This is a genomic window from Massilia oculi (genome assembly GCF_017582745.1).
GTDB lineage: Bacteria > Pseudomonadota > Gammaproteobacteria > Burkholderiales > Burkholderiaceae_D > Telluria > Telluria oculi_A.
Genome location: NZ_JAFVIM010000013.1, coordinates 57672 through 112584, shown reverse-complemented (window position 1 = coordinate 112584; position 54913 = coordinate 57672). Strand labels below are relative to the sequence as shown.

53 protein-coding genes (2 of these 53 only partly in view) are annotated in these 54913 nt (G+C 65.2%); 23 read left to right on the top strand and 30 right to left on the bottom strand.

Going from position 1 to position 54913, the window contains the following annotated elements; translation table 11 throughout:
• The 3 genes from J3U95_RS16240 to J3U95_RS16230 all read right to left on the bottom strand — a co-directional run.
• A protein-coding gene (locus tag J3U95_RS16240; protein WP_208279714.1) for a TonB-dependent siderophore receptor crosses the window boundary here: on the bottom strand, positions 1-2118 show its 5' portion. The gene continues 90 nt to the left of window position 1, outside the view; only the first 2118 of its 2208 coding nucleotides appear in the window; it begins with the start codon at positions 2116-2118; its stop codon lies off the left edge, out of view.
• A gap of 151 nt (positions 2119-2269) precedes the next feature.
• Entirely contained in the window at positions 2270-3298 is a 1029-nt protein-coding gene (gene hrcA, locus J3U95_RS16235; protein WP_208279713.1) for a heat-inducible transcriptional repressor HrcA, read from the bottom strand.
• Between the two features lie 97 nt (positions 3299-3395).
• Positions 3396-4118, bottom strand: a complete 723-nt coding sequence (locus J3U95_RS16230; RefSeq protein ID WP_208279712.1) for an HAD family hydrolase — start codon at positions 4116-4118, stop codon at positions 3396-3398.
• Between the two features lie 145 nt (positions 4119-4263).
• Here J3U95_RS16230 and J3U95_RS16225 point away from each other — a divergent pair, with 145 nt between their 5' ends.
• Both J3U95_RS16225 and J3U95_RS16220 read left to right on the top strand, forming a co-directional pair.
• On the top strand, positions 4264-4944 hold the full coding sequence (locus J3U95_RS16225) for a hypothetical protein (protein WP_208279711.1): 681 nt from the start codon (positions 4264-4266) through the stop codon (positions 4942-4944).
• Between the two features lie 20 nt (positions 4945-4964).
• Complete coding sequence (locus tag J3U95_RS16220; RefSeq protein ID WP_208279784.1) at positions 4965-5606, top strand: hypothetical protein; 642 nt, start codon at positions 4965-4967, stop codon at positions 5604-5606.
• A 177-nt stretch (positions 5607-5783) separates the two neighbouring features.
• On the opposite strand, the gene J3U95_RS16215 is transcribed toward J3U95_RS16220, so the two are convergent.
• From J3U95_RS16215 to J3U95_RS16195, 5 genes are all read right to left on the bottom strand, one after another.
• Complete coding sequence (locus J3U95_RS16215) at positions 5784-5951, bottom strand: hypothetical protein (protein WP_187271610.1); 168 nt, start codon at positions 5949-5951, stop codon at positions 5784-5786.
• A 248-nt stretch (positions 5952-6199) separates the two neighbouring features.
• Positions 6200-6973 (bottom strand): 16S rRNA (adenine(1518)-N(6)/adenine(1519)-N(6))-dimethyltransferase RsmA, encoded by a 774-nt coding sequence (rsmA, locus tag J3U95_RS16210; protein WP_208279710.1) that lies wholly within the window; start codon positions 6971-6973, stop codon positions 6200-6202.
• Positions 6974-6987: 14 nt separating this feature from the next.
• Positions 6988-8091: a 4-hydroxythreonine-4-phosphate dehydrogenase PdxA gene (gene pdxA, locus J3U95_RS16205; protein ID WP_229519879.1), complete on the bottom strand. Its 1104-nt coding sequence runs from the start codon at positions 8089-8091 to the stop codon at positions 6988-6990.
• A 4-nt stretch (positions 8092-8095) separates the two neighbouring features.
• The gene (locus J3U95_RS16200) at positions 8096-9466 is read right to left on the bottom strand and encodes a peptidylprolyl isomerase (RefSeq protein ID WP_208279709.1); all 1371 of its coding nucleotides are present in this window, start codon (positions 9464-9466) and stop codon (positions 8096-8098) included.
• Positions 9467-9551: 85 nt separating this feature from the next.
• The gene (locus tag J3U95_RS16195) at positions 9552-11810 is read right to left on the bottom strand and encodes an LPS-assembly protein LptD (RefSeq protein ID WP_208279708.1); all 2259 of its coding nucleotides are present in this window, start codon (positions 11808-11810) and stop codon (positions 9552-9554) included.
• Positions 11811-11924: 114 nt separating this feature from the next.
• Between J3U95_RS16195 and J3U95_RS16190 the strand changes: the two genes are divergently transcribed.
• From J3U95_RS16190 to J3U95_RS16175, 4 genes are read left to right on the top strand one after another with little or no spacing between them, the layout of a single operon-like run.
• Positions 11925-12983 (top strand): aminoglycoside phosphotransferase family protein, encoded by a 1059-nt coding sequence (locus J3U95_RS16190; protein ID WP_208279707.1) that lies wholly within the window; start codon positions 11925-11927, stop codon positions 12981-12983.
• A gap of 7 nt (positions 12984-12990) precedes the next feature.
• Positions 12991-13713: an N-acetylmuramate alpha-1-phosphate uridylyltransferase MurU gene (gene murU, locus J3U95_RS16185; RefSeq protein ID WP_208279706.1), complete on the top strand. Its 723-nt coding sequence runs from the start codon at positions 12991-12993 to the stop codon at positions 13711-13713.
• On the top strand, positions 13710-15041 hold the full coding sequence (pepP, locus tag J3U95_RS16180) for a Xaa-Pro aminopeptidase (RefSeq protein ID WP_208279705.1): 1332 nt from the start codon (positions 13710-13712) through the stop codon (positions 15039-15041). The genes murU and pepP overlap by 4 nt, the downstream gene beginning before the upstream one ends.
• Positions 15042-15054: 13 nt before the next feature.
• Complete coding sequence (locus tag J3U95_RS16175) at positions 15055-16203, top strand: FAD-dependent monooxygenase (protein WP_208279704.1); 1149 nt, start codon at positions 15055-15057, stop codon at positions 16201-16203.
• 105 nt (positions 16204-16308) lie between these two features.
• Here J3U95_RS16175 and J3U95_RS16170 read toward each other — a convergent pair whose 3' ends face one another.
• The 5 genes from J3U95_RS16170 to J3U95_RS16150 form a co-directional block, all read right to left on the bottom strand.
• The gene (locus J3U95_RS16170; RefSeq protein WP_208279703.1) at positions 16309-16983 is read right to left on the bottom strand and encodes a type 1 glutamine amidotransferase domain-containing protein; all 675 of its coding nucleotides are present in this window, start codon (positions 16981-16983) and stop codon (positions 16309-16311) included.
• 87 nt (positions 16984-17070) lie between these two features.
• Positions 17071-17676, bottom strand: a complete 606-nt coding sequence (locus J3U95_RS16165; RefSeq protein ID WP_208279702.1) for a TetR/AcrR family transcriptional regulator — start codon at positions 17674-17676, stop codon at positions 17071-17073.
• 205 nt (positions 17677-17881) lie between these two features.
• The gene (locus J3U95_RS16160; protein ID WP_208279701.1) at positions 17882-19339 is read right to left on the bottom strand and encodes an NAD(P)(+) transhydrogenase (Re/Si-specific) subunit beta; all 1458 of its coding nucleotides are present in this window, start codon (positions 19337-19339) and stop codon (positions 17882-17884) included.
• Entirely contained in the window at positions 19336-19674 is a 339-nt protein-coding gene (locus J3U95_RS16155) for an NAD(P) transhydrogenase subunit alpha part 2 (protein ID WP_208279700.1), read from the bottom strand. Before J3U95_RS16155 ends, J3U95_RS16160 begins: the two co-directional genes overlap by 4 nt.
• A gap of 40 nt (positions 19675-19714) precedes the next feature.
• Entirely contained in the window at positions 19715-20827 is a 1113-nt protein-coding gene (locus J3U95_RS16150) for a Re/Si-specific NAD(P)(+) transhydrogenase subunit alpha (protein ID WP_208279699.1), read from the bottom strand.
• A 241-nt stretch (positions 20828-21068) separates the two neighbouring features.
• On the opposite strand from J3U95_RS16150, the gene J3U95_RS16145 reads away from it, so the two are divergent.
• Both J3U95_RS16145 and mnmA read left to right on the top strand, forming a co-directional pair.
• Positions 21069-21551: an NUDIX hydrolase gene (locus J3U95_RS16145; protein WP_109346027.1), complete on the top strand. Its 483-nt coding sequence runs from the start codon at positions 21069-21071 to the stop codon at positions 21549-21551.
• Between the two features lie 18 nt (positions 21552-21569).
• The gene (gene mnmA / locus J3U95_RS16140) at positions 21570-22682 is read left to right on the top strand and encodes a tRNA 2-thiouridine(34) synthase MnmA (protein ID WP_208279698.1); all 1113 of its coding nucleotides are present in this window, start codon (positions 21570-21572) and stop codon (positions 22680-22682) included.
• Between the two features lie 3 nt (positions 22683-22685).
• Here the strand turns inward: mnmA and J3U95_RS16135 are convergent, their stop codons facing one another.
• Positions 22686-24464, bottom strand: coding sequence for a sensor domain-containing phosphodiesterase (locus tag J3U95_RS16135; RefSeq protein WP_208279697.1), 1779 nt, complete (start codon positions 24462-24464; stop codon positions 22686-22688).
• Positions 24465-24642: 178 nt separating this feature from the next.
• Here J3U95_RS16135 and J3U95_RS16130 point away from each other — a divergent pair, with 178 nt between their 5' ends.
• Positions 24643-25365: a GAF domain-containing protein gene (locus J3U95_RS16130; RefSeq protein WP_208279696.1), complete on the top strand. Its 723-nt coding sequence runs from the start codon at positions 24643-24645 to the stop codon at positions 25363-25365.
• Positions 25366-25371: 6 nt separating this feature from the next.
• On the opposite strand, the gene J3U95_RS16125 is transcribed toward J3U95_RS16130, so the two are convergent.
• The 3 genes from J3U95_RS16125 to J3U95_RS16115 are packed head-to-tail and all read right to left on the bottom strand — an operon-like array spanning position 25372 to position 27248.
• Positions 25372-25767, bottom strand: a complete 396-nt coding sequence (locus J3U95_RS16125) for a response regulator (RefSeq protein WP_208279695.1) — start codon at positions 25765-25767, stop codon at positions 25372-25374.
• Positions 25768-25782: 15 nt separating this feature from the next.
• Positions 25783-26559, bottom strand: coding sequence for a 5'-3' exonuclease (locus tag J3U95_RS16120; RefSeq protein WP_208279694.1), 777 nt, complete (start codon positions 26557-26559; stop codon positions 25783-25785).
• A 14-nt stretch (positions 26560-26573) separates the two neighbouring features.
• Complete coding sequence (locus tag J3U95_RS16115) at positions 26574-27248, bottom strand: glutathione S-transferase (RefSeq protein WP_208279693.1); 675 nt, start codon at positions 27246-27248, stop codon at positions 26574-26576.
• A gap of 142 nt (positions 27249-27390) precedes the next feature.
• Here J3U95_RS16115 and J3U95_RS16110 point away from each other — a divergent pair, with 142 nt between their 5' ends.
• Positions 27391-28266 (top strand): DUF72 domain-containing protein, encoded by an 876-nt coding sequence (locus J3U95_RS16110; protein ID WP_229519878.1) that lies wholly within the window; start codon positions 27391-27393, stop codon positions 28264-28266.
• Positions 28267-28276: 10 nt separating this feature from the next.
• On the opposite strand, the gene J3U95_RS16105 is transcribed toward J3U95_RS16110, so the two are convergent.
• From J3U95_RS16105 to J3U95_RS16095, 3 genes are read right to left on the bottom strand one after another with little or no spacing between them, the layout of a single operon-like run.
• Complete coding sequence (locus tag J3U95_RS16105) at positions 28277-28531, bottom strand: hypothetical protein (RefSeq protein ID WP_208279691.1); 255 nt, start codon at positions 28529-28531, stop codon at positions 28277-28279.
• A 3-nt stretch (positions 28532-28534) separates the two neighbouring features.
• Positions 28535-30415 (bottom strand): ferrous iron transporter B, encoded by a 1881-nt coding sequence (feoB, locus tag J3U95_RS16100; protein WP_208279689.1) that lies wholly within the window; start codon positions 30413-30415, stop codon positions 28535-28537.
• Positions 30416-30419: 4 nt separating this feature from the next.
• Positions 30420-30683, bottom strand: coding sequence for a FeoA family protein (locus tag J3U95_RS16095; RefSeq protein ID WP_208279687.1), 264 nt, complete (start codon positions 30681-30683; stop codon positions 30420-30422).
• Between the two features lie 236 nt (positions 30684-30919).
• On the opposite strand from J3U95_RS16095, the gene J3U95_RS16090 reads away from it, so the two are divergent.
• The 3 genes from J3U95_RS16090 (at position 30920) to J3U95_RS16080 (ending at position 33285) form a co-directional block, all read left to right on the top strand.
• Positions 30920-31129: a (2Fe-2S)-binding protein gene (locus J3U95_RS16090; protein ID WP_123071745.1), complete on the top strand. Its 210-nt coding sequence runs from the start codon at positions 30920-30922 to the stop codon at positions 31127-31129.
• A 120-nt stretch (positions 31130-31249) separates the two neighbouring features.
• Positions 31250-31915 carry a response regulator gene (locus J3U95_RS16085; protein WP_208279685.1) on the top strand — a complete coding sequence of 222 codons (666 nt, stop codon included), beginning with the start codon at positions 31250-31252 and terminating at the stop codon, positions 31913-31915.
• Positions 31912-33285 carry an ATP-binding protein gene (locus J3U95_RS16080; RefSeq protein WP_208279683.1) on the top strand — a complete coding sequence of 458 codons (1374 nt, stop codon included), beginning with the start codon at positions 31912-31914 and terminating at the stop codon, positions 33283-33285. Before J3U95_RS16085 ends, J3U95_RS16080 begins: the two co-directional genes overlap by 4 nt.
• On the opposite strand, the gene J3U95_RS16075 is transcribed toward J3U95_RS16080, so the two are convergent.
• Positions 33257-34054 (bottom strand): MipA/OmpV family protein, encoded by a 798-nt coding sequence (locus tag J3U95_RS16075; RefSeq protein ID WP_208279681.1) that lies wholly within the window; start codon positions 34052-34054, stop codon positions 33257-33259. The genes J3U95_RS16080 and J3U95_RS16075 overlap by 29 nt on opposite strands.
• A gap of 366 nt (positions 34055-34420) precedes the next feature.
• On the opposite strand from J3U95_RS16075, the gene bfr reads away from it, so the two are divergent.
• Positions 34421-34891 (top strand): bacterioferritin, encoded by a 471-nt coding sequence (gene bfr, locus J3U95_RS16070; RefSeq protein ID WP_109346016.1) that lies wholly within the window; start codon positions 34421-34423, stop codon positions 34889-34891.
• Between the two features lie 100 nt (positions 34892-34991).
• Here bfr and J3U95_RS16065 read toward each other — a convergent pair whose 3' ends face one another.
• The gene (locus J3U95_RS16065; RefSeq protein WP_229519877.1) at positions 34992-35918 is read right to left on the bottom strand and encodes a PfkB family carbohydrate kinase; all 927 of its coding nucleotides are present in this window, start codon (positions 35916-35918) and stop codon (positions 34992-34994) included.
• A 14-nt stretch (positions 35919-35932) separates the two neighbouring features.
• Complete coding sequence (locus J3U95_RS16060) at positions 35933-36547, bottom strand: glutathione S-transferase C-terminal domain-containing protein (RefSeq protein ID WP_005664763.1); 615 nt, start codon at positions 36545-36547, stop codon at positions 35933-35935.
• 157 nt (positions 36548-36704) lie between these two features.
• Here J3U95_RS16060 and purB point away from each other — a divergent pair, with 157 nt between their 5' ends.
• Positions 36705-38084: an adenylosuccinate lyase gene (purB, locus tag J3U95_RS16055; RefSeq protein WP_208279677.1), complete on the top strand. Its 1380-nt coding sequence runs from the start codon at positions 36705-36707 to the stop codon at positions 38082-38084.
• A gap of 81 nt (positions 38085-38165) precedes the next feature.
• Here the strand turns inward: purB and J3U95_RS16050 are convergent, their stop codons facing one another.
• Positions 38166-40082, bottom strand: coding sequence for a TOL_0244 family TonB-dependent receptor (locus J3U95_RS16050; RefSeq protein WP_229519876.1), 1917 nt, complete (start codon positions 40080-40082; stop codon positions 38166-38168).
• 189 nt (positions 40083-40271) lie between these two features.
• On the opposite strand from J3U95_RS16050, the gene J3U95_RS16045 reads away from it, so the two are divergent.
• The 3 genes from J3U95_RS16045 to J3U95_RS16035 are packed head-to-tail and all read left to right on the top strand — an operon-like array spanning position 40272 to position 41978.
• Positions 40272-40820, top strand: a complete 549-nt coding sequence (locus tag J3U95_RS16045) for a cytochrome b (protein ID WP_208279673.1) — start codon at positions 40272-40274, stop codon at positions 40818-40820.
• The gene (locus tag J3U95_RS16040; RefSeq protein WP_208279670.1) at positions 40817-41371 is read left to right on the top strand and encodes a YceI family protein; all 555 of its coding nucleotides are present in this window, start codon (positions 40817-40819) and stop codon (positions 41369-41371) included. Before J3U95_RS16045 ends, J3U95_RS16040 begins: the two co-directional genes overlap by 4 nt.
• 37 nt (positions 41372-41408) lie before the next feature.
• Positions 41409-41978 (top strand): YceI family protein, encoded by a 570-nt coding sequence (locus tag J3U95_RS16035; protein WP_208279668.1) that lies wholly within the window; start codon positions 41409-41411, stop codon positions 41976-41978.
• Between the two features lie 75 nt (positions 41979-42053).
• Here the strand turns inward: J3U95_RS16035 and J3U95_RS16030 are convergent, their stop codons facing one another.
• Positions 42054-43376, bottom strand: a complete 1323-nt coding sequence (locus J3U95_RS16030; protein ID WP_208279666.1) for a hypothetical protein — start codon at positions 43374-43376, stop codon at positions 42054-42056.
• A gap of 302 nt (positions 43377-43678) precedes the next feature.
• Here J3U95_RS16030 and J3U95_RS16025 point away from each other — a divergent pair, with 302 nt between their 5' ends.
• From J3U95_RS16025 to J3U95_RS16010, 4 genes are all read left to right on the top strand, one after another.
• Positions 43679-43948, top strand: a complete 270-nt coding sequence (locus J3U95_RS16025) for a GlsB/YeaQ/YmgE family stress response membrane protein (RefSeq protein ID WP_005664749.1) — start codon at positions 43679-43681, stop codon at positions 43946-43948.
• Between the two features lie 82 nt (positions 43949-44030).
• Complete coding sequence (gene cls, locus J3U95_RS16020; protein WP_208279664.1) at positions 44031-45296, top strand: cardiolipin synthase; 1266 nt, start codon at positions 44031-44033, stop codon at positions 45294-45296.
• 131 nt (positions 45297-45427) lie between these two features.
• Positions 45428-47587 (top strand): S46 family peptidase, encoded by a 2160-nt coding sequence (locus J3U95_RS16015; protein ID WP_208279662.1) that lies wholly within the window; start codon positions 45428-45430, stop codon positions 47585-47587.
• A 162-nt stretch (positions 47588-47749) separates the two neighbouring features.
• Positions 47750-48844: an alpha/beta fold hydrolase gene (locus J3U95_RS16010; RefSeq protein ID WP_208279660.1), complete on the top strand. Its 1095-nt coding sequence runs from the start codon at positions 47750-47752 to the stop codon at positions 48842-48844.
• Here J3U95_RS16010 and J3U95_RS16005 read toward each other — a convergent pair.
• Both J3U95_RS16005 and J3U95_RS16000 read right to left on the bottom strand, forming a co-directional pair.
• Positions 48807-49481 (bottom strand): CatA-like O-acetyltransferase, encoded by a 675-nt coding sequence (locus J3U95_RS16005; RefSeq protein ID WP_208279658.1) that lies wholly within the window; start codon positions 49479-49481, stop codon positions 48807-48809. The genes J3U95_RS16010 and J3U95_RS16005 overlap by 38 nt on opposite strands.
• A gap of 13 nt (positions 49482-49494) precedes the next feature.
• Positions 49495-50976 carry an APC family permease gene (locus J3U95_RS16000; RefSeq protein WP_208279656.1) on the bottom strand — a complete coding sequence of 494 codons (1482 nt, stop codon included), beginning with the start codon at positions 50974-50976 and terminating at the stop codon, positions 49495-49497.
• 245 nt (positions 50977-51221) lie between these two features.
• Between J3U95_RS16000 and J3U95_RS15995 the strand changes: the two genes are divergently transcribed.
• Positions 51222-52412, top strand: coding sequence for a globin domain-containing protein (locus J3U95_RS15995; protein ID WP_208279654.1), 1191 nt, complete (start codon positions 51222-51224; stop codon positions 52410-52412).
• Here the strand turns inward: J3U95_RS15995 and J3U95_RS15990 are convergent, their stop codons facing one another.
• From J3U95_RS15990 to J3U95_RS15980, 3 genes are all read right to left on the bottom strand, one after another.
• The gene (locus J3U95_RS15990) at positions 52413-53273 is read right to left on the bottom strand and encodes a head GIN domain-containing protein (protein WP_208279652.1); all 861 of its coding nucleotides are present in this window, start codon (positions 53271-53273) and stop codon (positions 52413-52415) included.
• Between the two features lie 123 nt (positions 53274-53396).
• A complete protein-coding gene (locus J3U95_RS15985; protein ID WP_208279650.1) occupies positions 53397-54509 on the bottom strand; it encodes an NADH:flavin oxidoreductase/NADH oxidase in 1113 nt (370 codons plus the stop codon).
• An 89-nt stretch (positions 54510-54598) separates the two neighbouring features.
• On the bottom strand, positions 54599-54913 hold the 3' portion of the coding sequence (locus J3U95_RS15980; protein WP_208279648.1) for a succinylglutamate desuccinylase. Its footprint extends 672 nt past the window's final position; only the last 315 of its 987 coding nucleotides appear in the window; its start codon lies off the right edge, out of view; the stop codon is at positions 54599-54601.

Below are 54913 nucleotides of genomic sequence, written 5' to 3'. Positions count from 1 at the left end.
CAGGCGTTCGTCTAACAGGTTGTTGATGCCGGTGCGCAGGTACAGTTTCGGCGTGAAGGCATAGCCGACGTTGGCGCCCACCACGGCATATGGCGCCAGCGTGTTGAGCGCCTCGCCGCTGGCCTGGGCCCCGGTGCCGGTCAGGCGCCGCGGTTCCTGCTTGCCGTAATAGGATACCGTCAGCAGGGTGGTCACCTTCGCATTGACCTTCCAGTCCAGGGTCGAGTTCAGCGTGTACTCGGGAATGACCGACAGTGGCTCGCCATTGGTCTTGTTCTCGTTCTCGATCATATAGGTCAGGTTGTTGGTCAGCTTCAGGCGCGGACCGAACGGGATCGTCAGGTTGCCCTCGACACCCTGCACCACCGCCTCCGGCGAATTCTCCCACTGGAACAGGCGGCCATTGGCCGAGGTATTGCCGAGCAGGCGATCCATGCCGCCGGTGATCTTGTTCTTGTAGTCGTTGTGGAAATAGGCCAGGCTGGCTTCGTACCCGCGGTCCTTCCAGGCGATACCGATTTCCTTGTTGACCGAGGTCTCCGGCGCCAGTTGGTCGTTGCCGCGCACATAGCAGCCGCCGCCCAGGTTCGGGTTGTTGACCGGGCAGCCGTTGCCGCGCGTGTAGTACAGGTAGTTCGGATTCGACTGGTACAGGTTCGGCGCCTTGAACGCGCGCGCCACGCCGCCGCGCAGCGTCAGGGTCGGACTCAAGGCATAGGAGGCGTTCAGGCTCGGGCTCCAGTTGGTGCCGAACTGGCTGTGCTTGTCGAAGCGCAGACCGGGGGTCAGGGTGAATGCGGTATTCACGCCGATATTGTCTTCGACGTAGACGGCATAGGTTTCGGCGCTCGAACGGCCATCGCGCTCGCCAGCCGGCATGCCGGGGATCGCGGTGGCGGCCTGCGTCATCGAATACGGATCGTCGAGTTTTTCCTTGCGCGCCTCGAAGCCGGCGGTGAGCATCTGGGCTACTCCGCCGAGATTCAGCGGCGTGCTGATTTCGCCGTTGGCGCCATAGGTTTCCAGCTCGGACGTCGATTTCTTCGTCGGATCGCTGATGCTGCCTTCCGGTCCGCCCGCCAGGCCTTCGTTCATGCGCGTATTGTCGGTGCCTTCATAGGTCAGCCACAGGCGCGAGGTGGTCGCGCCCCACTTGCCGCGGTGGGTCAGCGCGGCGGTGCGGCGCAGCATGACGTTGGTCTCGGCGGCCGCGTTGGCCAGCTCGCCCAGGATCGGGAAGCCGGCCGCATTCACGGCCCGGTCGCCGGCGTAGATATTGCCCTGGCGGCTGAAGTTGGACTCGAACTCGAGCACCTGGTCGGGCATGAAGTCCCAGCGCAGCAGGCCGCCGATGTCGCGGTTGCGCACGCCCTCGCGGCCAGCCGGCGGAATCGCGCCGTTGGCGGTGTTCTCCGGCGTGGCGTTCAGCGCCAGCTCGTCGGCGCCGGTCTTGTTGACGTTGCCGAACACGCGGAACGAGAGCTTGCCGGCCAGCGGGCCGGACAGGTTGAAGCCGAGCCGCTTGCTGTCGCCCTCCTCGCCGTGCTCCGGCGCCAGCGCATAGGCGGTGACCGAGCCGGTCAGGTAGTCGCCTGGCGCCTTGGTGATGATGTTGATCACGCCGCCGGCGGCGCCGGAACCGTAGCGCGCCGCCGCCGGGCCGCGCAGCACCTCGATGCGCTCGACCGCTTCGGCCGGCACCCAGTTGGTGTCGCCGCGCGTGTTGCGCTCGCCGCTGCGGCCCATGCGCACCGAATTGCGCGAGCTGACCGGCTTGCCGTCGACCAGGATCAGGGTGTTTTCCGGCCCCATGCCGCGCAGGTCGATCTGGCGGTTGTTGCCGTATTGGCCGCTGGCGCTGTTGCCGGTCAGGTTGACGCCCGGCATGGTGCGGATCAGCTCGGCCAGGTCGTTCGCCGGCGGACGCGCTTCGATGTCTTCCGAGGTGATGACCGAGACGCCGATCGCCTGCTTCAATTCCTGCTCGGCGGTGCCGACGATGTGCACCTGCTGCATCGGCGCGTTGCCGGTGGACTGCTGGGCCATCGCCGGCAATCCGACGAGCGCCAGTCCAATTGCCGCTGCCAGCGGCGTCATGCGGTTTGCGGTCAGTTTCATCCCTCTTGTTCCTGTTATTTGACTGTTTTATGGGCAAGCCGGAGCGCTCCGGCTCAATGCAATTGAGAATCATACTCATTTGCATTTCCAAAACTTTGTCAAATTGTGGCAGGGATGTTGCCAGCCTTGCACTGGCTTAAGTTTTCGCGATTCAGGAGTGACTGAGGGCGTTCGACAGCAGCTTGGCCGTGATGTCGACGATCGGGATCACCCTTTCATAGGCCATCCGCGTCGGGCCGATCACGCCCAGCGTGCCGACGATGCGGCCGTCGACCGCATACGGCGCCGTCACCACGCTCATCTCGTCCATCGGCACCAGCTTCGATTCGCCGCCGATGAAGATCTGCACGCCGCCAGCCTTGCTCGACACGTCGAGCAGTTGCATCAAGCCAGTCTTTTGCTCGAACATCTCGAACATCTGGCGCAGCGAGCTCATGTTGGACGACAGGTCGGACACCGACAGTAGATTGCGCTCGCCGGCGATGACCATGTCGTCGCCCTCGGCCATCGCCTCGCTGCCGGCCTCGACCGCTGCCTGCATCAGGCGCCCCATATCGTCGCGCAATTGCTGCAGCTCGCCGCTCAGGCGCTTGCGCACCGCGTCGAAGGACAGGCCGGCAAAGTTCTGGTTCAGGTAATTGGCCGACTGTGTCAGTTGCGCCGGAGAATAATCCTTATCGAGCAGCAGCAGCCGGTTCTGGACGTCGCCGCGCGGATCGACGATCACGAGCAGGATCCGCTTTTCGCCCAGGCGCAGGAATTCGATCTGCTGGAATACCGACTCGCGGCGCGGGCTCTGCACCACGCCGGCGAATTGCGATAGCGAGGACAGCATCTGCGCCGCGTTGGCGATCAGTTTCTGCGGTTGCGGGTTGGACAAGGGCTGCGGGAGGCGCATGCGCTCGGCATCGACCGCCTTGTCGTCGATCGGCCCCACCGTCAGCAGGGTGTCGACGAACACGCGGTAGCCGCGCGGGGTCGGGATGCGGCCGGCCGAGGTGTGCGGACTGGCGACGAAGCCCATCTCCTCGAGGTCGGCCATGACGTTGCGGATGGTGGCTGGCGACAATTCCAGGCCCGACAGCTTGGACAGCGCGCGCGAGCCTACCGGTTGGCCGTCGGCGATATACCGTTCGACGAGGGCTTTGAGCAGGGTTTGGGCACGTTGGTCGAGTTGCATGATTCCGGGAAACGTTCTTTGGCGCTCGTATTTAGTTTGTGCATTATAGGCAGGTTGGGGCATGGCACGGCAGCACAAGGCTTGCTGTTGCGCATGTTCAACCGTTGTATTTGTGCGTATGGGTGGCGTCGAGCCAATCGAGCAGCGCGTCGAGGCTGGCCACTTCGACGTCGGGCCGGACTTCGTAGGCGAGTTCGTTGACCTTGCCGGTCCGGTTCATCCAGGCCGCGCGCAGGCCGGCGCGCTGGGCGCCCTGCACGTCCAGCAGCAAGTCGTCGCCCACGTACAGGGTCTCGCCAGGCTCCACGCCGAGCGCGGCGCAGCCGGCAAGGAAGATGCCGGGGTCGGGCTTGGCGCGGCCGAACTCGCGCGCCGCCACCGAGGCCTGGAAGTGATGGGCCAGGCCGATGGTCTGCAGGTCTGCCACGCCGTTGGTGACCGAGCCGACCAGCGCATATCGATTCAGGCGCTCGAGTCCCGGCACGACATCCTCGTAGGGCCTCACGGCATTGCGAGCGGCAAAGAACACGGTCATCGCCAGTTCGACCTTGCCGGGATCCTCGCCCACCTGCTCGAAGGCGGCGACCAGGCCGGCATGGCGCAGCGCGCCCAGGTCGATCCCGAATTCGGGGCGCGCGGCCAGCAATTCCAGGCGCGCCGCGCGCAGGCTGTCGATCGTGAAGCGTTCGGCCACCAGCGGCGCATGCTCGGCCAGCCAGGCATACAACAGTTTTTCGGCTTCCAGGATCACGGGCGCGATCGGCCACAGGGTATCGTCGAGGTCGAACAGGACGGCTTTTGGCCAGGGTTGGCGGGTCATCGGCTTCCAGGTCAAGGGGGAAAATGGTGCGCCCCAAGCATAGCGAGGCGCTACGCCGAATGCAATGCGCGCGCCGTCCGCGCCCCGAAATGTTGCTTTTGTTGAATTATGGTTACACCAAGATACAAAACCAAATGCGCCCGAAATGGACCAGCTGCTTGCCAAATGGACTAAAATGTTGAGCGATTTTTCCATTCTTACCGCGCAGCTGCGCTTTCCCGCTAGATTTTTTGGAGATGTTATGAAGAGTTCCTACCTGCGTGCCGGCGCGGCGCTGGCCTGCGCGGCCGCACTGTCTGCCTGCGGCGGCAGCGATGGCCAGCTGCAGCTGGGCGGCAGTTTCACCGGCGTGACCAAGACCGGCCTGGTGTTGACCAATGGCGGCCAGGAAAAGGCGATCACGCCGCCGGCCGATGGTTCGGGCGCGGGTGGTTGGGCATTCGACAACCTGATATCGACCGATGACCGCTATAACGTCGAGTTCAAGTCCAAGCCGTCGAACGTCAGCGATTGCACGATCGAAAACGCCAGCGGCCGTGCGGGTTACCACGTCTATACCGTCTACGTCACCTGTATACCCAATTACCGTGGGCTGTCGGGCACCATTGGCAACCTGAAGGGCGAATTGGTTTTGGTCAATGGCTCGGACAATGTGACGCTCCAGGCGGGCGCCACATCGTTCAAGATGGCCAACGTGGCTGAAGACTCGCCTTATGGCGTGTCGATTCTGCGGCAGCCTGCCGACCAGACCTGCACCGTCAGCAATGGCAGCGGCACCGCGCGCGATAGCGATATCAGCAACGTAAGCGTCACCTGCACCCCTTAATTTTCCCTGGAGCGTTACGCATGAAGTCTTCCCTGATCCGTCCGGCGCTCACGCTGGCGCTGGCCGCGGGCCTGGCCGGCTGTGGCGGCAGCGACAAAGCCGAGTTCGTTGTCAAAGGCACCATTACCGGCATCGTCTACCCGGGCGCCGTCCTGACCACCAATGGCATGGAAATCGCCGTCGCACCGCCGGCCACGCCCGGCGCCCCGGTTACCTTCGAATTCCCGAACAAGCTCGAGTACGGCGATGTATACAACGTCGTGTTCAAGAGCGAGCCGAACAACCAGAGCTGCTTCACTCCGCAGAACGCCATCCCGAACTTCAACGATACCGCGGGCCGCCTCGCGGAGATCGCCATTACCTACCAGTGCGCGGTCGATCCCTATTCGATCGGCGGTACGATCAGCGGCCTGACCGCGGACGGCCTGGTGCTGGCCAACGGCAGTACCGGCGGCACCATCACGGTCACCAAGCCGGCGGCGGGTGTCACGACGCCGATAACGTACACCTTTGCTGGACCGGTACTCTTCGGTACCACCTACGGCGTGACCGTTCTGACCCAGCCAACCGGCCAGGTGTGTACGATTGCAAACGCCACCGGCACCATGGGCGCCGCAAACGTCACCAATATCAATGTCACCTGCGTGGCAGCACCTGGCTGATCAGATATACACAATTCTTATGTCGAGTATTTGAAAGGAAAATTGGATTTATATGCTGTCGCGCAGCATAATAACTCCTGTCTCCTCCAACTCTCCTCAGAAAAGAATTGGATTTCAGCCCGCTCCTTGAGCGGGCTTTTTTTTGTCCGCATCATCGGGGCAATCTGCTGGCAGCGCTCAGCGGGCGGCGCTCACCTTCACCACGGCAATCTTTTCCATGCCGACCGACACCTGCGACTGGTAAGCCTCCACCGAGCGCGCATTGGCGGCGACCGCGTAGCTGCTGAAGCCGGCGAGGATGGCGGCGGCGATGAAGATGGCTTCCATGTGCTTGAGGACGTTCATGATGTGCTCCTGTTGGTCGATTGAGACGCCGGATCGGCTGTCCATGTGAGCACTATAAGAAATTGGTCCGACGCCCTCCAGCGGCATGCGACAGACTGCGCAAATCGGCGACCGAGCCCCCGGAAATACGTGATAACCCGTATGCTGCGGCGCAGCAGGATGCATTCGGACGTAAAAAAGCGCCGACGGGCGGCGCTTTTTGGTCTGACCGGGTTGAACGCGTGTACGACGAAGCCGTACATCCTACGTCAGGATGCAGGGAGGTTGGCCAGCGCCACGTATTGTTCCAGGCTGACCGCTTCCGGACGCACGCCCGGATCGATGCCGGCCTCGACCAGCTGCGCCTCGGTGAACATGCCGGCCACGCAGTTACGGATCACCTTGCGCCGCTGCGAGAAGGCCTTGGCCACCACCGCCTCCAGGCGCTTGCCGTCGCACGGCAGCTGGCGCCGGGTCGGCACCATGCGCACGATGGCCGAGTCGACCTGCGGCGGCGGATCGAAGGCGGTCGGCGGCACGATGAACAGCATGGCCATGTCGTAGCGCCATTGCAACATCACCGACAGGCGGCTGTAGGCCTTGGTGCCCGGCTCGGCCACCATGCGCTCGACTACTTCTTTCTGCAGCATGAAGTGCTGGTCTTCGACCAGGTGGGCGAACTCGGCCAGGTGGAACAGCAGCGGGCTCGAGATGTTGTATGGCAGGTTGCCGACCACGCGCAGTTTTTGTCCGTCCGGCACGGGAATCGAACCGAAATCGAATTTGAGCGCATCGCCCGAATGCACGGTGAGACGTTCGCGCGGATAGGCTTTTTCCAGGCGCGCCACCAGGTCGCGGTCGAGCTCGACGACGTGCATATGGTCGAGCGACTTGAGCAGCAGCGCCGTCATCGCCGCCAGGCCCGGGCCGATCTCGACCATCGTTTCGCCGCGCCGAGGTCCGATGGCGTCGATGATATTGTTCAGGACATGGTCATCGGTCAGGAAGTTCTGGCCGAAGCGCTTGCGTGCGACGTGTTTCATTCTTGCTTTCTTGATTATTCGAGAGTGGCGGCTGCGCGGCGCGCGGCCACCATGTGCATGGCGGCGCGGATCGCCTCTTCCATGCTGCCGCAGTCGGCCAGGCCCAGGCCCCGGGCCGCCAGGTCGAGGGCGGTGCCGTGGTCGACCGAGGTGCGGATCAGGGGCAGGCCCAGGGTGACGTTGATGCCGCGCCCGAAGGTCGCGTGCTTCAGCACCGGCAAGCCCTGGTCGTGGTACATCGCCAGCACGCAGTCCGCATCCTTCAGGTATTTGGGCTGGAACAGCGTGTCGGCCGGATACGGGCCGCGCGCGTCGATGCCGCGGCTTCTCGCATCAATGAGCACCGGCGTGATGACGTCGATCTCTTCGCGGCCGAGATAGCCGTTCTCGCCGGCGTGCGGGTTCAGGCCGGTGACCAGGATCACGGGCGCCGCGATGCCGAATTTGTCGCGCAGGTCGGCGTGCAGGATGTCCAGCACCTGGGTCAGGTTGTCGCGCGTGAGCGCGCCCGGCACGTCCTTCAATGGCATGTGCGTCGTGGCCAGGGCGACGCGCAGGTAGGGCTGGTCATGTCCCGGCGCGCCGGCCAGCATCATGACCACCTTCGGCGTGCCGGTCTTTTCGGCCAGGTATTCGGTATGGCCGGAGAAAGCGATGCCGGCGTCGTTGATCGTGCTTTTTTGCAACGGCGCGGTGACGATGCCATCGAACCAGCCGCAGCCGCAACCTTCGATCGCCAGGTCCAGCGTGGCCAGCACGGCAAGACCGTTCTCGGAATCGAGCTGGCCCGGTACCACGTGCGCGGCCAGCGGCACGTCGACCACCGCCAGGCGCCCGGCGCCGAAGTGCGGCAGGCCACCATTGCGCAAGGCCTGGGTCGACAGCGCCGACAGGCGGATTTCGGGATCGATCAGGCTGGCGGTGAGCGCCAGGAAGGCGGCGTCGCCGACCAGCACGCAATTGGCCTGCTCGCGCAGGGCCCAGGCGGCGCGGATCGCGATCTCGGGACCGATGCCGGCCGGCTCGCCGACTGTAATGGCCAAGGTCGGCCGAGATGCGGGCCTCAATGTTGCCGACTGCGGCGCCAACGGGCGCCCAGGCGCCTGTGGCGCAGCCATGGTGTTACTGCTCCTCGCGGAACTCGACGTAGGCGCGGTCGCGCACCTGGCGCATCCAGTCTTCCATCGCTTCCTGCATCTTGCGGTCGCGCAGGACCTGGCGCGCCACATTGCGTTCCTTCTGCTGGGTCACGTCTTCGCTCTTGCGCCCGATGACCTGGATCAGGTGGAAGCCGAACGGCGACTGGATGACGTCCGACACCTCGCCGGGCTTGAGCGCATTCATCGCGGTCTCGAATTCCGGCACGGTGTCGCCAGGGTACAGCCAGCCCAGGTCGCCGCCCTTGGACGCCGAACCGTCCTGCGAGTGCAGGCGCGCCAGGTCTTCGAAGGCGCCGGCGTTGTTGTCCATTTTCTCTTTCAGCTCGAGCAGCTTGCGCTTGACCTCGCCTTCGGTCATGGTCGGGGTGACCTTGATCAGGATGTGGCGCGCGTGCGTCTGTTCGACAACGGTCTTGTCGGTCTCGCCGGCCAGCGAGCGCTTGCCCGACAGCTTGAGGATGTGGAAACCGACGTTGGTCTTGAGGATCGGCGTGACCTGGCCCGCCTCGAGCTTGCGCAGCTCGGTCGAGAACATCGGCGGCAGGCGGTCGGCGTCGCGCCAGCCGATCTCGCCGCCCTTGAGCGCGTCGGGCGCGTCGGAATAAGTGGAGGCCATGCGCGCGAAGTCGGCGCCGGTGCGCAGCTGGCGCATCACTTCCTCGGCGCGCGCGGCGCGCGCGGCGATCTGCTCGGGCGAGGCGTTCTCTGGCACGCGCACCAGGATCTGGGAGATGTCGACCTCGATGCGGTCGGCCTCGGCAGCCTTGGCGGCGGCCATATAGGTGTCGATCTCGGCTTCCGAAACCTGGATCTTGCTGTCGACCTCGTGCTCGCGCAGGCGCTGCATCATGATCTCGTTGCGGATGTCTTCGCGGAACTGGGCGAACGGCATGCCCTCTTTTTCCATCTGGTTGCGCATGTCCTGCACCGACATCTTCTGATTTTCGGCGATGCGGCCGATGGTGGCGTCCAGGGTGCGGTCGTCGACCTTGACGCCCATTTCTTTCGCCAGCTGCAGCTGGGCGCGTTCGACGATCATCGCCTCGAGCACCTGGCGCTCCATGGTGGCCGGGTCGGGCATCTGGGCGTTACGCGCCTTCATGTTCTGGGTGACCTGGGCCACGCGGCCGGTCACTTCGTTGCGGGTGATCACTTCGTCATTGACGACGACCTGGATCGAATCGACCACCTTGGCATTGGCCGAGGCCGGCGGCAGGAAGCCGCCGCCGGTGGCGGCCGCGGTGTCGGCCTGGGCCAGCGCCTGGCCGGCGGTTAGCGCGCACAGCAGTGCTGCCGCCATCTGGAGGGACTGCAAACGGGTAGTACGCATCATCTGGAAAGCACTCATTTCAGGATAATTCACATCATGGACGACGAATCATGGACGGCTAGTATGGACTGCTAGTCTGAACGCTTGCTTATGGACGTCCGATTCCGGTATTCAGTCGCGTATAGCCCGGGATGCTCTTGTTGAACGAATCGAGCGGGTTACCCAGGCCCAGGCGCGACAAGCCATTGAGCTCGAGCTGGAAGAAGATCGGCGTCGACGTTTCTTGCGCCGCCGTCACGAAACGTTGCGCGCCCATCCGGAACACCCAGCAATCGGCCTTGTATTCGAGGCCGATCAGGCTCTCGATCAGCTTGCCGCCGGTCGCTGGATTGTTGTTCGGCTGCCCCACGCCATACGACCGCAGCGCGTAGCTGACCCGGCCCACGCCATACCAGCGGCGGCCGATCGGCCACTGCGCCGACAAGTCGATATTGCGGAAGCTGTCACGCTGATAACGGTATTCGGCGTTCAACACCTTCATCTGCCCCGGACGCCACTGTACACCCACATTCGAGCTGTACAAACTGCTTTCGTTCGCATCGTATTGTACGCCGCTATCGAAGGTCCAGGACTCGGAAATGGTGCCGGCGGCGGCCAGCAGCACGTCGGAGCGGCTCTTGTGCTCCGCTTCGTTACGGACGAGGCCCACGCGCGGCTGTTCGAGGTACAGGCGCTGGCCGAAGGCCAGGCGCAGGCGCTCGGCGCCGTCTTCCTGGATGAAGCGCGACACCAGGGCGGCCGTGACCTGGTTGGCGTCGGACACGCGGTCCAGGCCCACGTAGCGGTTCTCGGAGAACAGCTGGGCGTAGTTGAAGCCGGCGCGGCCGGTGTCGAACAGCGGGATGTCGTCCTGGTCCTCGTAAGGCGTGTAGACGTAGAACAGGCGCGGCTCCAGGGTCTGGGTGCCGGCGCCGCCGAACAGCGTGGTCTTGCGCTCGAACACCATGCCGCTGTCGAGCGAGACGGTGGGGATCGTGCGCGACAGCTTGGTCGGCAGGCCGGCCCGGTCGGTATGCTCCTGGATGTCGTACTTGGCCGCGTTGTACATCAGCTTGGGCGTGATGAACCAGCCCGGACGCACGATCGGATAGCTGACCTGCCCCTGGACCACGGCGCGGTTGCCGGTGACCAGGGTCGGGTGATCGAAACGGGTCGCCTCGGCGTCGATCGACCAGTCGAAGCCCGCCACGTCGTAGCGGGCGGCGCGGAAATTAATCTGCGGCAGGCGGTCATAGGGACGCGGCACCGACAGGCTCGGATTGGTCGCGGCGGCCGGGTCCTGCAGCACCTGGTAGTTCTGGGCGCGCGCGGTCAGGCTCCAGAACTGGCCATAATAGTCGGTGCGCACTTCGCGCAGCAGCTGGCGCTCGGCGCTGGCGGAGACGGTGCGCGAGAAGTCGGACGGGTATTCGTCGTCGGAGGCGCCGTGCAGGTTCCAGCCATACGACCAGTTCGGCTTGATCGACTGGCTGTGCAGCGAGTCGACGCGCCAGCGCGTCGTATTGGTCTCGCGGTCGTCCGGCAAGACCTCGACATGGGTCTCGCCCTGGTAGGTGCTGCCCAGGTAGCGGCCGGTGGCGCCCATCTGGAAGCCGCGGTCGAACATCATGCGCGGATACAGCGTCAGGTCGCGGTTCGGGGCGATGTTGACGTAGTACGGCACCATCACCTCGGCCTTGCCCTGGGAGCCGAAGCCCACCGTGGGCGGCAGCCAGCCGGAGCGGCGCTGGCCCGACAGCGAGAACGACATCGCCGGGGTGCCGATGATGGGCACGTCCTTGAAATAGATGATGGTCTTGCCGGCGGTGCCGACGTCGCGGCCGCTGTCCAGGCGCAGGGTGCTCGACTTGAGGTACCAGTCGGGGTCAGGCCCTTCGCAGGTGCTGTACGTGCCGTTGCGCACCAGTGCCTGCTGCTCGCCCAGGAAGTCGATGCGGTCGGCCTGCCCCTGGCCATTGCTGTCGGCCAGGAAGTAGGTCGGATTGAGCAGGTAGCCCTTGCCGGTCTCGAGGTTCAGCTGCAGCTCGTCGCCCTTGTAGCGGTCGCCGAAGCGCCACATGTTGACGTTGCCGGTGGCCGTGACTTCGTCCTCGACCCGCAGGTAGCAGGCGGTATCGGCAGTGATGCCGCTCTGGCCGCGCGTGATCTCGACGTTGCGGTTGAGGTCCAGCCGCCGGTCGGGACGGCCGCCGATCTCCTCGGCCTGGATAACGACGGGAAGTTCGTCTTCAGCTTGGGGCGCTGGGGGGACACTCTGGGCGAATGCCGGGACCGCGGTTGCGGAAACCAGTGCATAGAGCGCGAGGACCTGCCGCGGAGGGAAAGGTTGGCGTGACGACCAGCTCATGGAAAATCGCAGCTCATGGAAAATCGGACATGCACCATAAAGGGCGGTTTTTTTAGAATGAATCCCTTATTATATGGGAATTAGCTCAACCAACCGGATTCGTCAGGCCGCTTCATGTCATCTTTGTATCAAAACTCTTCCACTTCTGTCAGCGCCGACGCGCGTTTGGCGCAGCTGAACGACTGGCTGGCCTCGACCGGCCTGGTGGAAGTCGGAACCGGCCGCCCTGCCTCCGTCGATGCGAGCTTTCGCCGCTACTTCCGCTACGACGTCGTCCCCGCCATGCAGGATAAACTGGGCGCGACCCTGGTCGCCATGGATGCGCCGCCGGAACGCGAGAACGTGCCGGCCTTCATCCACGTGCAGGGCCTGCTGTTCGACGCCGGCGTGACCGTGCCGGCGATCGCTGCGCGCAACGTCGAGCAGGGCTTCCTGCTGCTGGGCGACCTGGGCACCACCACCTACCTGGCGCGCCTGGATAGCGACAATGCCGCCTTCATGTATTCGGACGCGGTCGACGCCCTGCTCAAGTTCCAGATGGCCAGCCAGCCCGGCGTGCTGCCCGAGTTCGACCGCGCCTTCATCCTGCGCGAGCTGAACATCTTCCCTGAGTGGTACCTGAACCGCCACCTGGGCGTCACGCTCGACGACAAGCAGCAGGCGCAACTCGACAAGGTATTCGAGGCGATCGCCTCGAACGTGCTGGCGCAGCAGCAGGTGTTCATGCACCGCGATTTCCATTCGCGCAACCTGATGTTCCTCGACCACGGCAACCCCGGCGTGCTCGATTTCCAGGATGCCGTGTACGGCCCGGTGACCTACGACCTGGCGTCGCTGCTGCGCGACGCCTACATCCAGTGGGACGAAGAGATCGTGCTGGACTGGGTGGTGCGCTACTGGCAGAGCGCCAAGGGGGCCGGCCTGCCGGTCAACCCGGACATCGACGCCTTCTACCGCGACTTCGAGTTCATGGCCATGCAGCGCCACCTGAAGATCCTCGGCATCTTCTGCCGCCTGAACTACCGCGACAACAAATCGCACTACATGGGCGACCTGCCCACGGTGCTCGATTACGTGCGCAAGACCGCGAACCGCTACACCGAACTCAAGCCGCTGCTGCGCCTGCTCGACGCGCTCGAAGACAAGGCGCCGCAAGTCGGCTACACCTTCTGAGGCGCCCATGAAAGCGATGATTTTCGCCGCCGGCCGCGGCGAGCGCATGCGGCCCCTGACCGACAGCTGCCCCAAGCCTTTGCTGAAAGTGCGCGGGCGGCCCCTGATCACCTGGCACGTGCTGAACCTGGTGCGCGCCGGGATCCATGACATCGTGATCAACCACTCCCACCTCGGCCACATGATCGAGGAAGAGCTGGGCGACGGCAGCCGCTACGGCGCGCGCATCGTGTATTCGCACGAGCCGACGCCGCTCGAGACAGCGGGCGGCATTGCCAATGCGCTGCACCTGCTGGGCGACGAACCGTTCCTGGCCGTGTCGGGCGACATCTATGCGCCCTACTTCGATTTCTCGCTGGCGCTCGACGCGCTCAAGGATATCGATGCGGTCGGCGTTCCCTACCCGGTCGACAAGCGCGACATCGCCTGGCTGTGGCTGACGCCGAACCCTTGGCACAACCCGGAGGGCGACTTCGCGCTCGACATGTACACGCTCAAGAACGACGGCGCCACCAAATGGAACTTCGCCGGCATCGGCGTGTACCGCGCCGAGATGTTCGATGGGATCCAGGCCGGCGAATTCCTCAAGTTCGGGCCCCTGATGCGCAAGTTCATCGAGCAGGGCCGCGTCGGCGGCGAGATCTACCAGGGCCAGTGGGTCAACGTCGGCACCGTGGGCCAGCTGGAAGAACTGAACGCGCCGCTGCGGGCGGCCAAGACGGCTTCATGACGCCGTATGCGGCCCGGCGCGCGCAACTGCTGGGACGGATGCAGCCGGGCGCGGTCGCCGTGCTGGGCACCGCGCCCGAGGTGCCGCGCAACGGCGACAGCGACTATCCCTATCGCCACGACAGCCATTTCTATTACCTGAGCGGGTTCGCCGAGCCCGAGAGCTTCGTGGCGCTGGTGGCGGCGCAGGGAGAGCATGCAGGGCGTTCCATTCTGTTCTGCCGCGAAAAGAATGTCGAGCGCGAGATCTGGGAAGGTTTTCGCTTCGGCCCCGAGGCGGCGCGCGCTGCGTTCGGCTTCGACGAGGCGTATCCGATCGACGAACTCGATGCGCGCATGGCCGACGTCCTGGCCGATGCGCCGGCGCTGTATTACGCGCTCGGCTCCGGCGCGGCGCTCGACGCCCGGGTGGCCGGCTGGCTCAAGGCGGTGCGCGCACGCGGCCGCACCGGCGTCACCGCGCCGCAGACGACGCACCACCTGCTGGCCATGCTGGACGAGATGCGGCTCGTGAAGGACGAGCACGAGATTGCCCTGATGGCGCGCGCCGGCGCGATCTCGGCCCAGGCCCATGCGCGCGCGATGCGCGCCACCCGGCCCGGCATGTTCGAATACGAGATCGAGGCCGAGCTGCTGCACGAATTCCGCCGCAACGGGGCGCAGTTCCCGGCCTATCCCTCGATCGTCGCTTCCGGCCCGCAGGCATGCGTGTTGCACTACAACGCCAACAACCGCCGCATCGAGGACGGCGACCTGGTGCTGATCGACGCCGGCTGCGAGTTGGACGGCTACGCCAGCGACATCACGCGCACTTATCCGGCCAATGGCCGCTTCAGCGATGCCCAGCGCACCTTGTACGAACTGGTGCTGCGGGCGCAGGCCGCGGCGCTTGAGGCCATCTTGCCGGGCCGGCCGTATAGCGCGATCCACGATGCGGCGGTGCGGGTGCTCACCGAGGGCATGCTCGACCTGGGCCTGCTGGACCGGAACAAGGTGGGCCCGCTCGACGAGGCGATCGCGTCGCGCGCCTATGCGCAGTTCTACATGCACGGCACCGGCCACTGGCTGGGCATGGACGTGCACGACGTCGGCGCCTACCGCGACGTCGCCTCCCCCGACAAACCGTCTCGGCCCCTGCTGCCGGGGATGGCGCTGACGGTGGAGCCGGGCATCTATGTGCGGCCTGGCGAGGGCGTGCCGGAACGATTCTGGAACATCGGCATCCGGATCGAGGACGACGTGGTCGTGACCGACGCCGGCTGCCGCATCCTGACCACCGGCGCGCCAAAGAGCGTGACTGATATTGAAGCTGTGATGCGGAAGCACTGATGCGGGAAATACGATGACGGAACAAGAGCTGGACTTCGATGTGGCGATCTGCGGCGCCGGCCCAGTGGGCCTGGCGCTGGCCGCCTTCCTGGCGCGGCGCGGGGTGCCGGGTGCGCGCATCGCCCTGATCGACGGCAAGTCGCTGGGCCAGGCAATCTCGGACCCGCGTTCGATCGCGCTGTCCTGGGGCAGCGTGCAGTTGCTGGATGAAGTCGGCGCCTGGCCGCTGCCGGCCACCGCGATCCACCAGATCCACGTCTCGCGCCGCGGCCAGCTGGGCCGCAGCCTGATGGACCGCCGCGATCACGACGTCGACGCGCTGGGCTACGTCACGCGCTACGGCGCCGTGGTCGACGCCCTGGCGCGGCGCTGCGAGGCGGCCGGCGTGATCACGCTGCGGCCGGCGCGCGTGCAGTCGCTGGACGAAACCCCTGATGGTGCTTTGCTGGCGCTGGACGACGGCCGCACGGTGCGCGCGCAGGTGGCGGTGCAAGCCGAAGGCGGCATCTTCGGCCAGCAAGACGGTCGCGCCAGGAGCCGCGACTACGAACAGACCGCCGTGATCGCGCGCGTGACGAGCGACGCGCCGATCGCGCACCGCGCGTTCGAGCGCTTCACCGACGAAGGCCCGCTGGCTTTGCTGCCGGAAGACGGTCCCGATGGCCACCAGTATGCGCTGGTGTGGTGCGTGCGCCCCGAGCGCGCCGGCACGATCCTCGACCTGGACGACACCCGATTCCTGCAACAACTCGGCGAGGCCTTCGGCGCCCGCCTCGGAACCTTCACGAAAGTCTCCCCCCGCGTCGCCTTCCCCCTCGGCCTGAACGCCGAAGCGCGCGCCACCGCGCGCACGGTCGCCATCGGCAATGCGGCTCAGACGCTGCACCCGGTCGCCGGCCAGGGCCTGAACCTGGGCCTGCGCGACGCAGCGGTGTTGGCGCGCCAACTGGCGCGTGGCGCCACGTCGGCCGCGATCGGCCGCTTTCTGGAAGAACGCGCGCAAGACCGCAAGCTGACGATCGGCCTGACCGACACCATGGCCCGCGTCTTCACCGGCAGCAAGCCGCTGCAACCGCTGCTGGGCCTGGGCCTGGCCGCCCTCGACCTGGCCAAGCCCGCCCGCATGCTCCTCGCCGACCTGATGATGTTCGGCCGCCGCTAGCCACCTGCCACCCCAATAATTAGGGTCAGAGTCGAATTGTTTGACAACTTCAGTAAATCAATTGGAAATTAATTCGACTCTGACCCTCATTTAGATGGTGGGAAACTATAACTGTGCCAGCAAGGCGTTTGCGGCCGCTTCCGATGAAGCGGGATTCTGGCCTGTGATCAAGAGACCGTCGACCACCACATACGGAGCCCAGTCGTCGCCACGCGAATACATGGCGCCTTTCGCCTTGAGTTCGTCTTCCACCAGGAAAGGCACGATGTCGGTCAATTCGACTGCGGCTTCCTCGGAGTTGGCGAATCCGGTGACCTTCCGGCCCTGGACCAGCGGCATGCCGTCCGCATTCTTCACATGGCGCAGCACGCCCGGCGCATGGCACACCAGCGCCACCGGCTTGGCGGCCGCGACGAAGGATTCGATCAGCGCGATCGAATGCGCATCTTCGGCCAGGTCCCACAGCGGGCCGTGGCCGCCGGGGTAGAACACCGCGTCGAAGTCCTCGTGGGACACGCTGTCCAGGCGCACGGTATTGGCGAGCTGGGCGAGCGCGGCGGGGTCGGCTTCGAAGCGGCGGGTCTGCGCGGTCTGGAAGGCGGGTTCGCTGCTTTTCGGGTCGAGCGGCGGCTGGCCGCCGGCGGGCGACGCCAGCACCAAGCGGGCGCCGGCTTCCTTCAGCGCGTAGTAAGGAGCAGCCAGTTCTTCCAGCCAGAAGCCGGTCTTGCGACCGGTGGCGCCGAGAGTGTCGTGCGAAGTGAGAACGATCAGGATATTCATCGTGTTGCTCCTTTAATAGTAGACCAGTCGTCTAGAGTCATCTTCAAAAAAAGACGCTTCGCTGGAAGCGCCCGGTTCGACCCGCAGTCAGCGGGCCAGGTGCAGCAGGCCTTGCGTTGTTTCCATCGCTGCATCGAACGGCGATGCATCGCGGACAATCTTGACCATGATGCTGGCGCCGAGCCAGAGTTGATACAGGCTTTCAGCCAATTGCGCGGAGTCCCCCTGCGCCGTGAGCGAGCCATCGGCTGCGCCGGTTTCGATCGCATGCGCCAGGCGAGCCACGATGCCGGCCGTACCCTGCTTCAGGGTCAATCGCATCGGCTCCGACAGATCCGCGACCTCCGCTCCCAGCTTGACTGCAAGGCACTTGCCCTGGCAATTGTAGAACGATTGGTTGGCGCGCCAGGATTCGAAGTAATCGACCAGGCATTCGGCCATGGTCTTGTCCGCTTGCTCGAACATGCGGTCCATGTCGGCCAGGTAATCCTCGAAATACTTTGCCAGCAGCGCCTCGCCGAAGGCGTCCTTCGACCCGAAGTAATGATAGAACGACCCCTTCGGAACACCCGCCGTGGCCAGGATTTCGTTCAGACCCACCGCCGAGAAGCCCTTGCCGGCCATGATGCGCTGACCCACCGCGACAATATTGTCGCGAACGTCGGAAGAGTCATGTGTCGTTGTCTTGGCCATGACTGCACCATAAATCAGATTAGACCGGTCGTCTAGAACTTTTTTGTAGTATTTTTTTGCGCCCCCAAAAGATCAATTAGGGTCAGAGTCGAATTATTGAGCAATTTCCTGGCTCGATGTTGTCACTTAATTCGACTCCGACCCTAATTATCTGGGTGGAAATTGGCCAATAAATCTACTCTGACCCTAATTATCGGGCTATTGATTATTCGACGGCCTTGACCATCGATTCGATGACTTTCTTGGCGTCGCCGAAGACCATCATCGTGTTGGGCTGGTAGAACAGGTCGTTGTCGAGGCCGGCGTAGCCGGAGGCCATCGAGCGTTTATTGACGATGATGCTTTTCGCGCGGTAGGCCTCCAGGATCGGCATGCCGGCGATCGGGGATTTCGGGTCCTTCGCGGCCGGGTTCACCACGTCGTTGGCGCCCAGGATCAGGACCACGTCGGTCTGGCCGAAATCGCCGTTGATGTCTTCCATCTCGGCCACCTGGTCGTAGGGGACTTCGGCTTCGGCCAGCAGCACGTTCATGTGGCCCGGCATGCGGCCGGCCACCGGGTGGATCGCATAGCGCACCGTCACGCCGTGTTCCGTCAGCTTGTCGACCAGCTCCTTCACCGTGTGCTGGGCGCGCGCCACCGCCAGGCCGTAGCCGGGGACGATGATCACCGATTCGGCGTTCTGCAGGATGAAGGCGGCGTCCTCGGCGGAGCCCGATTTCACCGGGCGCTGCTCCTTGGCGCCGCCGTCGTCAGCAGCGGCTTCTCCGCCGAAGCCGCCCAGGATCACGTTGAAGAAGGAGCGGTTCATCGCCTTGCACATGATGTACGAGAGGATCGCGCCGCTCGAGCCGACCAGCGAGCCGGCGATGATCAGCATCGAGTTGTTCAGCGAGAAGCCGATGCCGGCCGCCGCCCAGCCGGAGTAGGAGTTCAGCATCGACACCACCACCGGCATGTCGGCCCCGCCGATCGGGATGATGATCAACACACCCAGCACGAAGGCCAGCGCCGCCATCACGATGAAGGGCGTCCAGGCCGGCGCCACGCCGTCGGCGAAGCAGAACATCAGGCCCAGCACGACGATCGCGATCGCCAGCACCAGGTTCAGGATGTGCTGTCCCCCGAAGCGCACCGGCGCCCCCTGGAACAGGCGAAATTTGTATTTGCCCGACAGCTTGCCGAAGGCGATCACCGATCCCGAGAAAGTCACCGCGCCGACGAAGGTGCCGATGAACAGCTCCAGCCGGTTGCCGAAGGGGAGCGGCGTCTCGCGGGTGGCGATATTGAAGGCCCAGGGTTCGGACACGGCGGCGATCGCGATGCATACCGCCGCCAGGCCGATCAGCGAGTGCATGGCCGCCACCAGCTCGGGCATCTTGGTCATCTCGACCTTCTTCGCGGCGTAGGCCCCGATCGCGCCGCCGACCACGACGCCCAGCAGCACCAGGGCGAAGCCCGAGCCGCCGCCCTGCCCCAGGCTCTCCTGCAGCTTGAGCATCAGCGCCACCGTGGTCACTACCGCGATCGCCATCCCGGCCATGCCGAAGGCGTTGCCGATGCGCGCGGTCGAGGGCGAAGACAGGCCCTTGAGCGCCTGGATGAAGCAGACCGAGGCGACCAGGTAGAACAGGGTGACGAGGTTCATGCTGATGGCGTTCATGCCTGCTTCTCCTCGATCTTCGCTTCGACCGCCGTCTTCGCGGCCTTCGGCTCCTTCTTCTTGAACATCTCCAGCATGCGCTGGGTGACCAGGAAGCCGCCGAACACGTTCACCGCCGCCAGCGCCACCGCGACCGTGCCCGCCACGCGCCCGGCCAGGCCCTCGGTCAGGCCGGCGGCCAGCATGGCGCCGACGATCACGATCGCCGAGATGGCGTTGGTGACCGCCATCAGTGGCGTGTGCAGCGCGGGGGTGACGGTCCAGACCACGTGGTAGCCGACGTAGATCGCCAGCACGAAGATGATCAGGTTGATGATGGTGTGGCTGATGTCCATGCCTAGTCTCCTGTCCTGTTCTGGTCCTGCCTGAAACGATCTATTTACGCAGCACTTCCCCGTTCGCGCACACCAGCGTCGCGGTCACGATCTCGTCCTCGCGGTCGATGAAGAAGCGGTCGTCCTTGTCGATCACGAGCTTGAGGAAGTCCAGCACGTTGCGCGCATACAGGGCCGACGCATCGGCCGGCACCAGCGCCGCCAGATTGGGCTCGCCGATGATGTGCACGCCGTGCTTGACTACTGTTTTCCCCAGCTCGGTCAGCGGGCAGTTGCCGCCCTGGGCGATGGCCATGTCGACGATCACGGAGCCCGGCTTCATGGCGCGCACCGTTTCTTCGCCGATCAGGATGGGCGCCTTGCGGCCCGGGATCAGGGCGGTGGTGACGACGATGTCGGCCAGTTTCGCGCGCTCGTGCACCAATTCTCCCTGGCGCCGCATCCAGTCGGCCGGCATCGGCCGCGCATAGCCGCCGCTGCCCTGGGCGATCTCGCGTTCCTCGTCGGTGAGATACGGCACGTCGATGAATTTGGCGCCCAGCGACTCCACCTGTTCCTTGACCGGCGGACGCACGTCGGACGCCTCGATCACCGCGCCCAGGCGCTTGGCGGTGGCGATCGCCTGCAGCCCGGCCACGCCCACGCCCATGATCAGCACGCGCGCCGCCTTGACCGTGCCGGCCGCCGTCATCAGCATCGGCATGAAGCGCCCATAGGTGTTGGCGGCCAGGAGGATGGCCTTGTAGCCGGCGATATTGGCCTGCGAAGAGAGCACGTCGAGCGACTGGGCGCGCGTGATGCGCGGCGCGGCTTCCAGCGCGAAGGCGGTGAGACCGCTCGCGGCCAGCGCGGCGAGATTGTCGGCGTCGAAGGGATCGAGCATCCCGACCAGCACCGCCTCGCGCCGCATCAGGCCGCGTTCGGCGGCGTCCGGGCTGCGCACCTTGAGGACGATGTCGGCGCCGAAGGCGGCGGCGCCATCGACGATGCTGGCGCCGGCCGCTTCATAGGCGCTGTCGGGCGCCGCGGCATGGAGACCGGCGCCGGATTGCACCAGGACCTGGTGTTTAGCGGCCAGCTTCTTGACGGTTTCGGGTGTTGCTGCAACACGCGTCTCGCCCGGCCTTGTCTCGGCCGGTATGCCTATCCTCATGACACCTCCGTACGTTGGAATACTCGAGTGCACAACCTGTCTTTACGGCAAGTGTTCCAATATACCTTCTTTTAATGAATTTGCAATGCTTATGACAAAACTCATGCCTCTCGGGCGATTTGCCGGCATTTTTGCGACAGATCAAGCCGAATTAACGACAGGCAAGCACTTCAGGCGGGGCAAGGCTGAGCAAAGCAACCCTTGCCCGAGGTAGAATACCGGCTCATTTTCAAGGACAGGCATGAGCGACATCTTCAAACCATCGGTTACCGTGGCTGCGATCATCGAGCACGAAGGCCGTTTCCTGCTGATCGAGGAAGAGACGAGCGAGGGCGTCAAGCTGAACCAGCCCGCCGGCCATCTCGACCCGCACGAATCGCTGGAACAGGCGGTCGTGCGCGAAGCGCTCGAGGAAACCGCCCACGAGTTCATACCGCGCACGCTGGTGGGAATGTACATGTCGCGCTACCACTCGAAGTCGCGCAATGCCGACGTCACCTACCTGCGCTTCACCTTCGCCGGGGCCGTCGGCCGTAAGTTCGACCAGCCGCTCGACGAAGGCATCCTGCGCACCCTGTGGATGACGCGTGACGAAATCGCCGCCACCGCCGACCGCCACCGCAGCCCGATCGTGCTCAAGTGCGTGGACGACTACCTGGCGGGCCAGAGCACGCCGCTGTCCCTGCTGCACACCCATCCCTCGGTGTTCGAGGGCGGGATCTGAATTCAATACGGACGTAACATGAGCAAGAAAAAAGTCGTGATCGGGATGTCGGGCGGAGTCGACTCCTCGGTCGCGGCGTGGATGCTGAAGGAACAAGGCTACGACGTGGTCGGCCTGTTCATGAAGAACTGGGAAGACGACGACGACTCCGAATACTGCTCGACGCGCCAGGACTGGATCGACGCGGCCAGCGTGGCCGACGTGGTCGGGGTCGACATCGAGGCGGTCAACTTCGCCTCCGAATACAAGGACCGCGTGTTCGCGGAGTTCCTGCGCGAATACCAGGCCGGCCGCACGCCCAACCCGGATGTGCTGTGCAACGCCGAGATCAAGTTCAAGGCCTTCCTCGACCATGCGATGAAGCTGGGCGCCGACCTGATCGCGACCGGCCACTATGCGCGCGTGCGCCAGAACACGGGCAGCGGCAGGTTCGAGCTGCTGAAGGCCTTCGACGCCACCAAGGACCAGAGTTACTTCCTGCATCGCCTGAACCAGGCGCAGCTCTCGAAGTCGCTGTTCCCGCTGGGCGAGATCCCGAAGACCGAGGTGCGCAAGATCGCCGAAAAGCTCAAGCTCCCGAACGCCGCCAAGAAGGATTCGACCGGCATCTGCTTCATCGGCGAGCGCCCGTTCCGCGACTTCCTGAACCGCTACCTGTCCTACAAGCCGGGCCCGATCAGGCTCGACGACGGCACGAAGGTCGGCGAACACGTCGGCCTGTCGTTCTACACGCTGGGACAGCGCAAGGGCATCGGCATCGGCGGCCTCAAATCGCGCAAGAACGCGGACGGCACCAGCGAGCCATGGTTCGTGGCGCGCAAGGACATCGAGGCCAATACCCTGTACATCGTACAGGGCCATGACCACCCATGGCTGCTGTCGAACCGCCTGGAAGCCGGCCAGGCCAGCTGGATCGCGGGCGAGGCCCCGGATCCGCGCGAGCTGTCGGCCAAGACCCGCTATCGCCAGGCCGACGTGGCCTGCAAGGTGCAGGCTGCAAGCGATGGCCGTTTCGCCCTCGACTTCACCGACCCGCAATGGGCGGTCACGCCCGGCCAGTCGGCCGTGCTGTACGACGGCGACGTCTGCCTGGGCGGCGGCATCATCGACGCCCGCTCGGGCGTCGCGTAATCCTCAACGAGCGCGCCCGGCCAGCCATTCGGCCAGCGCGTTCGGGGCCAGCGGGCGCGCGTGCAGGTAGCCCTGCACCTCGTCGCAGCCCGCCGCGCGCAGGAAATCTTCCACTTCCACCGTCTCCACGCCTTCGGCCACCACCTTGTGGCCCAGGTCGTGCGACAGCTTGATCATCGTTCCCACCAGCGCGCGCCGGCGTTCGTCATGCGCCAGGTTGCGCATGAAGCTCTGGTCGATCTTGACCACGTTCGCCGGCAGGCTTTGCAGGTACGACAGGCTGCTGTAGCCGGTGCCGAAATCGTCGATCGCCAGCTGCACGCCGGCGCGCGCCAGGCGTTCCAGCGTGGCCTGCGCCACTTTCGGATTGCGCATCAGCGCGCTCTCGGTGAGCTCGATCGCCAGGCATGACGGCGGCAGGCCGTGGCGCGCCAGGAGCTTCAACACGCGGTCGCAGAAATCCGGCTCTTCCAGGTTCACCGCCGACACGTTCACCGCCACCTGCAGGCTGACGCCCTCGTGGCGCCATGCGGCCATCTGGCGCATCGCGGCGGCCAGCACCCAGTCTGCGGTGGCGCGCGCCAACGAAGTGGTTTCGATCACGGGAATGAATTCGCCCGGCGCGATCGCGCCCGCCTCGGGATGGCTCCAGCGCAGCAGGGCTTCGACGCCGGCACAGGCGCCGCCTTTCAGGGCGACCTTGGGCTGGTAGACCAGGTGCAGCTGGTCGCGGCTCTCGAGCGCGGCGCCGAAGGCGTTCACCAGCCAGAAGCGGCGTTGCAGGATGGCGTCGTGCTCGGACGAGAACACCCGCACGCAGCGCTCGGCGGCCAGGCCGTCGTGGGCCGCGCTGTGCATATTGCGCAGCAGGTCCAGGCCCTCGGTCTGGCCGATCGTGAACGGCGCGATGCCGACCGTGGCGGTGGTGATGAAGCGCGCCTGGCCGTGACTGGCGCGCGCATCGAGCCACGACTGCATCTGGGTGCGGAAGGTCTCGAGCGTGACGCCGCGCGGCGCGAAGAAGGCGAACTGGGTGCTGCCGACGTGGTAGATCTTGCCGGCGCCGGCCAGACGCAGCTGCGGCACCACGTCGCGCACCATCTCGTCCAGGTAGCCGGCCCCCATCACGCGCTGGGCGTCGCTCAGCTCTTGCGGGCTGGCCAGGCTGACCAGGGCCGCCAGGCGCATGTCGCCGGCCGGCTCGGCCAGTTCCATGTCGTTGAAGTCGACGATGAACTGGTTGCGGTTGGGCAGGCCGCTGGTCGGATCGATCCGGCCCAGCGCATGCTGCAGCTCGATCTGCGCCATCACCATCGTCGCCAGGTCCTGCAGCGCATGGCGTTCGGCCTCCGTTACCTGGCGCGGTTCGGTGCCCAGCACGCACATCGCGCCCAGCGCAAAACCGTCGCTGGTCACGAGCGGTGCGCCGGCGTAGAAACGGATGCCGTCCGCCGCCAGCTTGCTGTCGCGAAAATCGTCGTTTTCAAGCAGGTCGGGCACGACCAGCACGTGGGCGGTATCGGCCACCTCCGCGCACGGCGCGCGCAGGCGCGGGATCGCATCGTGCTCGACGCCGACCTTCGATTTGAACCATTGGCGGTCGCTGTCGGTCAACGACACCGCCGCTATCGGCAGATTGAACAGCTGGGCAGCCATTCGCGTGATGCGGTCGAAGGCCTCGCTCGGCGGAGTGTCCAGCAATTCGAGGCGATGCAGTGCGTCGAGACGCGCCGCTTCATGGAGGGACGGGGCCAGTAGTGCTGGTTCGATCGGTGAGTTCATGGTTGGCCCCTGGCTGGCGCACACGCACCAAAAAATGACGAAATTGACGAATTATGATTCATTTTTGCAATAAAAATTCCCTTAGTCAACAATTATCGCCAATTCTATCGTCATATTCGTTATTTTTTGTTGCTTGGTGTAAAATTCGCGTATTGCAGCAATACAGCACACGATAACCATGAGACCCGACGACGATCCGATCCTGACCACGCGCGAGGCGGCGCGGCTGCTGGGGGTGGCGGTGAGCACCGCCCAGGTCTGGATGGAAGGCGGCGCGCTGCCGACCTGGAAAACCCCCGGCGGCCATCGCCGGGTGCGCCTGAGCGCGGTGACGCAGCTGATGCGTCAGCGCGAGGCCAGCCTGCCCACGGCGCAGGCCGAGCAGCTCACCGGCGAGTTTCTCCCTGCGCCGGCCCCTGCGTATCCGGTAGCGTCCAACGAAGCGCAGCGCCTGGCGGCGCTGGCCGCGACGAAGCTGATGGCGTCGTCCGAGGAAGAAGTGTTCGATCGCCTGACCTGGCTGGCCAGCCACGTGACCGAATGCCCGATGGCCCTGTTGACCTTATTGTCCGGCCAGCGCCAGTGGTTCAAATCGCGCATCGGCATCGAGCGGCGCGAGACCCCGCGCGAGGTGGCCTTCTGCAGCCATACGATCATGCAGGACGGGGCATTCGTGGTGGAAGATGCCGGCGCCGACCCGCGCTTCGCGGCCAATCCCCTGGTGACGGGCGCCCCGCACATCCGCTTCTATGCGGGCTACCCGGTGCTCGATGCCAATGGGCTGGCGCTCGGTTCGCTGTGCGTGCTCGACCGCGAGCCGCGCCGCCTGCGCGAGCGCGAATTGCGCGCGTTGCGCGAGCTGGCGGCCATCGCGTCCGACGAAGTCAGGCGCCGCGGCTAGCGGCGCTCACTCCGGCTTGGGGGCCGCCTGCTGCTTCTTGACGAAGGCGATCACGGTATTGCGGATCGTCTTGAGCACGGTGTCGGCCTTGAACGGCTTGACGATGAAGCCGTGCACGCCGCGCGCCGCCGCCGACTGCACGGCTTGCGCATCGAGCGTGCCCGACACCAGGAAGATCAGGGTCTTGGGCAGCTCGGCGCGCAGCTGTTCGACCACGTTGTTGCCGTCCTCGACCTGCTCGCGCGCGATGCAGAGCACGTGCGGGCGGTGCTTGATCGCCAGGCCGTAGCCGAGCGCGCTGGTGTGGGTCGCCCCGACCACCTCGTAGCTGCCGTCGGCCAGCACGGTGCCCAGCATCGCGCGCGAGACCGCGTTTCCATCCACGATAACCGCCTTCAGCATTGTGTCGCTTTCCGTTTAGTGAGAGTCATAGGCCAGCATATTCCAGGTCACGCCCAGGCGCACGTCGAGCTTGAGCGACACCAGGCAACGCGAGATCTCGAGTATCTCACGCTCGGCGCGCAGCCTTTCGCCCAGCGGCGTCTTGAGGATGCCGGCGCCGGCTATGACGGCGTCGAGGCTGCCGTAGGCATTGAGCAGGCGCGCGGCCGTCTTCATGCCGACCTTGGACACGCCCGGCACGCCGTCGGTAGGATCGCCCATCAGCGCCAGCAGGTCGTGCAGCCGCTCGGGCGCGACGCCGAAGCGCTGACGCACCCAGGCGTCGTCATGCCATTCGTTCTTGAAATGGTCCCACACCAGCGCGCCATGCGCGATCAGCGGATGCAGGTCCTTGTCGGTGGTGGCGACGATGGCCTCCCCTCGTCCTTCCGACAGCCAGCGCATCACGCCGGTGGCGATCACGTCGTCGGCCTCGACCTCGGGAATCGACACCACGTGCAGGCCCGCCGCGCGCAGGCGCTCATGGAATTCGGGCAGGGCCGCGCGCAGCTCGGCGGGCATCGCCGCCCTGCCCTCGCGGTAGCGCGGGTACAGTGCGTGGCGCCAGTTCTCGCCGCCGTGGTCGAACGCCGCCAGCACATGGGTCGGCGCATGCGTCTCGAGCACGTTGCGAAACGACGAGAAGGCGTGGCGCAGCGCGATGCTGGCCTTCAGGTCCGAGTCGGGCTCGGGACTGGCCTCGTACACCCGGCGTACGATGTTCAGGCCGTCGATGGCGAGCAGCTTGGCCATGCTGGAGGTTCCTCTTACGCCTTGCCGATCTCGTATTTGCCGCCGCGCTCGAGCGCTCGCCGGTAGGCCGGCCGCGCATGGATGCGCTCGAGGAACTCGGACAGGTTCGGGTACTTGCCATCGAGCCCGCCGCGCGATGCCGCCGCCTCCAGCGCGAAGCTGAGCTGGATGTCGGCCGCCGTGAACTCTTCGCCGGTGAACCAGGGGTGCTTGCCCAGCTCTCCTTCCAGGTAGGCCAGGTGCAGCGCGATCTGCGGCAGCACGAAGCTGCCCTTGACCTTTTGCGCGATGCCGCGCGCGATCGGCTTGACGAAGAACGGCATCGGGCTGTTCTCGACCTTGTCGAACACCAGCTTGAGCAGCAGCGGCGGCATCGCCGACCCTTCGGCGTAGTGCAGGAAGTGGGTGTAGCGCAGGCGCGCCGGGGTGCCGGCCGCCGGTTTCAGGCGTCCCTGGCCGTACTGCTCGACCAGGTATTCGACGATGGCGCCGGATTCGGCCACTACCAGGTCGCCGTCGCTGATGACGGGCGATTTGCCCAGCGGGTGCACGGCCTTCAGCTCGGGCGGAGCCAGCATGGTCTTGGGGTCGCGCTGGTAGCGCTTGATCTCGTACTCCAGGCCCAGCTCTTCCAGCAGCCACAGGATGCGCTGCGAGCGCGAGTTGTTCAGGTGGTGGACGACGATCATGGCGGCTTCGGTAGTAATAATGGTCGTTAGCTTAGCACTGTTGCGCCTTTGTCAAAAGGGCGCCGCCAGTCCGGCGGCATTGGCGCCGGCTGGGTGCGCCAGCGCACGACCGCGCGCCACCACGCCGTGTATCGTGGCAGGCATGAGCGGATCGACCTATATCGGCATCTCGGGGTGGCGCTACGCGCCGTGGCGCGGCAAGTTCTATCCGCCCGGCCTGGCCCAGCGCCGCGAGCTCGAATACGCGTCCGGCCAGCTGCCCAGCATCGAGATCAACGGCTCGTTCTACGCGCTGCAGCGGCCGGAGAGCTATGCCGGCTGGTACGAGGCCACGCCGCCCGGCTTCGTGTTCGCGGTCAAGGGCAACCGCTTCATCACCCACATGCTGCGCCTGCGCGACGCCGGCAAACCGCTGGCCAATGTGCTGGCCTCGGGCGTGTTCGAGTTGCGCGAGAAACTCGGTCCGATGCTGTGGCAATTCCCGCCCAACTTCGCCTTCGACCCGGAGCGTTTCGAAGCCTTCCTCTCGCTGCTGCCGCACGACACCCACGCCGCCGCCGAACAGGCGAAGGGCCACGAACAACGCATGAAAGACAGGGCGGCGCTCGATCCCGGGACGAAGAAGCGGCCGATGCGGCATGCGGTCGAGATCCGCCACGAAAGCTTCATCGATCCCGCCTTCATCGCCCTGCTGCGCAAGTACAAGGTGGCGCTGGTGGTGGCCGACACGGCCGGAAAATGGCCGCAGATCGAGGACGTGACGGCCGACTTCATGTACCTGCGCCTGCATGGCGACAAGGAACTGTATGCGAGCGGCTACGACGACGAGGCCATCGAAAACTGGGCAAGGAAGATTCGCGCCTGGCGCGATGGGGGACAGCCGGCGGATGCACGGCTGGTGTCGGATAAAGCACCGCGCAAGCGCGGCAAGCGTGACGTCTACTGCTACTTCGACAACGACATCAAGGTGCATGCGCCGTTCGACGCGCAGCGCCTGATCGCGGCGCTGCGGGATTGAAGAGCTAAACTCAGTGCTTCTGGTGCAGCTTGATCACGCGGTGCTTGCCCGGCGGGTCCGGTTGCTTGGGTGCGCAGCCGCTGCCGCAGCTGCCGCCGCCGCAACCGCCGCCGCCCGACTTGTCCAGCCAGCGCGCCAGGACGGACTTGCGGCCGCCCCGGGTCAGGTGCATGAGCAGACGGGCACGCAGGCCGGCCGACATGTATTTCGCGCCCAGGTACAGCGCCGAGAGGGACACGATGACGATGACGGCCAGTTCCTGCATGATTTACGCTCCTGTGATGGCGAGAGTGACGCGATAGACGATGAAGGCCGCCACGTAGGCCAGGCCGAACATATAGCCGGCCATGATCCAGGCGTACTTGCGGCTGCCGGTTTCGCGGGCCACGGTGGCCAGCGTCGGCAGGCAGTGCGGCGCATAGACGTACCAGGCCAGCAGCGCGAGGCCCGTGGCCAGCGACCACGATTGCGCGATCAGCGGGGCCAGGGTGTCGCCGACTTCGTCGCCGCCCGACAGCGCGTACACGGTGCCCAGCGCGCCGACCGCCACTTCGCGCGCGGCCATGCCCGGCACCAGCGCGATCGCGATCTGCCAGTTGAAGCCGATCGGCGCCAGGATCACTTCCAGCGCGCGACCGATCATGCCGGCCACGCTGTAGTAGATCGGCGGATTGGCCGCGCCTTCCGGTGCGCCCGGGAAGCTCGACAGCAGCCAGAGCAGGACCATCATGGTCAGGATCAGGGTGCCGACCCGCATCAGGAAGATCTTGGTGCGTTCCCACAGGCCCGAGGCCAGGGCGCTCAGTTGCGGCCAGTGGTAGGCCGGCAGTTCGAGCATCAGCGCGTGCTGCTTGTAGGTGCTGCGGCGCTTCATGAACCAGGCCACCGCCATCGCCGACAGGATGCCGGCCATGTACAGGATGAACAGCACCACGCCCTGCAGGTTGAGGAAACCGGCCACGGTCTGGTCGGGGATGAAGGCCGCGATCAGGAGCGCATACACCGGCAGGCGCGCCGAGCACGTCATCAGGGGCGCGATCATGATCGTCACCAGGCGGTCGCGCGGATTCTGGATCGTGCGCGCGGCCATCACGCCGGGGATCGCGCAGGCGAACGAGGACAGCAGCGGCAGGAAGGCGCGGCCCGACAGGCCGACGCTGCCCATGATGCGGTCCAGCAGGAAGGCCGCGCGCGGCAGGTAGCCCACGTCTTCGAGCAGCAGGATGAAGAAGAACAGGATCAGGATCTGCGGCAGGAATACCAGCACGCTGCCGACGCCGGCGATGATGCCGTCCACGATCAGGCTGTGCAGGATGCCTTCGCCGAGCAGGTCGCCGACGGCTTCGCCCAGCGCGCCGACGCCGGCTTCGATCAGGTCCATCGGCGTGCCGGCCCAGCTGAACACGGCCTGGAAGATCAGGAACATCAGCGCGGCCAGGATGATCGGGCCAGCGACCGGATGCATCACGACGTTGTCGATCTTCTCGGTCAGGTTGCCGGTGTCCTTCGCGGTGGAGACGGCGGCGGACAGGATGCGGCGCACCTCGCGCTGGGTCTCCTCGACCGGCACCGCGTCGATCGCCGACAGCGGATTGGCCTTGACCGGCGCATCGAAGGCCATGCGATCCAGCTCGGCCAGCAAGGCCTGCTCGCCGCCCGACTGGATGGCGACGGTTTCCACCACCGGCATGCCCAGTTCCTGCGATAGCTTGGCGGTGTCGATCTCGATGCCGCGCTTCTTCGCGACGTCGACCATGTTCAGCGCCAGCACCATCGGCAGGCCGAGGCGTTTGAGTTCCAACACCAGGCGCAGGTTCAAGCGCAGATTGGTCGCGTTGACCACGCACAGCACGACGTCCGGCGCCTGTTCGCCCGCGCGCAGGCCGGCCACCACGTCACGCGTGATGCCTTCGTCAGGGGTTTGCGCATTCAGGCTGTAGGCGCCCGGCAGGTCGAGCACGCGGAAAGCGCGGCCGGCGGGCGACTTGAAGCTGCCCTCCTTGCGCTCGATGGTGACGCCGGCGTAGTTCGCGACCTTCTGGCGCGAGCCGGTGAGACGGTTGAAGAGCGCGGTCTTGCCGCAGTTCGGGTTGCCGAGCAGTGCGACCAGTGGAGTACGAGCAGCCACTTGTTGTTCCATGACTCCCATGCGTTCAATCCGCCTTGATCGAGTTGATCGAGACGAGGGCCGCTTCGAAGCGGCGCAGCGCGAAGGTCGACTCGCCGACCTTGACCGCCAGCGGACCACCCAGCACGCGCTTGAGCACGCGAATACGCTCGCCCGGCACGAAGCCCAGTTCCATCAGGCGGCGCTGGACGTCGATGCCGCCCTGCGCATGCGGCGCCAGCTGGACTACGGTGGCACTCTGGCCCGCTTTCAGCGAGTCGAGTGTGGACAGGGTGGGGGCTAGGGTCATGGCAGCTTCCAGATGGTTGTTGCGCTTATGAGACAGCGACAGGAATGATGCCGACATCATAAACCTAAATGCGAACTATTACTATTTGCAGCTTGTCATTGCCAGATAGAAAAGTACTAAAAATAGTGCAAACAGTTCGCAGAATTCGCTTGCTTTCGCGGCCGAGTTTACAGAAAATAGCAACGCAAATGAGAATGATTCGCATTTTTATAGTGTAATTAGCAAGGGTAGCTCTGATGATCGTCTGCGTCTGCAACAACATCTCCGACCGTGAAATCCGCCAGGCCGTCGATCTGGGCATCTCGTCGATCGCCGAATTGCGCAAGGAACTCGGCGTTGGCACCATGTGCGGCACCTGCGTCAGCTATGCGCGTGAAGTCCTGCATACCCATCTCGACAGCAAGACCACGATTACCGAAGTGCGCCGCCTCCCGCAAGCGGCCTGATACCAGATCCTGCCTCCCCCGCCTCGCCAGGCTGCGAGGCTTTTTTTTTGTCCGGGCGCCTTAAAAAGCCATTAATCCGGCAGCGTTATACTTCCCGCTCCCGGATTCTCCACAGCTCCCATGAACATCCTGCTCGTCGAGGACGACGCCATGCTCGCTGCCGCCATTCGCGAGCGCGCGCGGCAAGAAGGCCTGGTCCTCGACCACGCGGGCGACGCCGAAAGCGCGCGCCTGGCTTTGCTCGACAACGTCTATTCGGTGATCCTGCTCGACCTTGGCCTGCCGGGAGAGTCGGGCCTTTCCCTGCTGCGCGGCCTGCGCGCGGCGTACAACGCGACGCCGGTCATCATCCTGACCGCGCGCGCCCAGATGTCCGAGCGCATCGCCGGCCTGGATGCCGGCGCCGACGACTACCTCGTCAAACCTTTCGAATTCAGCGAGCTGTGGGCGCGCATGCGCGCCGTGACCCGGCGCAGCGAAGGCAAGACGGTGCCGACGCTCACCTGCCGCAACGTGGTGCTGGACGTGGCGCGCCAGGCCGTCACCTGCGACGGCCAGCCGGTGCCCCTGAGCGCCTACGAGTACCGTACCCTGCTCGTCTTCATGGAGCGCCCCGGCCACATCATCGCGCGCAGTCACCTGCAAACGCTGATCTATGGCGCGGACGGCGATGTCGAGAGCAATACGATCGCCGTCTTCATCCATCAGTTGCGGCGCAAACTCGGCGAAGACATCATCGAAACCGTGCACGGCCAGGGCTACCGCCTGGGCAAGGACGTGGCGTGAACTCGATCCGCGCCCGCGTGCGCCGCGTGTTCGGCCTGGCGCTGGCCTTTTGCTGGATCTGCGGCGGCGGCGTGGTTGCCATCTATACGGCCAGCAACGAGCACAGCCTGTGGGACGGCAAGCTGCAATCCTTCGGCACCCGTCTGCTGCTGTCGCTGCCGGCCGAGGAGATCAACGACGGCCCGTTCGGACCCAGCCTGGAGCTGCCGCCCTCGATGCAGCACGATCCCGGAAACTTCGCGATCCAGGTCTGGAGCAACGACCGCCGGCTCGTGATCCGCTCGCCGGCCGCGCCGGCGGCGCCGTTCCAGCCGACCTTCCGCAACGGCTTCGCCAGCCTGGAGGCGGGCGGCCAGACCTGGCGCGTGTACACGATCTCCGACCGCCACAGCCTGGTCTCGGTGCAGGTGGCCAACCTGCAAAGCGCGATCGACCGCGAGATGTATGGCGAGACGCTGACCGCGCTGGCGGCGATGACGGCGGTGCTGGTGCTGGTGGCGCTGCTGCTGCTGCATGCGCTGGACCGTTCGCTGCGTCCCTTGTCCGTGATCGAGCGCGCGCTGTTGCGGCGCAAGAACTTCGACCTGACACCGCTGCCGGTGGCGGCGCTGCCGGTCGAGCTGCGGCCCCTGGTCACCTCGTTCAACCACCTGCTGGTGCAGCTCGACAAGGCCGTGGCGAACGAACGCCGCTTCCTGGGCGACGCAGCCCACGAACTGCGCACGCCGCTGTCGGTGCTGCAAGCCCACGTCGACGTCGCCCTGCATGCGCGCAGCGATGCCGAGCGCGTGGAAGCGCTGCAGATGCTGCAGCAGGGTGTGCGGCGCAGCGCGCGCATGGCCGAGCAGCTGCTCGACGTGGCGCGGCTCGATGCGATGTCATGTTCGATCAGCACCGAAGCGCTCGACCTGGCGGTGGTGGTCGAGCATGTGGTGCATGAATATACCTATCACGCGCAGCGCCTCGGCTGCACGCTCGTCTCCGAGAAGGCGCCGGCGTGGGTAGAGGGCAATCTCGACGAGCTGGGGACCCTGCTGCGCAACCTGCTGGACAATGCGGTGCGCTTTGCGCGCGACGGCGGGCACGTAGCGGTCTCCTGCGGCGTGGGGCCCGAAGGGCCATGGCTGAGCGTGGCCGACGACGGTCCCGGCGTGCCCGAGGCCGAGCGCGCGGCCATCTTCCAGCGCTTCTATCGCTTGCCCGGCAGCCAGGGCCGCGGCAGCGGCATCGGCCTGTCGCTGGTGGCGGCCATCGCCCGCCTGCACGATGCGCGCGTCGAAACCGGGAATGGCTTGGCGGGAAAAGGCTTTGCAGTGCGCGTCGCCTTCCCTGTCCTTGCCGTCAAAACGCGTACAGATACCCCAGCTTGATGCTGCTCTCGGTGGAGCGTTCCACCAGCGGACTGTCCTTGATCTCGCTGCCCAGCGACTTGGCGCTGACGTCGATGAAGAAGTTGTGACGGCGCTGGAAGGCGTAGCCGAAGCGCACGCCGGCCTCGATCGCCTGCGACGAGTCGCCGCTGTAGGCGCTGCGGCCCGCGCGTGCCTCGTTGGCGCGCACGCCATAGTAGTAGTCGACGTAGTCCTTGTCGTACCACTCGGCCCCGATGCGCGGCGTGACGGTGACGGCGCCGCTGCGGAATTCGCGGTTCAGTTCCAGCTTGAAGCGCTTGCCCTCGGCGTCGCCGGTGGCGGCGGTGAATTCGCCGGCCACGCTCATGGCGCCGCTGCGCCAGATCGCGGCGCCGCCCAGCCACACGCCGCCCTTGCGCTCTTCCATGCCGGCGAGATAGGGCGAATCCTCGGCTTCGTAGCCGTCGTTGGCGTAGCGCGCGCGCAGGCGGAACTGCAGCGGGCCATATGAGGGCAGCTTGTAGTCGATGCGCGCGCCGAACACGCTCAGGTGCCTGCTCTCGTACAGCACCAGCGGCAGCGGGTCGACTTCGTCGTCGAAGTCGCGCAGCGGACTTTTATCGAAGCCGGCGCCGAAGCCGAGGCCCCACTGGGAGGTCTTGGGCGAGGCTTCGGCGGCGAGCTGCTCGGGGGCCACGACCTGGGCGGATGCCGGCACGAGGCAGGCAGGAACGACACAGGCCAGCGCCGTGGCCAGGATGCGAAAGGAGTGAAGTGCTTGGTTCATCGATGTCCTCTAACGGTGGGGCGAACCGCCTGTCGCCTATCCTGGCGGCGGGCGTGCCATGGCGCGCCACGGCAGGGAGAACAATGCCAAGCTGCGATTAATAGGTTTTTAACGCGGTTTTTAATGCGGGAAAGAAGCTGGAGATAATGGCCGAAAGCGGTGGAACGAGAAGCGGTCTCATTTCATTTTCGCGGTAGCGAGAAGCGTTATCAACGTGGAGTGAGAACGGTTTTTATTACGTCGCATTTTGTGGCTTTTTCTTCGATTTAATGCGCTTTTTTCGCCAATTTTCTCCCTTTTGAGGGCATATTTCGCCGGAGTGTTTGCTATCATTGAGTCCATTCAAAATCATCAGGGGCACTCCAAATGAAAGGCGATCAAAACGTTCTCCGTCTGCTGAACGCACAGCTGACCAATGAACTCACCGCAATCAACCAGTATTTCCTGCATGCGCGCATGTATCGCCATTGGGGCCTGGAAAAGCTGGGTAAAAAGGAATACGAAGAATCGATCGGCGAAATGAAGCACGCCGATAAGCTGATCGACCGCATCCTGATGCTGGACGGCCTGCCGAACCTGCAGGCGCTGCACAAGCTGATGATCGGCGAATCGACCCAGGAAATGCTGGAATGCGACCTGAAACTCGAACGCGGCGCGCAAGTGACCGTCAAGGAAGGCATCGCCGCCTGCGAAGCGGCCGCCGACTATGTGTCGCGCGACCTGTTCCTGATGATCCTGGAAGACACCGAAGAGCACATCGAGTGGCTGGAAACCCAGCTCGACCTGATCGTCAAGGTCGGCATCCAGAATTACCTGCAGAGCCAGATCGCTTCGTGATGTCATATGGCCGGCGGCGCCGTTTGGCGTTGTCGGCTGATCGCAAGAAATTGGGTTCCCGCCTCCGCAGGAACGACCCATTCAACGCGGCTGGAAGTTATCAGCGCCAGCGCGTCATCCACTTGTCGTAGAACCCCATATCCCTCGGCACCGCGCCGGGAATCGCGCAGATCGCGCCGGCGAATTCGTTCGCGCGCGACAAAGCTGTTTCCAGTGGCCAGCCGCGCATCCGTCCCAGCAGGAAAATCGCCGCAAAGGCGTCGCCCGCCCCCACCGTATCGATCACAAACGGCGGGGCCGGATGGTCGCGCTGGGTCAGGACCCGGCCCTCGCTGTCGAAGTACACCGAGCCGCGGTGGCCCAGGGTGACGATCAGGGCGTCGAGCGAAAACATCCTGAGCAATGCCTGGCACGAGGCATGCACCTCGTCGGCCGCCAGCGGCGGGTCGTCGGGCTTGATCTGGAAGTACCAGCCGAACAGCGCCTGCAATTCTTCTTCGTTGACCTTGACGATGTTCGCCGCCTGCAGCGAGCGGGTGACGCCGCGCTCGTCGTACTGGCCGTCGCGCAGGTTCAGGTCGAGGAAGCGCGTCGCCGTGCCGGCGGCGCCATCCAGTACGGCGCTCAAAGCGCCGCGCGACACCTCGTGGCGCTGGGCCAGCATGCCGAAATAGACGATGCCCGGCGTGACACCTTCCACGCTCGCCACCGCGGCGGCGCGGTCGATGAAGTCGTAGGCCTGGTTCGGCAGGATCGTGAAGCGGTGGCCGCGCGGGCCGCGCTCGACCAGCACGCGGCCGGTTTCTTCCAGCGGGTCGATCTGCAGCCCGGCCTCGCTCATGGCGAAGCGCTCGAACTCGGCGCGCACCAGCTGGCCGCTCTTGTCGTCGCCGATGCGGGTGATGCTGAGCACCGGCGCCATGAAGGCGGCCAGGTGGCGCGCCACGTTGAACGGCGCCCCGCCGACGACCTGCTCGGGCTGAAAATCGTCGACCAGCGCTTCGCCGAACACCACGGCGGTGGACATGCCCGGCACGCCGTTCATGCGAGGAAGGGGACGGTGTCCTTGAACGACTGGCGTTCGGACAGCTTGTCGAACAGGCGGGCCAGGTTCGGATAGTCGCCGCGCCAGTCGATGTCGGGGAAGCGGAAGGCGATCCAGCCCAGGGCGCAGCCGACGGCGACGTCGGCCAGCGAATAGTGGTTGCCGGCGCTGAAAGCCGACTCGCCGAGGCGCTCGGACATCACGCGCAGGCCGGCATGCACCTTGCCCCACTGGCGGGCGATCCACTCGGGGCTTTGCTGGGCCTCTGGGCGCAAGGTGGTTTCCAGGCGCACCAGCACGGCGGCGTCGAGCACGCCGTCGGCCAGGGCTTCCCAGACCTTGACCTCGGCCCGGTCGCGGCCGTTCGGCGGCAGCAGCTTGCAGACCGGGGTGAGCGTGTCGAGGTATTCGGCGATCACGCGCGAGTCGTACAGGGTGCTGCCGTCTTCCATCACCAGGCATGGAACCTTGCCCAGTGGATTCGTCTGCTGGATGGTGGTGTCGGCGGCCCAGACATTCTCCTGGATAAAGGAATAGTCGAGTTTTTTATCCGCCATCACGACACGGACCTTGCGGACGTAGGGGCTGGTGACAGAACCGATGAGTTTCATGGGAGGTCGCAGTTGGGAATTGAAACCCAGTATAGCATCGGGCCCTGCCGCAAAACCTGCGCTGTCGCCGCCCCAACACACTCCCGCACCGCAGCATGCGCAAGGGTTCGCCGCCCGTCCGGTGGTAAAATCCGCGTTTTTGACCGCCACTGCTGCCATGACCTCTACCGCCCTGTCCCCTACCTTGTCGGCCCTGTCCCCGCTCGACGGCCGTTACGCTTCGAAAACCGACAAGCTGCGCCCGATCCTGTCGGAAACGGGTTTCATGCACCACCGCGTGAAGGTCGAGATCGCGTGGCTGCAGGCGCTGTCGCAGGCCGGCTTTGCCGAGATCAAGCCGTTTTCAAGCGAAGCGATCGCTCACCTCGACAAGATGGCCGCCGAATTCGGCGAAAAGGATGCCGCCCGCATCAAGGAAATCGAGGCGGTCACCAACCATGACGTCAAGGCCGTCGAATACTGGCTCAAGGAACAGGTCAAGGACGTGCCGGAGCTGGTCGCGGCCAGCGAGTTCATCCACTTCGCCTGCACCTCGGAAGACATCAACAACACCTCGCACGGCATGATGCTCAAGGCCGCGCGCGACGGCGTGCTGCTGCCGGCCCTGCAGGCCATCATCGCCAAGCTGACCGAGATCGCCCACGCCAACGCGGCGCTGCCGATGCTGTCGCGCACCCACGGCCAGACCGCCAGCCCGACGACGCTGGGCAAGGAATTCGCCAACGTGGTCGCGCGCCTGCAGCGCGCCGTCAAGCGCATCGCCGACGTCGAGATCCTGGGCAAGATGAATGGCGCGGTGGGCAACTACAACGCCCACCTGTCGGCCTATCCGGAATTCGACTGGCCGACCTTCTCGAAGAACGTGATCGAACAACGGCTGGGCTTGACGTTTAATCCGTACACGATCCAGATCGAGCCGCACGACTACATGGCCGAGATGTTCGACGCCATCGCGCGCACCAACACCATCCTGCTCGACCTGAACCGCGACATCTGGACCTACGTCTCGCTGGGCTACTTCAAGCAGAAGCTGAAAGCCGGCGAGATCGGCTCGTCGACCATGCCGCACAAGGTCAACCCGATCGACTTCGAGAACTCGGAAGGCAACCTGGGCCTGGCCAATTCGGTGCTGCGTCACATGGCCGACAAGCTGCCGGTCTCGCGCATGCAGCGCGACCTGACCGATTCGACGGTGCTGCGCAATATCGGCGTCGGCTTCGGCTACGCCCTGCTGGCCTACGACAGCTGCCTGCGCGGCCTGAACAAGCTGGAGGTGAACGCCGCCCGCCTGGAGCAGGACCTGGACGCGAACTGGGAAGTGCTGGCCGAGCCGGTGCAGACCGTGATGCGCCGCTACGGCATCGCCAACCCGTACGAGCAGCTGAAGGAACTCACCCGCGGCAAGGGCATCACCCGCGAAGCGCTGCGCGAGTTCATCGGGACGCTGGCCGTGCCGCAGGAAGCCAAGGACCTGATGCTGGCGATGACGCCGGCGAACTACACCGGCCTGGCGGCCAAGCTGGCAGCCGACATCTAAGCGTTATCCTCCGCACGTCGTTCCTGCCAGTGGCAGGAACGACGTTCAGGGGCCGACAAAAGAACAGCATCTACGCTGCTCTCAATAATCCCACCTTACCTTGACGCCCACCCGGCGCTCGAACTGGGCCCAATACGTGCTGGAGCCAAACTCCACATGCCCGCCATTCAGGTTCTCGCCATACACCGACAAGGCCACGCCCGGCCGCACACGCCAGCCGAAGCGCGCATCGAGCGCCGTGTACGACGCCACCCGTGAGGCCGGCATCTCGCCCACCCGGCGTACTGTGACGTCGATCTCGCGCGCGTCGTCGATGTTGTAGCTCGATCGCAGTTGCGCCGTATGCGAGGGGTCGCGCCGCGCCGTCTGCAGGCGCGCCACGTCGTTGCCGCCGGGCTTGAGGTGCAGGCGCTGGTGCAGCGCGGTCCAGCCGGCCGACAGGCGCCAGCGCGGCATCGGCTGCCAGCTGCCCCAGGCTTCGATGCCGCTGGCACGGCCTTCCATCAGGTTGTCGAACAGCAGATAACTGCCGCTGGGATCGAGTTCTTGCGTGCGCAGGTGATAGTAGTCGTTATGGAACAGCGTGACCGAATACGACAGCGCCGCCGTCGGTTGGCCGCGGTAGCCCAGCTCGATCACGCGCGCCACTTCGCTGCGCACCCTTGGCCCGCCACGCAGGATGTATGGCGGCTGCCCCGGCACCCAGGCGTCGGCGTCCAGCCGCGCCGGCGCGCGCACGGTGCGCGCCGCGGAGGCCCAGAAGGCGTGCTGCGGCGACATGCGCCACGACAGGCGCGCGCTCGGCAGCCACTCGACGCCGGTGTAATGGTTGTACTCGGCGCGTCCACCCAGCGTCAGTCGCCAGGCGTCATCCAGTGCGATCTCGTCCTGCACGAACAGGCTGCCCCAGCGCTGGTTGGTGTCGGCCGGCAGGAAGGCCACGTACTGGGTGTTACCGACGCGGTCGCGCGTCTGGCGGTAGTTGGCGCCCCACATCAGCCCATGGCGGCCGGCGACCGGCAGCGTGTGCTGGAACTGCAGGTCGGCCGTGGTCAGGCGCTCGCTGAACAAGGGCGGCGATTCGCGCACCGTGTGATCGAGGTAGGCCTGGACGGCGACGTCGCCACCGTCCGCGAGCTGGCGCTGCCAGCGCGCGGTCAGGTTGGCGCCGTCGGAGCGCACGCGATCGAGATCAAGGGGACCGCCCGGCACCGCGATTTCTCCCGGCTGCGGCTGGTCGAGCCGCCCCTGGTAGACGTTGCCGGTCACCGAATAACGTTCGCCGCCCTGCTCCCAGTCGGCGCGCACGCCGGCATGGCTGCGCCGGTAGCGGTCGTCGATGCGTCCGCCGCCGACCCGGTCGCTGTTGTCGCGGCGGGTGAATTTGCCGTAGGCGCGCCAGGCCACGCCGCCAGTGCTCGTGCCGCCCTGGCGGAAGGCGGCGCCGCCGCTGCCGTCATTCGCGCCCTGCAGCGCCAGCATGCCGCCCTGGGTGTCGCGCGCCGACCGGGTCGTGATGTTGATGACGCCGTTGACCGCGTTCAAGCCCCACATGACGCCGCCCGGCCCGCTCACCACTTCGATGCGTTCGACGTCTTCGAGCAGCACGTCCTGGGCGTCCCAGAACACGCCCGCGAACAGCGGCGTGTACACCGAACGGCCATCGATCAATACCAGCAGCTTGTTCGACAGCACGCTGCTGCCGCTATTCTGGCCGCGCGCGCTGATCGAATAGGCATAGCCGTTGATGCGCGCCACGTGCAGATTGGGCGCTAGGCGCAGCGCCTCGGGCAGCGAATCGGCGCCGGAGCGGCGGATGTCGTCGGCCGTGATCACGAACACGGCCGCCGGCGCATCCTGCAGGCGCTCGGGCCGCTTCGAGACCGAAGTCACCTGGATATTGGCCAGTTCCTCGATCGAGAGGTCAGCAAGGTCGTCCTGCCCGCCAGGGGCAGCGATGGCTGGCAGGGAGAGCCATACAACTGTGCTCGTAGCCAACAAAATGTGCCGACAGCAATAATTAATAAATGCGCTCATAACCGGATTTTACATTCGGTCGAGCTGCATGGTGCATGTTTTACAAGTCCGTGCTAGTGTTTGCGACAGAAATTCAAGCACGGCAGCACAGTGATCGCTTTTTTGCTATAGTTGGTTAGTTCTAACTCGTACTAGTTACCTAGAGACAACATGCGCCGTTATACGATGCCCGCAATCGTGCTGCACTGGCTGATCGCCATCGCCATCATCGGCACCTTCACGCTCGGCCTGGTCATGACCGACATCCAGGGCATCAGCATGGCCAAGATCCGCTACACCAACTGGCACAAATGGGCCGGCGTCACCGTGCTCGGCCTGGCCGCGCTGCGTCTCCTGTGGCGCCTGTTCAACCACCCGCCGCAATACGTCGACGACATGCCGGCCTGGCAGCGCGGCGCCGCCCATGGCCTGCACGTCCTGCTGTACGTGCTGATGTTCGCGGTGCCGCTGTCGGGATATTTCTTCAGCCTGGCGGCCGGCTTCCCGGTCGTGGTTTTCGGCGAGATCCCGCTGCCGGTGCTGATCGGCCCCGATCCCGAGCTGCGCGCCGTGCTGCGCGGCGTGCACTACTGGCTCAATATGCTGCTGGCCGGCCTGGTCGCCCTGCACGTGCTGGCCGCCTTCAAGCACCTGCTGGTCGACCGCGACGGCGTGATGCAGCGCATGCTCCCCATCCCTACCCCGAAGGAAAAACAATGAAACCATTCAAGGCCCTGCTGGTCGCGACCCTGGTCGGCGCCAGCGCCCTCGCCATTGCCGTCCCGCTCAAGACCGATCCGGCCAAGAGCAGCGTCTCGGCCGTGTTCAAGCAGATGAACGTGCCGGTCGAGGCGCCATTCCGCAGCTTCAGCGCCGCCATCGACTACGACGCGGCCAAGCCGGCCGCTTCGAAAGCGAGCGTCGAGATCAATACCGCCAGCTTCGACATCGGCGACCCGATGTACAACAAGGAAGTCGCCAAGAAGGAATGGTTCAATTCGGCGCAATTCCCGAAGGCCAGCTTCGTGTCCACCAGCATCGCACCAGGCGGCGCCGGCAAGCTGAACGTGTCGGGCAAGCTGACCCTGAAGGGAAAAACCGCCGACGTCACCTTCCCGCTGGCGGTCAAGGCCGAAGGCGGCAAACAGGTATTCGAGGGTCAGCTGCCGATCAAGCGGCTGGCCTTCAACATCGGCGAAGGCGAGTGGAAGGACACGAGCATGGTCGCCGATGAAGTCGTCATCAAGTTCCGCGTCACCGCGGCGCCGTAAGTTTCACCACCACCACACTCACAAGGGACATCACTACATGAAGATCAAGCACCTGATCGCGGCCGCCGCCGCCCTCGCCGCCAGCACCGCCTTCGCCGCGCCGGTCACCTATGACATCGAGCCGAACCACACCTACCCGAGCTTCGAGGCCGACCACATGGGCCTGTCGGTATGGCGCGGCAAGTTCAACTCGTCGAAGGGCACCGTGACCCTCGACCGCGAAGCCAAGACCGGCTCGCTGGACATCACCGTCGACATCAACAGCATCGACTTCGGCCACGAGAAGATGAACGAGCACGCCAAGAAGCCGGACATTTTCGATGCCGCCAAGTACCCGACTGCGACCTTCAAGTCGAAGTCGATCAAGTACACCGGCGACGTGCCGACCTCGGTCGACGGCGAGCTGACCCTGCACGGCGTGACCAAGCCGCTGACCCTGCAGATCAACAAGTTCAAGTGCATCATGCACCCGATGCTCAAGAAGGAAGCCTGCGGCGCCGACGTGGTGGGCACCTTCAAGCGCGACGACTTCGGCATCAGCTTCGGCCTGCCGAACTTCTCGCCGGAAGTGAAGCTGGCGATCCAGGTCGAAGCCGTCAAGCGCTGATCGATCGCACCAAATGAAAAGCCCCGCCGGTGCGAACCGGCGGGGCTTTTTTACGTGCGTTTCAGCGCGGTGCGATCAGCGTCCGTCGCGATCGAAATCACCCGGAATCGCGCGCTCGACGCGGTGCCAGCCGGCGCGGGTCGCCGACTTGGCCTGGTCCCACTTCAGGCGCGAGTTGCCCTTCGAGCGTTCCCATTCGCCGGCCAGGTGGCTTTCGTTGGCGTCATAGCCGCCATCGTATTTGCCATAGCTGTTGTAGCCTAGCGCATATGCCGGCGCGTAGTCGTCGTAGGTGTAGCCCGGCGTGTAGTACGGCTGGGTCTGGTACTGGGTGCGCCAGTACTCGTTTTCCTCGTGCGGATTGACCATGTGGCCGACGCCCTTGCCGGCCGCGCCGCCCGCCAGGCCGCCGATCGCCGCGCCCGCCGCCACGCCCAGTGGGCCGGCCGCGGCGCCGATGATCGCGCCCGCGGTCGCGCCGCCACCGGCGCCCACGCCCTGCGCCAGGTTGTGGTCGTGCAGTTCGTCGCCAACCTTCGGATTGACGACTTCGCCCGCGCCGCGGCCGGCCGCGCCGCCGGCCAGGCCGCCGACCACGGCGCCCGCCGCCATCCCGATCGGACCGCCGACGGCGCCGACCGCCGCACCGGCGGCTGCGCCGGTGCCGGCGCCCACGCCCTTGGCCAGGTGGTGTTCGGCCAGGTCGTCGCCGGCCTTCGGATTGACCACTTCGCCCACGCCCTTGCCGGCGATGCCGCCAGCCACGCCACCGACCACGGCGCCGGTCACGGTGCCGATCGGACCGGCCACGGTGCCGACCGTGGCGCCCAGCGCCGCGCCACCCGCGATGCCCAGGCCGGCGCCGATCACGTGCGAGCCGCCCTGCTTGGTCCAGGATTCCTGGATGTGGGCCGCGTCTTCGTCGGAGCGGGTGTGCACGCCCATCACGATGCCGCCGTTCTTGATGCCTTCTTCATAGTGCTTGGCGCGTTCTTCGGGGATGCCGGCGCCGATCAGCGCGCCGATCAGGCCACCGGTGATGCCGCCCGCGCCGGCGCCGGCCAGGGCTGCCGCCAGTGGGCCGGCGACGACCACGCCCAGGCCCGGCAGCACCAGGGTGGTGCCGACCGCCGCGATCCCGGCCAGCACGGCGCCGATGGTGCCGCCGATGCCGGCGCCGATGCCCGCGCCTTCGGCCGCCTTGCTGCCCAGTTCCGTATCCTTGTCGGCGAAATGGGTGGTGCGGGTGGTGTCGGACATCAACAGGTTGACGTCGTCGCGGGTATAGCCGCGATCGGACACGGTGCCATAGGCGCGTTCGGCGCTGGCGCGGTCGGGGAACAGGCCGGTGACCATGCGCTGGTTCTGGTACTGACGATTGGTGTCGTAGCTGCTCATGTCGAATCCTTTCTGGTGGTTGGGGTGGCCAGGCGCTGTCGAAGCGGCACTGCCAAGGATGTCCACCATATGCCCATGAGCTGCATGGCTCTGTTCGATGACGCACGGTTGACACGGAACTGCGGACATGCGGCCGACGCGGCCACGATCGACCGGACCGGTGCATGAACAGCGATGCAAAAACGCTATCTAACGTGAGTTGCCGCACCGACCTGATGGGGGCGCATCTCTAGACTTTTTCCCATGGTCACGGCAATTGTTGGGCCTGGGGGTATGTCTTTTTACTTGAGGAGGAAGCAACCATGTTATTCATCATCTGGATCGTCGTCGGCGGCATCCTGGGCTGGCTTGCCAGCATGGTCATGAAAACCGACGCAGAGCAAGGCATCATTCTTAACGTCGTGGTGGGTATCGTCGGCGCCTTCCTGGGCGGCTGGCTGCTGTCGCCGCTGTTCGGCACCGGCACCATCAACTCGGACGACTTCAGTGTCGCTTCGCTCCTGGTCTCGTTCCTGGGCGCGGTCATCCTGCTGGCCATCGTGAATCTGCTGCGTCGCGGTCGCGTTCGTTAATGAGTACGAAACGCCATCTGTAAAAACCAACGCCACGTGCGTTGGTTTTTTTTCCTCTGTGGTCTTATTGATGAGCCCAAAAATGTTCTGGACAGTGTTGATTACCGTCGCCGCGACCCTCGTGCTCGGCGTCCTCGCGCTGAACTTCATGCCGAGCGAAAAGCAGATCGAGCGGCAGCTGCCCCGGCAGTACGATACCCACGACCCGCAATTTCGCCGCTCGATGGGTGTGCTGCTCGGTCCCCCTATTCTCGAAGGAAACAAGGTCGAGGCCTTGATCAATGGCGACCAGATCTTCCCCGCCATGCTGGCCGCGATCCGCCAAGCGCAAAAGTCGATCAACCTGGAAACCTATATCTACTGGTCGGAATCGATCGGCAAGGAATTTTCCGAAGCGCTGTCCGAGCGCGCCCGCGCCGGCGTGAAGGTCCACGTCATGCTCGACTTCATGGGCGGCATGAAGATGGACAATGCGCTGGTGGACGAAATGAAAAAGGCCGGCGTGCGCGTGCAGCGTTATCACAAGCCGGTCTGGTGGAAGCTGGCGCGCATGAACAACCGCACCCACCGCAAGCTGCTGGTCATCGACGGCAAGATCGGCTTTACCGGCGGGGTCGGCATCGCCGACCAGTGGCGCGGTAATGCCGAGGACGAAAATCACTGGCGCGACAGCCATTTCCGCATCGAAGGCCCGGTAGTCGGCCAGATCCAGGCGGTGTTCAACGACAACTGGACCAAGGCCACCGGCATGGTGCTGGACGGCCCCGACTACTTCCCGGCGCTCGAGCCGAAAGGCACGATGCCGGCCCAGATGTTCTCGAGCTCGCCGACCGGCGGCAGCGAGAGCATGCACCTGATGTACCTGATGTCGATCACCGCCGCGCGCGAGACGATCGACCTGTCGGCCGCCTATTTCGTGCCGGACGACCTGACCATCCGCACCCTGATCGCGGCCGCGAAGCGCGGCGTGCGCGTGCGCCTGATCACGCCGGGCCCGATCATCGATTCCGACCTGGTCAAGGCCGCCTCGCGCGACCGCTGGCCCGAGCTGCTCGACGCCGGGGTGCAGATCTCGGAATACAAGCCGACCATGTACCACGTCAAGACGCTGATCGTCGACAAGCTGCTGGTGTCAGTGGGCTCGACCAACTTCGACAACCGCTCGTTCAGCATCAACGACGAGGCCAACCTGAACGTGCTGGACGAAAGCTTCGCAGCGCAGATGAGCGAGATCTACGAACAGGACTGGGCGCGCGCCACGCCGGTGACCGAGCACAAGTTCGCGCAGCGCCCGTGGTGGCAGCGCTTCAGCACCTGGGCGGTGTCGCTGGTCGACAAGCAGCTGTAGTAAACACGGCGAAACGAGGGAAAAACGGAATTTGCTTGCGCGGTCGAAATAGCGGTTGACGATCCATCATGGGATTACCATACTCATGGACGCTTCAAGTGAGTATCCCCTTCCCAACCAAGATTACGCGCATGAAAAAAACCCTTCTCTCGCTCGCCATCCTGAGCAGCTTCGCCGCCCACGCGGACGAAGGCATGTGGATGCCGCAACAGCTGCCACAAGTGGCCAAGCAACTGAAAGCCGCCGGCCTCAAGCTGGACCCGGCCAACCTGACCAAACTGACCGAGTTCCCGATGGGCGCCATCGTCAGCCTGGGCGGCTGCTCGGCTTCCTTCGTGTCGCCGCAAGGCCTGGTGGTCACCAACCACCACTGCGTCTACAACAGCATCGCCGTCAACTCGACCCCGGAGCGCGACCTGCTGAAGAACGGCTTCCTGGCCAAGACCATGGCCGAGGAACTGCCGGCTTCGCCAGGCAGCCGCATCTTCGTGACCGACGAGGTCACCAACGTCAGCAACCAGGTGATCACGCCAGAAGTGGCCAAGCTGACCGGCAAGGCCCGCATCGACGCCATCGAAAAGAACCAGAAAACCCTGGTGGCGGCCTGCGAACAGGAAGCCGGCTACCGCTGCACCGTGGCCAGCTACTACGGCGGCCTGGAGTTCTATCGCCTGAAGCAGCTCGAGATCCGCGACGTGCGCCTGGTGCACGCGCCGGCCGACGGCGTCGGCAAGTTCGGCGGCGACACCGACAACTGGATGTGGCCGCGCCACACCGGCGACTACGGCTTCTACCGCGCCTACGTGAGCCGCGACGGCAAATCGGCCGAGTTCTCGAAGGACAACGTGCCGTACAAGCCGAAGCACATCATCAAGCTGGCGCAAGACCACGCCAAGGAAGGCGACTTCGTGATGGTGCTGGGCTACCCTGGCCGCACCAACCGTCACCGCCTGCCGTCCGAAGTGGCCTTCACCTTCGACTGGAACTACCCGGCCTTCGTGCAAGCATCTGGCGAGACCCTGGCCATCATCGACCGTGAAACGAAGAACGACCCGGCCGCGCGCCTGAAATACGCCGGCCAGATCGCCGGCGTGAACAACTACTACAAGAACCGCAAGGGCATGCTGGTCTCCTACCAGAGCAGCGACTTCTTGCAGCGCAAGACCGCCGAGCACAATGCGCTCAAGGCCTGGGTGAATGCCGATGCATCGCGCAAGGCGCAGTACGGCGCCGACATCGAAGCGGCCGAAAAGCTGATCGCCGAGCGCGACGCCGGCACCAGGAAGGGCTTCTTCCTGACCTACTCGCAGCCGAAGTTCCTGACCTCGGCGCGCACGCTGTATCGCCTGGCCAATGAACGCGCCAAGCCGGACACCGAGCGCAAGACCGGCTACCAGGACCGCGACCTGCCGCGCCTGACCTCGGTCATCGAAGGCCAGGACCGCACCTACGACGAAAAAGTCGACAAGGCGCTGGTGCTGAACTTCCTGAAGCAATACAACGCGCAACCGGCCGCCGAGCATGATGCGGCGTTCGACGCCGCCCTGGGCATCAAGCCGGGCATGAGCGAAACCGAACTGAAGTCGGCGCTGGACCGCATCTATTCCGGTTCCAAGCTGGCCAGCAAGGAAGAGCGCACCGCCTGGCTCAAGAAGTCGCCGGCCGACTTCAAGGCCTCGAACGACAGCTTCATCAAGGCCGCGGTCGCGATGTACGACGCCGACATCAAGGACGAGGAAAAAGGCGAGGAATCGGCCGGCAAGATCCAGCAAGCCTACGGCAACTACATGAAGGCCAAGATCGCCTACATGAACAGCCGTGGCCAGGCCGTCTACCCGGACGCCAACAGCACCTTGCGCGTCACCTTTGGCAAGATCGCCGGCCGCGACGTGGGCGCCGACGGCACCACCGGCTGGACCGCCTTCACCACCGTGTCAGGCGTGACCGCCAAGCACACCGGCGAAGGCGAGTTCGATGCGCCGGACAACCAGCTGGCCGCGATCCAGGCGAAGAACTTCGGCAAGTACCTTGACCCGAAGCTCAAGACCCTGCCGGTCAACTTCCTGGCGACGCTGGACATCACCGGCGGCAACTCGGGTTCGGCCGCGCTGAACGCCAAGGGCGAGCTGATCGGCCTGGCCTTCGACGGCACCCTGGATTCGATCATCTCGGACTGGGACTTCAACAACAAGATGACCCGTTCGATCCAGGTCGACACCCGCTACATGCTGTGGAATATGAAGGAAGTCGACAAGGCGGATAATCTGCTGAAAGAGATGAACGCGCTGTAATCGTTCTTTTCTCTTCCGAAGGCCGCGTCACCGCAAGGGGCGCGGCCTTTTTCATGGGGTTTTGTACCGGTCATTCCCCGGATTTGCCCGTCTGTCGCGATCGCCGCGACCGAGCGCTGTGCGCCCGCTAGACTGGATGCATAAAAACGATGGGAGAGCGATATGAAGAACACCCTGATCTGCTGCCTGGCCGCGCTGGGCATGCTGTGCGGGAGCGCCGCCGCACAGGACAATATCGACGCGAAGCGGCTCGCCGGCGCGCGCGCCGCGGTCGAAGACCTGCAGCGCATCGTGGCCCAGCATGGCGTGCAGGATTCCTATAAAACCCGCATCGGCGGCATCGACCAATGGATCAATGTGCGCGGCCAGGACCGCGCCAACCCGATGATCCTGTTCGTGCACGGCGGCCCGGCCTCGCCCATCACGCCGACCATGTGGCAGTTCCAGCGCCCGATCGAGGAATTCTTCACGGTTGCCAACTACGACCAGCGCGGCGCCGGCAAGAGCTATGGCGAGACCGATCCCGCCATCGTGGGCGAGACGATCCGCATCGAGCGCTACGTCGACGACCTGATCGAGGTGGCCGAACACCTGCGCGGGCGCTACGGCCAGCAGAAGCTGGTGCTGATGGCGCACAGCTGGGGCACCGTGATCTCGATGGCGGCGTCAATGAAACGACCCGACCTGTTCCACGCCTATGTCGGCATCGGCCAGGTGATCAGCGTGCGCGAGAATGAACGCATCAGCTTCGAATATGCGCTGGAACAGGCGCGCATCCACGACGACAAGGAGGCGCTGAAGGAGCTGCAGGCCATCGCACCCTATCCCGGCAACCAGCCGATCACGCGCGAGCGCATCGTGGCCGCGCGCAAGTGGCCGCAGCACTACGGGGGCCTGTCGGCCTGGCGCAGCGAATCGACGTATTTCTTCAAGGGCCCGCTGCTCTCGCCCGACTACACGATGGACCAGGTCAAGGCCATCGACGCCGGCAGCCTGCTCACGCTGGGCCGGCTGCTGCCGGAATTCGTCGAGGTCGACTATTCGAAGGTGAAGGAATTCCCGGTGCCGGTCGTGATGTTCCTGGGCCGCCACGACTATACGACGCCGACCGCGCCGACTGAAGCCTGGCTGGCGCAGGTAAAGGCGCCGTCGAAGCGGGCGGTCTGGTTCGAGCGTTCGGCGCACATGGCGCCGTGGGAAGAGCCGGGCAAGACCCTGGTCAGCCTGCTGGAGTATGTGCGGCCGCTGGCGAAGTAGAACGCATCATCGCCGTCAGCTCGCTTGCTACCTGCTGGCCCAGCTGGTAGATGTGAAAGCCGTCGACGAAGCCGTGGTGGGCCTGCACCGAGAACGGCAACACCAGCTTGCCGTCGGCGCCATCCCGGAAACGGCCCCAGGCCAGCGAAGGGATGTCCGAGCGGCCAACGCGGGTCGTCGGATGCTGGATCGAGGTGAACTCGAGCCATGGGATGCAGGTGACGAACACCTGGTCCTTGGCGTCGCGCGGCGACAGGGTGGTGTAATGCTGGTTCAACCCGGTCATGTTCGACGCGGCGATGCCGGCCGCACGACCGCGCGCGACGAACTCACGCAGGTCGTCCGACCAGTCGAAGGTCGCGAAATTGAGGTCGTCGTTGAGGTTCTTGACGGTGAACGATGGAATCAGCCGCTCGATGCGGATCACTTCGTCGTCGTGGATGCGGTAGCGGAAGTTCTCGATCTTCAGGACCGAGCGCAGCACCGCGCACAGCAGCACGTGGAAGGGCGCCAGGCCCTGCTCCTTGCACCAGGGCCGGAAGTCCGGCAACTCGAGCGGAAAGCACAGGTTGACCGACGGGCTGTCCATGCCGTCGAACAGCGCGAAACGATCGCGCCGCTGTTCGAATTTGTCCACGCAGTTCTCTTTCTTACTTTGCCTTGTTCAGGCGGCTGTTGCGCATGCCGTAGGCGAAGTAGGCCACGACCGCCACGCCCATCCAGATAAAGAACACGCGGAAGGTCGCTGGCGACAGGTCCTTCATGATGTACAGGCAGGCCAGCACCGACAGGCCCGGGATCACGTAGGGGCCGAACGGCACGCGGAAGCCAGGTGGCGCATCAAGCCCCTGGCGCTTGCGGATCACCGGCACCGCGATCGAGACCACCATGAAGGCGGTCAGCGTGCCCATGCTCACCATATCCCACAAGAAGGTGGAGTCGACGCTGCCGGCCACCAGGCCCACCACCAAGCACACGATGATCGTATTCTTCACCGGCGCCTGGGTGCGGGCGCTCACCTTCTGGAACACTTGCGGGATCAGGCCGTCGCGGCTGATCGCGTACAGGATGCGGGTCTGGCCGTAGATCGTCACCAGGGTCACCGAAAACACCGACACCACCGCGCCGGCCGACAGCACCAGCGCCGGCCAGGCCTGGCCGGTCACGTTCTGCAGGATCACCGCCAGGCCGGCCTGCTGGCCTTCGAACATATGGGCCGGCTGGGCGCCCATGGCGGCCACCGCGACCAGCATGTAGAACACGGTCACGATGATCAGGGCGGCCAGGATCCCGATCGGCACGTTGCGGCGCGGGTCCTTCACTTCTTCGCCGGCGGTGGCGATGGTGTCCAGGCCGATGAAGGAGAAGAACACGGTGCCGGCGGCGGCGGTCACGCCGGCCATGCCGGCATAGCCCGAGGCCTCGTTCATATTGAAGAAGGGCTGGAAGTTGTCGGCATTGAAGCCGGTGAAGGCGATCGCGGCGAAGAACACCAGGATCGCCAGCTTGATGATCACCATGATGGCGTTGGTGGTGGCCGACTCCTTGGCCCCGCGCACCAGCAGGAAGCCGCACATGATGACCAGCAGGATCGGCGGCAGGTTGATGTTCCCCGGATGGAAGGTCACGTTATGGTGGTCCGAGACGAACATCGGCGAACGCAACTGCTCCGGTATCTGCCAGTTGAAGGCATTCATCAGGAAGTTGTTCAGGTAGTCTGACCAGCCGATCGAGGTGGCGCTGGCCGCCAGCCCGTATTCGAGCAGCAGGCAGGCGGCGACGATGAAGGCCGCGAATTCGCCGACGGTGGCGTAGGCGAAGGAATACGAGGAGCCCGAGGCAGGGACGCGACCGGCCAGTTCGGCGTAGCACAGCGCGGTCAGGCCGGCGGTGAGCGCCGCCAGCAGGAAGGACAGCACGACCGCTGGCCCGGCCTTCGGCACCGCTTCGACCATCGTGAAGAAGATGCCGGTGCCGATCGTGGCGCCGACGCCGATCATGGTCAGGGGGAACAGGCCGAGCGAACGATGCAGGCCGGGTACGGCGCCGGCGACGCCGACGCTGGCGGTTTCCTCGTGATGGCGTGCTGCCGATTTGGTGCGTAACAGCTTCTGGCCCAGGGTCTGGTTCACGGCGAGTCCTTCGATGCGCGGTAGTGATCGCGGCGACGGCCGCAGCTCAACAGTCTCAAAAACGAAGTTGCGATTATAGGTGAGTCCGCCTCCCTCGCAATAAATAGTTTAAATAAGGTGCATCCAAAGAGCATCTTTGATAGAATTCTTCCGTCGACTTACCGTTGCCCGCACGCGAAGACCATCAGGCGGGCTTTTTTCAGCACCAAAATATGCTTTTAAACTGCATCTAATAAGGACCCTCCATGATTTCTGCCGCTTCCCGCCCCTATATCGACGCTTCGGTTCCCGTCCTGCGCCAGCACGGTCCGGCCATCACGACCACCTTCTACGCCAATATGTTCAGGGCCCACCCGGAGCTGCGCAACCTGTTCAATATGGGTAACCAGGCCAGCGGCGTGCAGCAGCAGTCGCTCGCCTCGGCGCTGTTCGCCTACGCCGCCAACATCGACAACGCCGCCGCCCTCGGCCCGGTGGTCAGCCGCATCGTGCACAAGCACGTCTCGGTCGGCCTGACCGCCGCCCACTATCCGATCGTCGGCTTCCACCTGCTGGGCGCGATCAAGTCGACCCTGGGCGATGCCGCGGTCGACCCGCTGATGAAGGCATGGGAAGAAGCCTATGGCTCGCTGGCCAAGGTCTTCATCGACGCCGAAACGAAGATGTATGCGGATGCCGGCATCGAAGCGGGCTACCTGCGTCCGATGCGCGTGACGGAGGTCGTGCAGGAAAGCGAGAACGTGCTGTCGATCCGCTTCGTGCCGCAGGATGGCGAGGCGCTGCCGCCGTTCAAGGCCGGCCAGTACGTGAGCGTGGAAGCGATCTTCGACGACGGGTTCCGTCAGCTGCGCCAGTACAGCCTGTCGGATGCGCACGGCGTCGATTCGATGCGCATCTCGGTCAAGCGCGAAGAGGGCAACGACAACGTCCCGGCCGGCGCCGTGTCGAACTGGCTGCACCGTAACGTGGAGGCGGGCGACATCCTGCAGGTCAGCCATCCGTTCGGCGATTTTTTGCCGGATACCGAGTCCGACGAGCCGGTGGTGCTGCTGTCGGCCGGCGTGGGCATCACGCCGATGATCGGCGCGCTGAACCGCATCGCCCTGGTCAATCCGCAGCGCCGCGTGATCTTCGCGCACGCCGCGCGCTGCCCCGAGCATCATCCGCACCAGCTCGATATCGCCGCCGCCAGGGCGCGCATGCCGAACCTGCAGGTGGTGACCTTCCATGAACAGGACAGCGCTCCCGACGCCCTGCCCGGCTTCATGGACCTGGCGCGCCTGCCGAAGTGGCCGCGCAGCGAGACCAATGTCTATATGTGCGGCCCGCTGCCGTTCATGCAGGCGCAGTGGAATGCGCTGCTGGAAGACGGCGCCCCGGCGAGCCGCCTGCACCGCGAGGTGTTCGGTCCGGACCTGCTCGACAACCTGCTTTGATCAGTCCAGCAGGTGCACCCGGTCGCCGGTGACGCTGCGCTGGGCCGGGTGGCCATACACGCGGATGCCGCCCGAGCCCGAGGTGCGGGCGAACAGCGACTGCTTCACGGTGGCGCGGATGCCGCCGGCGCCGCTGGCGCCGAGGTCGGCGTCTTCGGTCCTGAGGTCGGCCAGGTCGACGTTGGCCGAGCCGCTCACGCGGGCGCTCAGCGAGCGCACCGCGCCACTGGCGTCGAGCGAGCTCGATCCGCTCAGCTCCATCCGCGCATGATCCCCTTTCACCTGACCCAGGCGCATGCGGCTCGATCCCGACAGGGTCGCGTCGATGCCCTCCAGCTGCAGGCGGCTCGCGTCCAGCAGGCCCGAGCCGCTGGAACGCGCATTCAGGTTGCCCACCTTGCCCGCGAGGCGCACTTCGGACGAACCGCTCCTGCGCACGTCGAGCGGCGCGCCATTCAAGTCGCTCACCTCGACGCGGGTGGCGCCGGAAGCGCGCACTTCACTCAAGCGCGGCGTGGTGTACACGATGCGCAGCGGTGTCTTGCTGCGCAGGCTCTTCTCGGAATAGATGCGCAGGGTGTCGCCCTGGGTCTCGGTGCGGATCAGCGACAGCAGGTTGCTGTCCGCCTCCACCACCAGCGACGGCGCCGGGCCGACGCGCACCTCGACCGGCAGCGCACCGCTCACATCCAGCGCCGGCAGGCTGCCGATCGCGCGCTGGTCGCGCGCAGCCACGCCGTCGCCCTCCTTCGAGTCGCTGCTCCACGCCGTGTGCACGCGGGTGTCCCCGTCGCCCGGGGCGACGATGATGGCGCAGCCGGAAAGAACGGCAAGGGAAGCAAGGGCGATGAGGGTACGCATGGCAGTCCAATCAGGTTGTTGTTCGAGTGATGCCACTCTAGCAAGCGCCCTGTTGCGCCGCCATCTGCATGCGACAAAGTGCAGTAACGGCGCGCTGGACTGCAGAAAAACGGCGCGAACGGATCAGCGCTGGCCGAGCCGCGTATCGCCGAACAGTTCCTTGTGCTCGCGCGGCTGCGAACGCCAGTACTGTGGTGGCGCGACCACCTGGTCGCCCAGCTCGGCCGCCGCATGCCAGGGCCAGCGCGGGTCGTACAGCATGGCGCGCGCCAGGGCGATGACGTCGGCCTGGTCGTTCTGGAGAATCTCTTCCGCTTGCCTCGCCTCGGTGATCAGGCCAACGCCGATGGTCGGCAGGCCGGTTTCACGCTTGATGCGCTCGGCGAATTCGATCTGGTAGCCCGGCCCCAGCGGAATCTGCTGGAGGGGCGAGACGCCGCCGGTCGAGACGTGGATGAAATCGCAGCCCTGGGCCTTGAGCGCGTGCGCGAAACGCACGCTCTGTTCCAGGTCCCAGCCACCCTCGACCCAGTCGGTGGCTGAGATGCGCATCCCCACCGTCATTCCAGGCACCGCCGCGCGCACGGCGGCCAGGACCTCGAGCGGGTAGCGCATGCGGTTCTCCAGCGAACCGCCATACGCGTCGTCACGGTGGTTGGCCAGCGGCGACAGGAACTGGTGCAGCAGGTAGCCATGGGCGCCGTGCAGCTCGATCGCGTCCAGGCCCAGCGCCTGGGCGCGGCGGGCGGCGGCCACGAAGGCATCCTTCACGCGCGTCAGGCCCGCGGCATCCAGCGCCAGCGGCACGGTCTCGCCGTCGGCATGCGGCACGGCGGACGGGGCTTCGGTCTGCCAGCCGCGCGGCTGGCCGGGCGGGATGTTGGCGCCACCTTCCCACGGCACCTCGCTCGACGCCTTGCGGCCGGCATGGGCCAGCTGGACCGCGACCTTGATCGGGGAATGGCGGCGGATGGCGGCGATCACCGGTTCGAGGGCCTTGGCGTGATCGTCGGACCACAGGCCCAGGTCGTCCGGCGAGATGCGGCCTTCGGGGGTGACGGCGGTGGCTTCGATGATCAGCAAGGCGGCGCCGGACAGGGCCAGGTTCCCGAGGTGGATCATGTGCCAGTCGGTGGGCAGGCCGTCGACGGCCGAGTACTGGCACATCGGGGCGATGGCGATGCGGTTGGACAGCTCCAGCGAGCCGAGGGAATACGGGGAAAACAGCTTGCTCATGATGACTCCTGCAGATCGGGAGTCATCAGTCTAGCCCTGCGGACGGATTCGTGCAGACGGCAAAAGAGCGAGCCGCGGCTCGCTCTTCCTTAATTAATGCGCACCACCATGATCCCGGCACGCAGTCCTACGCGCACGTCAGGGTTGGGGAACACGACCAGCTCCTCGTCGTGCTTGACCGTATACACGGTGTCACCGTCCGAGGCGATCACCTCGCCCTGCTTCATTGGCGTGAAGTTCCAGGTCTCGCGGCCGACACGCATGCTGAATGCGTCCGACAGCTTCATGATCGACTGCGCCGTCGCGAACACGTGTGGCGCCACCTTCGCTTCCCCGGCCGGCTGGCCGCGCAGCAGCCGCTCCAGCGCCTTCGACGCATCGGCGAACTGCGACAAGTCGTTCTG

What these genes read in the sequence shown, in the direction of transcription:
- J3U95_RS16150 (WP_208279699.1), bottom strand. Translation starts at nt 20,827, where the DNA reads ATGAGGATAGGCATACCGGCCGAGACAAGGCCGGGCGAGACGCGTGTT.
- J3U95_RS16125 (WP_208279695.1), bottom strand. Translation starts at nt 25,767, where the DNA reads ATGCTGAAGGCGGTTATCGTGGATGGAAACGCGGTCTCGCGCGCGATG.
- J3U95_RS16170 (WP_208279703.1), bottom strand. Translation starts at nt 16,983, where the DNA reads ATGAATATCCTGATCGTTCTCACTTCGCACGACACTCTCGGCGCCACC.
- J3U95_RS16190 (WP_208279707.1), top strand. Translation starts at nt 11,925, where the DNA reads ATGTCATCTTTGTATCAAAACTCTTCCACTTCTGTCAGCGCCGACGCG.
- J3U95_RS16085 (WP_208279685.1), top strand. Translation starts at nt 31,250, where the DNA reads ATGAACATCCTGCTCGTCGAGGACGACGCCATGCTCGCTGCCGCCATT.
- bfr (WP_109346016.1), top strand. Translation starts at nt 34,421, where the DNA reads ATGAAAGGCGATCAAAACGTTCTCCGTCTGCTGAACGCACAGCTGACC.
- J3U95_RS16060 (WP_005664763.1), bottom strand. Translation starts at nt 36,547, where the DNA reads ATGAAACTCATCGGTTCTGTCACCAGCCCCTACGTCCGCAAGGTCCGT.
- J3U95_RS16115 (WP_208279693.1), bottom strand. Translation starts at nt 27,248, where the DNA reads ATGATCGTCGTCCACCACCTGAACAACTCGCGCTCGCAGCGCATCCTG.
- J3U95_RS16225 (WP_208279711.1), top strand. Translation starts at nt 4,264, where the DNA reads ATGGACCAGCTGCTTGCCAAATGGACTAAAATGTTGAGCGATTTTTCC.
- J3U95_RS16025 (WP_005664749.1), top strand. Translation starts at nt 43,679, where the DNA reads ATGTTATTCATCATCTGGATCGTCGTCGGCGGCATCCTGGGCTGGCTT.
- murU (WP_208279706.1), top strand. Translation starts at nt 12,991, where the DNA reads ATGAAAGCGATGATTTTCGCCGCCGGCCGCGGCGAGCGCATGCGGCCC.
- mnmA (WP_208279698.1), top strand. Translation starts at nt 21,570, where the DNA reads ATGAGCAAGAAAAAAGTCGTGATCGGGATGTCGGGCGGAGTCGACTCC.
- J3U95_RS16090 (WP_123071745.1), top strand. Translation starts at nt 30,920, where the DNA reads ATGATCGTCTGCGTCTGCAACAACATCTCCGACCGTGAAATCCGCCAG.
- hrcA (WP_208279713.1), bottom strand. Translation starts at nt 3,298, where the DNA reads ATGCAACTCGACCAACGTGCCCAAACCCTGCTCAAAGCCCTCGTCGAA.
- rsmA (WP_208279710.1), bottom strand. Translation starts at nt 6,973, where the DNA reads ATGAAACACGTCGCACGCAAGCGCTTCGGCCAGAACTTCCTGACCGAT.
- pepP (WP_208279705.1), top strand. Translation starts at nt 13,710, where the DNA reads ATGACGCCGTATGCGGCCCGGCGCGCGCAACTGCTGGGACGGATGCAG.
- J3U95_RS15985 (WP_208279650.1), bottom strand. Translation starts at nt 54,509, where the DNA reads ATGAGCAAGCTGTTTTCCCCGTATTCCCTCGGCTCGCTGGAGCTGTCC.
- J3U95_RS16095 (WP_208279687.1), bottom strand. Translation starts at nt 30,683, where the DNA reads ATGACCCTAGCCCCCACCCTGTCCACACTCGACTCGCTGAAAGCGGGC.
- cls (WP_208279664.1), top strand. Translation starts at nt 44,031, where the DNA reads ATGTTCTGGACAGTGTTGATTACCGTCGCCGCGACCCTCGTGCTCGGC.
- J3U95_RS16215 (WP_187271610.1), bottom strand. Translation starts at nt 5,951, where the DNA reads ATGAACGTCCTCAAGCACATGGAAGCCATCTTCATCGCCGCCGCCATC.
- J3U95_RS16030 (WP_208279666.1), bottom strand. Translation starts at nt 43,376, where the DNA reads ATGAGCAGCTACGACACCAATCGTCAGTACCAGAACCAGCGCATGGTC.
- J3U95_RS15995 (WP_208279654.1), top strand. Translation starts at nt 51,222, where the DNA reads ATGATTTCTGCCGCTTCCCGCCCCTATATCGACGCTTCGGTTCCCGTC.
- purB (WP_208279677.1), top strand. Translation starts at nt 36,705, where the DNA reads ATGACCTCTACCGCCCTGTCCCCTACCTTGTCGGCCCTGTCCCCGCTC.
- J3U95_RS16035 (WP_208279668.1), top strand. Translation starts at nt 41,409, where the DNA reads ATGAAGATCAAGCACCTGATCGCGGCCGCCGCCGCCCTCGCCGCCAGC.
- J3U95_RS16105 (WP_208279691.1), bottom strand. Translation starts at nt 28,531, where the DNA reads ATGCAGGAACTGGCCGTCATCGTCATCGTGTCCCTCTCGGCGCTGTAC.
- J3U95_RS15990 (WP_208279652.1), bottom strand. Translation starts at nt 53,273, where the DNA reads ATGCGTACCCTCATCGCCCTTGCTTCCCTTGCCGTTCTTTCCGGCTGC.
- feoB (WP_208279689.1), bottom strand. Translation starts at nt 30,415, where the DNA reads ATGGGAGTCATGGAACAACAAGTGGCTGCTCGTACTCCACTGGTCGCA.
- J3U95_RS16145 (WP_109346027.1), top strand. Translation starts at nt 21,069, where the DNA reads ATGAGCGACATCTTCAAACCATCGGTTACCGTGGCTGCGATCATCGAG.
- J3U95_RS16010 (WP_208279660.1), top strand. Translation starts at nt 47,750, where the DNA reads ATGAAGAACACCCTGATCTGCTGCCTGGCCGCGCTGGGCATGCTGTGC.
- J3U95_RS16120 (WP_208279694.1), bottom strand. Translation starts at nt 26,559, where the DNA reads ATGGCCAAGCTGCTCGCCATCGACGGCCTGAACATCGTACGCCGGGTG.
- pdxA (WP_229519879.1), bottom strand. Translation starts at nt 8,091, where the DNA reads ATGGCTGCGCCACAGGCGCCTGGGCGCCCGTTGGCGCCGCAGTCGGCA.
- J3U95_RS16220 (WP_208279784.1), top strand. Translation starts at nt 4,965, where the DNA reads ATGAAGTCTTCCCTGATCCGTCCGGCGCTCACGCTGGCGCTGGCCGCG.
- J3U95_RS16130 (WP_208279696.1), top strand. Translation starts at nt 24,643, where the DNA reads ATGAGACCCGACGACGATCCGATCCTGACCACGCGCGAGGCGGCGCGG.
- J3U95_RS16195 (WP_208279708.1), bottom strand. Translation starts at nt 11,810, where the DNA reads ATGAGCTGGTCGTCACGCCAACCTTTCCCTCCGCGGCAGGTCCTCGCG.
- J3U95_RS16075 (WP_208279681.1), bottom strand. Translation starts at nt 34,054, where the DNA reads ATGAACCAAGCACTTCACTCCTTTCGCATCCTGGCCACGGCGCTGGCC.
- J3U95_RS16155 (WP_208279700.1), bottom strand. Translation starts at nt 19,674, where the DNA reads ATGGACATCAGCCACACCATCATCAACCTGATCATCTTCGTGCTGGCG.
- J3U95_RS16065 (WP_229519877.1), bottom strand. Translation starts at nt 35,918, where the DNA reads ATGTCCACCGCCGTGGTGTTCGGCGAAGCGCTGGTCGACGATTTTCAG.
- J3U95_RS16015 (WP_208279662.1), top strand. Translation starts at nt 45,428, where the DNA reads ATGAAAAAAACCCTTCTCTCGCTCGCCATCCTGAGCAGCTTCGCCGCC.
- J3U95_RS16040 (WP_208279670.1), top strand. Translation starts at nt 40,817, where the DNA reads ATGAAACCATTCAAGGCCCTGCTGGTCGCGACCCTGGTCGGCGCCAGC.
- J3U95_RS16110 (WP_229519878.1), top strand. Translation starts at nt 27,391, where the DNA reads ATGAGCGGATCGACCTATATCGGCATCTCGGGGTGGCGCTACGCGCCG.
- J3U95_RS16160 (WP_208279701.1), bottom strand. Translation starts at nt 19,339, where the DNA reads ATGAACGCCATCAGCATGAACCTCGTCACCCTGTTCTACCTGGTCGCC.
- J3U95_RS16045 (WP_208279673.1), top strand. Translation starts at nt 40,272, where the DNA reads ATGCGCCGTTATACGATGCCCGCAATCGTGCTGCACTGGCTGATCGCC.
- J3U95_RS16135 (WP_208279697.1), bottom strand. Translation starts at nt 24,464, where the DNA reads ATGAACTCACCGATCGAACCAGCACTACTGGCCCCGTCCCTCCATGAA.
- J3U95_RS16200 (WP_208279709.1), bottom strand. Translation starts at nt 9,466, where the DNA reads ATGATGCGTACTACCCGTTTGCAGTCCCTCCAGATGGCGGCAGCACTG.
- J3U95_RS16175 (WP_208279704.1), top strand. Translation starts at nt 15,055, where the DNA reads ATGACGGAACAAGAGCTGGACTTCGATGTGGCGATCTGCGGCGCCGGC.
- J3U95_RS16230 (WP_208279712.1), bottom strand. Translation starts at nt 4,118, where the DNA reads ATGACCCGCCAACCCTGGCCAAAAGCCGTCCTGTTCGACCTCGACGAT.
- J3U95_RS16165 (WP_208279702.1), bottom strand. Translation starts at nt 17,676, where the DNA reads ATGGCCAAGACAACGACACATGACTCTTCCGACGTTCGCGACAATATT.